This window comes from Pseudactinotalea sp. Z1739 (assembly GCF_049725055.1).
Taxonomy (GTDB): Bacteria; Actinomycetota; Actinomycetes; order Actinomycetales; family Beutenbergiaceae; genus CALKWS01.
In genome coordinates this window covers 1-56,250 of record NZ_JBMPQA010000008.1, presented here as the reverse complement: position 1 = coordinate 56,250, position 56,250 = coordinate 1, and the positions used below count along the sequence as shown (strand labels likewise).

Sequence of the window (56,250 nt, the reverse complement as noted above, 5' to 3'; positions counted from 1 at the left end):
TCTGGCCCCGCCGGAGGAGGTGCAGACGCGGGTGGTGCGTCACGGCTTGGGACCGGCGGTGGAGGAGGGAGCGGTGGTGTCCCTCTCCCTGGGCCACACCTCCTGGATCCCCGGCTACGAGGTGAGCCTGGACCCGGATGCCAGCGAGGAACGCCATCGCGACGTCACCTTGTCCGCAGCCGAGATCGAGGAGCTCCTCGGGGAGCCGGTGGTGGGCCGCAGCGTGGACAGCGTGCTCCTGGTGGCCGCTCCACGTGGATACTTCCCCGACGAGGCACCGGATCTGCGGATCGACTACCCCTATAGCCAGTTGGCCGCGCTCCGAATCACCGGTTCCCGCTGAGCCTCACGCCGCCGGGACCCTTTGGTGCCGGCTCGTCCCGTCCGCCCACACCTGCTCCACCTGCAACCCGGTATCCAGCAGCACCGCGTCGGCGGCGTAACCGGGAGCAAGGGAGCCGAACCGGTCCGCCAGGCCCAGCGTCCGCGCCGGGGTACTGGTGGCAGCCTGGATCGCATCGGGCAGCGGGATCCCGATGCGCACCGCCTGACGGACAGCGGCGTCCATGGTCAGCGTGGATCCGGCGATCGAGCCGGTGGAATCCAGGCGCGGCACCCCATCGGTGACGGTCACGGCCTGCCCGCCGAGTTCGTAGGCACCGTCCGCACAACCGGCGGCCGCCATCGCGTCGGTCACGTAGGCGATCCGACCAGGGGCCATCTCATGCAGGAGGCGTACCACCCGGGGGTGCACGTGCACGCCGTCGTTGATCACCTCACAGGTGACGCCGTCCCGTTCGGTGGCCGCCAGCACCGGGCCAGGGGCACGGTGGTGGATCGGGGCCATCGCGTTGAAGGCATGGGTCAGGATAGACGCCCCGGCGTCGAAGGCGGCTCCGGCCTGGTCGTAATCGACCGCTGAGTGCCCTACCGCGACCCGCACCCCGGCCCGGAGCAGTTGTTCGATCGCGCGGTGCGCGCCGGTCAACTCGGGTGCGATCGTGACCTGGGCCAGGTAGCCGTCGGCTGCGGTCAGCATGGCATCGATATCGGCCTCGGTGGGCTCCCGGAGAAGGGCCTGGTCATGAGCACCGCGGTGCGCCGGACTCAACCAGGGACCCTCCAGGTGGATCCCCAGGACCAGCGGGTCGGCGGCGCAGACCTGCCGGGCGTCCGACACCTGGTCGCGCAGATTGGGGATAGTGGCGGTGACCATCGACAGCACCGACCGGGTGGTGCCGTGACGACGGTGATAGCCCAGGCCCTGATCGATCGCCTCGGTTCCGCCGGCGAAGGCGCCGCCGGCGCCACCGTGGCAGTGGATGTCGATGAGCCCGGGGATCAGCAGCCCGGTGCCGTGCACCACCTGGGCAGCGTCCGGCGCGGCGCCGGTGCCGACGGCGGTGATCCCGGCGCCGGTGAAGGCCACCCAGCCATCGGTGTGCTCAGCACCATCGGTGATCATCCTCGGTGCGCGCAGCACCACGTCGGCAGCCGGATGAGTCATGACCGTCAACCTACACCGAGGCAGGGACCGGTCCGAGTGCCCGGTAGCGGTGCAGGTACCACGCCGGCTCAGGGATCCGCGCTGGTGCACACTCCGCGGTGGGGCAGGTCGGTGCGCGCGGCGATCAGCGCAGCGCCCTCCAGCGACGTACCCTGCGGCGCGACCCACTCCAGCGTGAATGAGGCCCCCTCCTGAGCACGCTGACTCACGTCGGCGCGGAAGCGCTCTGGCCAGGCGGAGAGGCCACCGATCATGCAGCACCGCACCACGGCGCCGGGCGCTGAGCCCGCACCCCGCCCGCCTGCGGAGGCCCGGACGCAGTCGGGCGTCGCATCACCGGCGGGCGTCGTGGCCCGTGCGGCAGCCCGCACCGTGGCCCCGAGCGCTTCGGTGGCGCGGGCCAGGATCTGTGTGGCGACCCCATCACCGCCCCGGGCACCGACAAGCACCTGGGGCGCGAAGGACGCCAGCACCGGAATGGCTGCGGTGGCATCGCCGAGCCGGGCGGGCAGGGTGCGCAGGTCACCGAACTCCTCCTCGGCGACCGCCCGCAGCGCCGTCTGCGGCCCGCGGCCGTCCAGTGCCCGGCAGGCGGCCATCAGGCCCTCTCGCCCGATCCACCAGCCGCTGCCCTCATCCCCCAGGGTCTGCCCCCAGCCGTCCACCTGAACCAGGCCGCCCCCGCCGTCGAAGGTGATCGCCACCGACCCGGTGCCCGCCGCCAGCACCACCCCGTTCGAGCCGCCGAGGGCGCCGGCGTGAGAGGTGACCGAGTCCGAGGTCACCAACGCCCGTGCCGCGAAGCGGTCGGCGAGCATCCGGGCTACCTCCGCGGCCGCGCGGGGTGCGGCTGCAACACCGGCTGCGCCCAGGCACACCGCGTCCACCCCGGAGTCGGGGACCTCACCGGCGACCAGCGCCCCCTCGATCGCCGCCATCGCCGAGGCCGGACCCTCGGGGTGGGACATGCCCAGGGCACCGCTGCCCCGCCCCAGCCACTGCTGGGCCGCGCTCTCGCGGCGAAGTACGCGGCATCCGGTCTTACCGAGGTCGATCGCCAGGACGGTCACGTACCACGTGTAGTCCATCGGGGTCCGGTGCCGCAAGCCTCATCGGCCCGGCCTCCGGGGCGGGTCAGACGGTCGGCGTCGCGGTCGTGAGGTTCCGGGCTCGCCGACGCTCGTTGGCACCGGCGCGCAGGTGGGCCCGGGCGAAGTCCAGCGCGGCGGCAAGGTCGGCCCGCACGTGCTCAGCGCTGGGTGCCTTGCGGGTCTGGACCTCCACCACCACGTCACCGGACCAGCCGGTGCCGGCCAGTTCCCGCAGCACCTGGGCGCAGGGCTGGGTCCCGCGACCGGGAACCAGGTGCTGGTCCATGATCGAGGGCACACCGTCGGCCAGGTGCAGGTGGCTGACCCGGTCGCCGATGCGGCGCAGCAGTTCGAGCCCGTCCTGTCGGGCGACCGCGGCGTGGGACAGGTCCAGCGTGATGTTCTCGTAGTCGCGGTCGGTGGGATCCCATCCGGGTAGGTAGGCGTTCACCTTCCGGCCTCTGACCTGCCAGGGGAACATGTTCTCCACCGCGACCCGAAGGCCGGTCGCGGTGGTCAGTTCATGCACGTGCTCGGCGAATCCGTGGGCGTAACGTCGCTGCCACCGGAACGGGGGGTGCACCACCACGGTGGAAGCACCGACCTCCAGGGCCAGGTCCACCGACCGTTCCAGTTTCGGGCCGGGCAGCCTTCCCCAGACGTTCTGGCTGAGCACCAGGGAGGGGGCGTGGATGCTGGTCACCGGGACGCCGTACTGGGCGGACAGGTCCTGCAGCGCCCGGGCGTCCTGGGAGTACCGGTCGGACCAGACCATCACCTCCACGCCGTCGTAGCCGAGCTCGGCCGCGGCCTGGAAGGCGTGCGGGGCGCGGGAGGGGTACACCGCGCTGGTGGACAGGGCCACCCGGATCTCCTCGTTCCCGGCGGACGGTGCTGCCCGTCCGCTGTCGAGCCCGGTCCCTCGTCCGGCGTCTCTCGGTTCGCGCATGATTGCCACGGTAACCCGTGCGGACTAAAATCGATAACCGGGGCCCGGCGATCGGACCCGCGGACGAGGGAGCAGTACCCGCACCACGACAAGACTGACTCATGGAGGTGTCAGTCATGGCGTGGACGATCCTGGTGCTCTCCGGCGCACTCGAGGCGGTGTGGGCCGCGGCCCTGTCGGCATCGGACGGATTCCGCAAGTGGCGGCCCACCGTCCTGTTCGCGGTATCGATGACGGTCAGCATGGCCGGCTTGGCGTACGCCATGGTGTCCCTGCCCACCGGGACCGCCTATGCCGTGTGGGTGGGAATCGGGGCGACCTTGACCGTGATCTGGTCGTTCGCCACCGGTCAGGAACGCGCGAGCCGGTGGCGCATCCTCATGCTCGTGCTATTGGTGGCCTGTGTGGTGGGCCTGCGGGTGGTGAGCTGAGATGGCATGGTTCATCCTGCTCATCAGCGCGGTCTTCGAAGCGGTCTGGGCCACGTCCCTGGGCATGTCCGAGGGGTTCACCCGCACCGGTCCCACGGTCGCGTTCCTCATCACCCTGACCATCAGCATGATCGGCCTTGGGTGGGCCGCGAAGACGATCCCGATCGGGACGGCGTACGCGGTGTGGACCGGGGTGGGCGCTGCGCTCACCGTGATCTACGCGATGCTCACCGGCACCGAACCTGCGTCGCCGATCCGGATCGTGCTCATTGCAGGGATCATCCTCGCCGTCGTCGGCCTGAACCTCGCTCCGTCGGTCCCGCCGACGCACGACGGCGAGGAGCATGTACCGACAGGTGCCCGACCACCCGTAGCGGACTGACCCCGGGACCTTGTTGGTCCCACGAGTGGCGCGCCTGGCTGGTCGCTTCCCAAGCCCACGCAAGCCCCGCACGACGCTGATTCGTCGGGTCCTGCGGTGACTGCGGCATGGGTGGCGCCTCTGAGCGCCAGCCTATCGAGGATGGGTCCGGGGCCGGGCCGTGTCGGTAAACGCCGGAAGCAGAATCGCCTCGATGAACCAGGGAGCATCGTCCGGGTCGAGTCGTCCGGTGCGGACTTCCTCTGCTGCACCGTTCATGACCACGTGCGTGCCGGTCGCGCCCTGTGCGGGAAGGAAGGGAGCACCAGCCATGACCACGACAGACACAGCGCGCGCCGGAGGTGACCGATCATGAGCCGGACTGACGCGCCGACCCCCAGGGCAGGGGCCAGGCAGTGGTGGGGCCTGGCGGTCCTGGTAACGCCCTCGACCTTGCTGTTCATGATGTTGACGATCCTGTTCCTGGCCGCTCCGAGCCTGGCAGCGGACCTGAACCCGACCAGTACGCAGTTGCTGTGGATCCTGGATATCTACGGGTTCGTGATGGCTGGGTTCCTCGTCGCGATGGGCGTGCTCGGCGACCGAGTGGGCAAGCGGATGCTGATGGTCATCGGTGCCCTCGTGTTTGCCGCGGTTTCGATAGCAGCGTCGTTGACGACAGTCCCGGAACTGATGATTCTCTGGCGCGCCATCCTCGGACTGGCCGCGGCGATGATGATCCCCGCGACGCTCGGGCTGATCTTCGTACTCTTCGCCGACGCGAGACAACGCGGGGTAGCGATCGGGGTATGGGCCGGGGGCATCTCCGCCGGTGTCGCTCTCGGACCACTGCTCAGCGGTCTGTTGCTGGAGGGGTTCGGCTGGCAGGCCACCTTCCTGGTCGCCGTACCCATCATGGTGCTGGTCGTCATTGGCGCCCCCCTGCTACTACCGGAGCATCGCGATCCGAACGCCAGAATCGAGCTGCTCAGTGCCCTGTTGCTGGTCGGTGGACTGCTGGCGATCATCTACGCCATCAAGCGGTTCGCCGCCCAGGAACCGGCCGCACCATCCATCGGGCTGCTGCTCGCCGGAACACTGCTCGGGCTGTGGTTCGTGATCCGCCAGTTGCGTACGGAGAAGCCGCTGCTGGACGTACGCCTGTTCGCCAATCGCACCGTCTCCGGAGCACTTGCGGTCTTCCTGCTCTCCGCCGCCGCGCTGGGCGGGGTGTACTCACTGTTCACCCAGTACCTCCAACAGGTCCAGAACCTCTCACCTTTGCAAGCCGGGTTCTCCATCCTGCCTGCAGCGGCGGTACTGATCGTGGTCGCAACCCTCTCCCCCGTCCTGGCAAGGCGCTTCCGGCCCGGCAACGTGATCGCCCTCGGCCTGCTCACCCAGGTGGTGGGCTACTTCCTGTTCACCCAGTTCGACGCCGGGACCGGACTGGCTGTGGTGATCGCCAGCTTCGTGATCACCTATCCCGGTGTCGCCCCGTCGATGGCGCTGACGACCGACCTGGTGGTCAGTTCGGTGCCGCCGGAGAAGGCCGGCGGAGCCTCGGGGCTGGCTACCACCGCGAACGATCTGGGCATCTCACTCGGTGTCGCGGTGATCGGCAGTGTCGGGATCGCCGCCTACCGCAGCCGGATCAATGAGCTCCTACCGGATGGGTTGCCGGCGGAAGCAACAGCGGCAGCATCGGACAGCGTCGATGGGGCCATGGCCGCGGCCGCAGACCTACCCCGAGCCCTCGGGGAGCCCCTGGTGAGCGCAGCCCAACAGGCCTTCACCGGCGGGCTGAACACCGCCTCGATGGTTTCGGCCGCAATAGCCACAGTGGCCGCGCTCATCGCCGCCACCCGGCTGCGCCACGTGGCACCCATCGGCCAAGATCGTGGGCCCAAAGAGGCCGAGGAAACCGCCACCGTTGATTTATACCCCCCTGGGGTATAAAGTTCCCTGCGTCGCACACGAGTGAAGGAACCATTCATCATGGCAACCACGAGCGAATACCAGGTGACCGGGATGACCTGTGGACACTGCGAGGGCGCGATCCGCGCCGAGGTGTCCGAGATTGACGGGGTCACCGGCATCGAGGTCAGTGCCCAGACCGGGCGCCTGAAAGTCACCTCTGAGCAGCATCTCGACGATGCTGCGGTCATCGCGGCGGTCGATGAGGCCGGCTACGCCGCTGTCAGGAGTTGAGATGAGAGCTACTGCCCGGCTCGGTCTGTACGGGTTGACCCTCGTCGTTGTGTTCGCTGTGGCTGGATTCACGGCGAAGGCGGTCATCGATGAGGACACCGTGCAGGGCTGGGTCGACGAGACACCAGACGAACACCTCGCCGGAGAACAAGGAGATGGTATGGACAGCGGCGGGCACGAGACTCACGAGGCTGATGCGGCTTCCCTCGGCCTCGGCCTGGCCCAGGACGGCTACCGGCTCACCGATGTGAGCGCACCTGATCAGGTTGGTGCCGAGGGTGAACTCGCACTGGCGGTGGCCGGGCCCGATGGGCAGCCGGTGACCGGCTTCGAACTCGACCATGAGCAGGAGATGCACCTGATCGCGGTGCGCGCCGATGGGCAGTACTTCCGCCATGTCCACCCCGAACGCGATGAATCGGGCACCTGGTCGATCCCCTGGGAATGGGAGGCGGCGGGCACCTACCGGATCTTCGCCGACTTCGTGGCAGTCGGGATGCGCGAGGGCATGACGCTGTCCACGACGGTTCAGGTCGCCGGGGACTACGAGCCGGCACCAGCCGATCGGCCGGTCATCGAGACGACCGTTCATGGCTTTGACGTGGCCGTGGAGGGCGACCTCATCGCAGGCGAACCCTCCGAACTGACGGTGACGATCACCCGCGACGGGGAACCGGTCACCGCGCTGGAGCCCTACCTGGGCGCCTTCGGCCACCTCGTGGCCCTGCGTGACGGGGACCTGGCCTACCTGCATGTCCACCCCCACGGTGATGCACCCGACGTTGGTGAGACCTCGGGGCCCGAGATCGTCTTCGAGGCCGCCGCCCCCACTGAGGGCCGGTATCTGCTGTACCTGGACTTCCAGGTCGACGGAGAGGTTCACACCGCACCGCTGGTGATCGACACCGCCGCCGGCGGGGATGGCACTGGCGGCGACACCGGCGACGGGCAAGGGCAGAACGAGCACGAGGAAGGAGAGGATCATGACCACTGAGAACGCGAGCACGGATGTGAATCTCACTGGCGTTGAACTGCAGATCGGTGGCATGACGTGTGCCTCGTGCGCGAACCGGATCGAGAAGAAGCTCAACAAACTCGACGGAGTCAATGCGAGCGTCAACTACGCCACCGAGAAGGCCAGCGTCACCGCACCCGAGGGCTACGACCCGCAGTTGTTGATCGCGGAGGTGGAGAAGACCGGCTACACCGCTGAGCTTCCCACCACCGAGTCCACCGATCCCAGGGACCCGGCCGGGGGTGAGTCGAGTGAGGACGCCGAACTGAGGGTCCTCAAACAGCGCCTGATCGGCGCGGCAATCCTGTCGGTACCGGTCATCGCGCTGGCGATGATCCCCGTGCTGCAGTTCGACTACTGGGGGTTTGCCTCCCTGGTTCTGGCCGCCCCCGTCGTGGTCTGGGCCGGGTGGCCGTTCCACCGAGCCGCCTGGGCGAACCTCAAGCACGGCGCGGCGACGATGGACACGCTGATCTCGGTGGGCACCAGCGCCGCGCTGATCTGGTCGATCATCGCCCTGTTCTTGGGCACGGCAGGCCAGCCTGGCGTGGTCCACCCGTTCGAGTTCACGATCTCGCGCTCCGACGGGCTGGGGCACATCTATCTTGAGGTCGCCGCCGGGGTGATCACCTTCATCCTGCTGGGCCGATACTTCGAGAAGCGCTCCAAACGCAGTGCTGGTGCCGCCCTGCGCGCCTTGATGGAACTCGGGGCGAAGGAAGTCTCCATCCTCCGCGACGGCCCTCGGGGAGCGAAGACCGAGCAGCGGGTCCCCATTGATGAACTCTCCGAGGGTGACGAGTTCGTGGTCCGGCCGGGTGAGAAGATCGCCACCGATGGGGTGATCACATCCGGCAGTTCGGCGATCGACGCCTCGATGCTCACTGGTGAGTCGGTGCCGGTCGAGGTCGCGGTGGGCGATCCGGTGACAGGTGCCACCGTGAACGCCGGTGGCCGTCTGGTCGTCAAAGCCACTCGGATCGGCTCGGAGACCCAGTTGGCGCAGATGGCGAGGATGGTTGAAGACGCCCAGTCCGGCAAGGCTGAGATTCAGCGCCTGGCCGACCGGGTCTCCTCGGTGTTCGTCCCTGTGGCCATCGCGGTCGCGGTTGCTGCCCTGGGCGCGTGGCTCGGCGCGGGATTCCCGGTCAGCGCGGCGTTCACCGCCACGGTGGCAGTGCTGATCATCGCCTGCCCGTGCGCCCTTGGGCTGGCCACCCCGACCGCGCTCCTGGTCGGTACCGGACGCGGAGCCCAGATGGGTGTGCTCATCAAGGGCCCGGAGATCCTGGAGTCGACCCGCAGGGTCGACACGATCGTGCTGGACAAGACCGGCACGGTTACCACCGGGAAGATGACCCTGTCCGATGCGATCACCGCCGAGGGAGTGGAGCGGGCTGAGTTGCTGCGCATCGCCGGCGGGCTGGAGGACTACTCCGAGCACCCCATCGCTCAGGCCATCGCCGCCGGAGCCACTGCACAGGTCGGCGAACTGCCGACGCCGGAGTCTTTCGAGAACATCGAGGGTAAGGGTGTGCAGGGCGTGGTCGACGGGCATGCCGTCGTGGCGGGCCGCGAGGCGCTCCTGGCCGAGTGGTCCATACACCTCGACGATAATCTCGCCGCGGCGAAGCAGGCCGCCGAGCGCGCGGGCAAGACCGCGATCACCGTCGGGTGGGACGGCAAGGCACGGGGCGTGCTGATCGTCTCCGATCAGATCAAACCCACCAGCGCCGAGGCCATCAGCCAGTTCACCGAACTCGGACTGACGCCGGTGCTGTTGACCGGTGACAACCAGACAGTGGCCGAGCAGGTCGCCGCCGAAGTCGGCATCGAACACGTCATCGCCGAAGTCCTACCGAGGGACAAAGTTGATGTCATCGCCCGCCTCCAGGAGGAGGGCAAGGTCGTGGCGATGGTCGGAGACGGCGTCAACGACGCCCCGGCCCTGGCACAGGCCGACCTCGGCTTGGCGATGGGCACCGGCACCGACGTCGCGATCGAGGCCGCCGACATCACCCTGGTCCGCGGAGACCTGCGAGCAGCAGCTGACGCGATCCGGCTGGCCCGCAAGACCCTGCGCACGATCAAGCAGAACCTGTTCTGGGCGTTCGGCTACAACACCATCGCGATCCCGATCGCGGCCTTCGGTCTGCTCAACCCGATGTTGGCCGGAGCCGCAATGGCCTTCTCCAGCGTGTCGGTGGTCACCAACAGCCTGCGGCTGCGCAGGTTCACCGCCCGGGCCGACCAACACACCTCGCCGCACCCGTCCTCGACCGCGCCGGCTCGTCAGCCGGTGGACGCCTGACCCGTCGTCATCGACACCACGGAAGGGAACACACAGATGACTGCACACGACCACCACGACCACCACGACCACCACGACCACCAGCAGCGCGACCACAGCACTCCTTCCGGCGGCTGCAGCGGGCACGCGCCCACGGCGGATGACCTCGCCGCAGCACGGGGTGATGACGTCACCGAATGCCTGGTGATGCCCGGCACCCCGGTGATCAAGTCCCAAGCCGAAGATGCAGGCCTTTACCGCGACTACGACGGGCAGCGCTACTGGTTCTGCTGCGCCGCGTGCGGCCCGCTCTTCGACGCCGACCCCGACCGCTACGCCAACGCCGCGTAGCAGGGAACACCAACGGTCCCGTGTGCCCGGAAGACCTCTCATCCGGGCACACGGCCCCATGCCCGGGAATGTCGCTGGTTCACGCAACGACGCGACGTGCCCCCGCCGGGACTCGAACCCGGACTGAACCGATTTTAAGTCGGCTGCCTCTGCCGATTGGGCTACGGGGGCCGGCCAGTGAGCGCACCCTCAACGATAGAGCCCCCGGCGTCGCCGACGGACCCGATGCGGGCCACCGAGCCCGGCTCAGGAACCCGGCGCGCTCCGCATACTCGCCGCAGCCTGCAGGAACTCCTCCCGCGGCGTCTGCAACCGGCCCAGGGCCACGATGTCACGCCGGAACAACAGCGCCATGGTCCAGTCCAGCACGATCCGCACCTTACGGTTCACCGTCGGCATCGCCGACATGTGGTACGTCCGGTGCATGAACCAGGCCAGCGGGCCCCGGAACTTCAGGCCCAGCACCTCGGCCACCCCCTTGTACAGGCCCAGCGAGGCCACGGTGCCCAGGTCTCGGTGGTTGTAATCCTCCAGTGACTCCTGGGCGAGCAGGTGGGTCATGTTCTTGCCCAGATGGGTGGCCTGACGGATGGCGTGCTGGGCCGTGGGGGCACAGGTGGTGATCCCCGGAGCGGACAGGTCCGGCACCGCGGCGCAGTCGCCGGCGGCCCAGGCACCCTCGACCACCCGACCGTCCGCGTCGCACACCTGCAGCGTGGGCAGGGCACGCACCCGGCCGTTCTCGGTCAGGGGCAGGTCGGTCTGGCCCAGAACCGGGTTCGCCTTGACCCCGGCGGTCCAGACCAGGGTGTCGCTCTCGAACGCGGTGCCGTCGGAGAGCACGATGTGTCCGTCCACGCAGGATTCCAGGAAGGTGTTCAGGCGCACGTCGATGTTGCGCTTGCGCAACTGCTCCAGCGCGTATCGGCCCAGGTCCGCACCCACCTCGGGCAGGATCCGACCGGTGCCCTCCACCAGGACGAACCGTAGATCTTCCGGGCTGATGGAGTCGTAGTAGCGGCACGCCTCCCTCGCCATGTCCTCCACCTCACCGATGGCCTCGGACCCGGCGAACCCGCCACCGACGAAGGTGAAGGTGAGCATCCGCCGCCGGGCCTGCTCGTCCCAGATCGAATCGGCCTGATCCATCATGGTCACCACGTGGTTGCGTAGCGAGATCGCCTCCTCGATCTGCTTGAACCCGATACCGGACTCGGCCAGCCCCGGAATCGGCAGCACCCGCGCAACCGCCCCGAGCGCAACGACCACGTGGTCGTATCCCACGGTGTAGGCATCGCCGCGCGCCGGCGTGATGGTGGCACGACGAGCGGCATGGTCCAGGGAGTGCACCCGGCCGGTCAGGATCGTGGTGCCGCGCAGGAGCCGGCGGTGCGAGGCCACGACGTGGCGCGGCTCGAGCGATCCGGCGGCGGCCTCGGGCAGGAACGGTTGGTAGGTCATGTACGGTCGCGGGTCGACCACCGCGATCGCCACCTCGCGCCTGCCCATGCGTTTGCGTATCTGCCGGGCGGCGTGCAGGCCGACGTAGCCTCCCCCCAGGATCAGCACGCGGGGCACCTTGCGGGGAGATCGAGCCGTGGCGGCGGACATAGCTCCACGATAGGGCAGTGCAGCACCGCTGTCGTGGGTCCCCGGGCAGTCGGCGAACGCTACCGGTTCGGTGCCGGCCCGCAGGCGGCGATGGCCTCATCCAGCATGGGCTCGGTCAGGCGGCCGGTGAAGGTGTTCTGCTGCGACACGTGATACGAGCCGACGACGGCGACGGTCGGCTGCGTCGTCGGCGATCCCGTCGCCGGGGGCGCTACGTGCGTCTTCGCGCCGTGACCGAAGGCCGGGCGGGGCCGGGGCACCTGCCAACCCAGGGCCGATAACGCGGCGAAGGTGGCGGTCCACGCGATCTGGCCGAGGGCGAGGACGCCGGTGACCGAGGGGGTGACCAACTCGATCTCCCGGCGCAGCCAGTGCGCGCAGGTGGCCCGCTCGGCAGGGGTGGGGGCGTTGTCCGGGGGTGCGCAGCGCACCGCGGCCACGATCCGGGCGCCGGACAGCTCCAGCCCGTCGCCGGCATGTTCGCTGGTGGGCTGGTTGGCGTACCCGGCCCGGTACAGCGCGCCGACGATCCAGTCCCCGGAGCGGTCGCCGGTGAAGAGGCGTCCGGTGCGGTTGGCGCCATGGGCGGCCGGCGCGAGCCCGACGATCAGCAGGCGCGGGTGCTGGTCCCCCAGCCCGGGCCCGGGCCGGCCCCAGTAGGGCTGATCGGCGTACGCCCGGCGCCGGGTACGAGCGACCTGTTCGCGCCAGTCCACCAGGCGCGGGCAGGCGCGGCAGGTGCTGGAACGGGCGTCGAGCTGGTCCAGGGTTCGGGTAGAGGCGGCCAGGGCGGCCACCTGCTCACCATCGCGGGCCCGGCTGGTGCGCGGGCGCGCGGGATCCTCCGGCCATCCGGTGCCGGGCGGTACCGGAGAGGGGAACGGCGCGCCGGTGATCGGGTGGGGTAACACGCTCAGCGCTCCGACCACGGAGACAGCGCCGACACCGGGTGTTCACGGCGGACGGTGGTCATGACGTCTCGGGTTCGGTGACGTCGGCGATCCGGGCGCGCAGGTGGGACAGGAGTTCATCGGCGTGGACGGTGGCGGCCACACCTGGTCCGCCGGCCCCGATAGAGACCCTCCGGCCGGTGAGGGTGGCGTCGGCGATCACGGGCAGGGCCCGTGCGGATCCGAACGGGGTGATCGACCCGCGCGGATACCCGGTCACCTCCTGCGCCGCCTGCGCATCCGGCATGGACAACCTGCTCACCCCCAGTAGTGCACGCAGTTTCGGCCAGGAGATCGTCCGCAGCCCGGGCACCAGCACGAACAGGTAGTCCCCCTTGCCGCGGCGCACCACCATCGTCTTGATCACGTCCGCCGGGTTCACACCGCGGGCCCGCGCTGCCTCCGCGAGGGAACTCACCGGTCCGTGCCGGGTGACTTCGTGCGCCAGGCCGGAGGCCGCGAGGGCTCGCACGCCCGGTTCGTCCCGGGTCTCGTTGGAATCGGCCACGAGTCTCACCCTACGCCCGCGGCCGGTGACGGTCCGGTGCCCGGCGGTGGCGGTGGCGGTGGCGGCGCGGATCGGCACGGGCCGGGTCGGGTTGGGTCGAGCGGGGCGTGGGGGAAAGAAGTTCCCTCCCGTCGACGTCCTTCGGCATCATCAGCCCATGACCACGCGCGATGAACAGCCCGGGGCCACCTGCGCCGAGTGCGGTAGCGGTGGATCGCCCGGGTGCGAGGCGCTCTTCGATCGACTGCTCGCACTGGACCACTCCCGGGCCGAGCCGTGGGGGCCGTTGCACGCCGTGGCGGTGGCCTGCTATCGGCTACAGCACCCCTCGGCGCTCCCCGCCGGAGACGAACGCTGGTTGCTCCAGTTGCTGCGTGCCTACCTCGATGGTGGTCCGGAGGGGCTGAACCGGTGGGTCGACGGCGCGCGTCGCGCGAACGCCCGCCGGCACCACGCCCGGCCCGCGGCACGGGTTGCGCCCACGTCCGGATCATGGCCCCGGGCCGGCAACCCGACCGCCTTCGAGACCACCCTGACCGACGTCGCCGTCAACGGCACGTTCCCCGCATCCGGCTACCGCGATCGGGTGCGCGCCTGGGCGCAGGCCACGCTTACCGCCTGGGACGGCTAGGGCGACCGGCCACTCCGCGGCTCCACCGGATGCACCTCTGCCCGGGCGCCCGAGGGCCGGCCCCACCACGGCGCGGCCGGCGCACGTCAGTGCTTGAAGTGGACGAAGACCCGGCCGAAGTTCTTTGAGTCCTTCTCCACCCGGTGGTAGCGGGCTTTGATGTCCTTGCGGTTGAGGAAGCGGAGCACGCGCTTCTTCAGTTGCCCACTGCCCTTGCCGGGGATGATCTCCACCGTCTTGGTGCGGGTGCGCTCCGCCTCATCGATGATCCCCTCCAGGGCACGATCGATCTGCTGTCCGGAGTTGTAGAGGTCGTGCAGGTCCAGTTTGAGCGTCATCGCCCCTCCTCCCGTCTGGTTCCATCTCCAGGATGCCACGCCCGGCGGCGCGCGATCTGTGACAGCCGGTTCCGAGAGGGCAGGTCTTGACACAACGGTCGGTATCCATCGACCATACGGTCATGGCCGACGATACGAGCGATCCCGACCACGCTGGTCTCCCTGACTACGAATTGCCCGATGCCCTGGAATTCTCCCGGCCGGAGCAGTACCGCGCGCTGTTCGAGAACACACGGCTGCAGATCGTCAGTGCACTGAGCGAGCGCGCCGCCACCACGTCGGAACTGGCCGAGATGCTCGAGAAACCCAAGGGGACCGTCGGCCACCATCTGAAGGTGCTCACCGACGCCGGACTGGTGCACGTGGTGCGCACCAAGAAGGTCCGCGCCCTGGAAGCGAAGTACTACGGCCGTACCGCGCGTGTGTTCTGGTACCACCGCATCGCCGAGGGCGCCGGAGCGGACGAACGCGCCATCGGCACCGCGGCCACCGAACTGGCCCAGGTGCCCGCCCAGCAACGCCACGAGGTGTTCGCGAACATCCGCTACGCCCGCATCCCCACCGAACGCGCCGAGGCCTTCAGCAATCGCCTGCAGGACTTACTCCTCGAGTTCGCCGACGAACCCCGGGCGGGCCAGACCACGTACGCCCTGGCCGCTGCGCTCTACCCCACCACCCGCCGCCCGCTGACGGACGACAGCGCCGCGAGCGGCACGCAGGAGCGCGCTGGTACGCCCACGAGCATCGCGGACGCGGGGTAGCACCTATGGCGGATCCCGGCCCCGATCACCTCACCCGGACTCCCCAGCCCGCGCTGCGCCTGGGGGCCAACTACTGGAAACTCTTCTCCGCCTCGGCCATGACCAACCTGGGTGACGGGCTGATGTCGATCGCGGTGGTCTGGCTCGCCTCGGCCCTGACCCGGGACCCGTTGTGGATCACCTTCGTGGGCCTGGCCTCGCGGCTGCCCTGGCTGTTGTTCTCACTGCCGGCTGGGGTCATCACCGACCGGTTCGACCGCCGCCTCATCGTGGCGACCATGGATGTGGCGAGGTTCGTCGTCGTCGCCGCTTTCGCCGTCGTCCTGCTCCTGCATCAGGACGGACTCCCGACCCCGGCCGAACTGGCCGCCGGTGCCCCCGAACCGGCCCAGTCCACCCTGTTGCTGGCCGGTCTCATTCTCATGGCGCTCGTGCTCGGGTTCGCCGAAGTCCTGCGGGACAACACCGCCCAGACCCTGCTCCCCTCGATCGTGGACAAACGGCTGCTGGAGAGGGCCAACGGGCGGATGTGGGGTGCGGAGACGGCCCTGAACAACTTCGTGGGCCCACCGTTGGCGGGGTTCCTGGTGGCGATCGCCCTCGTGATCCCGTTCGGGGCCAACGCGGCGTTCCTGGCCGTGAGCGCGCTGCTGATCTTCTCGCTGAAGGGCACCTTCCGGCCCCGTGGGGCAGCCGTGGAGCGCAGCAAGCGGATCTACTGGCGCGCAGAGATCGGCGAGGGCTTCGGGTGGTTGTGGCGCCACCCGGTGCTGCGCGCCATGGCGCTGTTGTTGGGGGCGAGCAACCTGGCCGGCGCGATCGCCACCGCACTGTTCGTGCTCTTCGCCCAGGACGTCCTGGGTCTCTTCGAGGGCTGGCAGTTCGGGCTGCTGCTCACCGGCATCGCCACCGGTGCCATCGCCGGCTCCCTGGTGGCCGAGCGCGTCGTGGCCGCGCTGACCGAGGGACGTTCGCTGCTGTCGGCGATGATGACCTTCGGCGTCGGTTACACCGCTATCGGGCTGCTGTCCTCCGGCCTGGCGGTGTGGGCGGTCTCGGTGCTGATCGGATTCGCGATCGTGCTGTGGAACGTCATCACCGTCTCGCTGCGCCAGCGCATCATCCCCGACCACCTACTCGGCCGCGTCAACTCGGTCTACCGGTTCTTCGGCTGGGGCACCATGTCCCTGGGCGTGTTGGTCAGCGGCGTGCTGGTCACCTGGTTGGAGCCCGGGCTGGGCAGGGAGTGGGCGCTGCGCACTCCGTTCCTGGCCGCGGGAGCGCTCAGCGCGCTGCTGCTTCCCTATGCCTGGGCGCGCGTGAACACCTCCGCGATCGAGGCCGCCAAGGCCGCGGCGGAAACCGGTGACGACGCCTGAGGGTGCTCTCAGGCCAGCGACAGGGCGATGCCGTCCAGGATGTCGTGCTCGCTGGTCACCACCGGCTCCAGCACGCCACCTGCCTGGGCCACCCGCTGAGCAACCCGGTCCAGCACCCGGTCCCACACCAGCGCCCCGGCGCCGATGACGTCCACCCGTCCTGGGTGCATGTAGGGAAGGCGTGCGCGCTGCTCGCGGGTCATACGCAGCAGTTCATCGCAAGCCTGCCGGATCTCGGGCAGGGTCAGGCGGGCGCCGTTGATCCGGTCGCGGTCGTACGCCGGCAGGTCCAAGGCATGCGCGGTGACCGTGGTGATGGAGCCGGCCACGCCGACCACCGAGCGCACCCGGCCCAACTCGACGTGCTGCTCGGCCTCATCGAGCGCGGCGTCGATATCGGTGCCGGCCGCCTCGATCTGCGCACGGGTGGGCGGATCGGAGTGCAGGTGCCGCTCGCTCATGCGCACGCAACCCACGTCCATCGAGGCGTCCTCCTGCTGCGTGCGGTCGCTGCCGCTGACCAGTTCGGTGGAACCACCGCCGATGTCCACCACCAGCCGGGCCCCTGCTCTGCCGGCCGGTTCCGGACCGTCGTCGAGCACACTGATCGCCCCGGCGAAGGACAGGTGCGCCTCCTGCGCGCCGCTGATGATCTCCACCTCCACCCCCAGGCACTGGTGCACACCGGCGAAGAACTGCTCCCGGTTGGACGCGTCCCGGCTGGCCGAGGTGGCCACGAACCGGATCGCCTGCACCTGGTGCTGCTCGCACAACCGGGCATACCTGGAAGTGGCCTCCAGGGTCCGTTGCAGCGCCTCCGGGTCGAAGCGCCCGGTGCGGTCCACCCCCTGACCCAGGCGGACCACCTCCATCAGGCGCGTGATCTCGTGCAGGCCGGACCCGTCGTCGTCGATGTCGGCGATGAGCAGGCGGATGGAGTTGGTTCCACAATCGATGGCTGCGACGCGTTTCACCCGGACAGCCTGCCAGATCGTCAGCAAGCCTTCACGCCGGGGCGGCCGCCGGCCCGTGGACCGGCCAGCGGTACCGCGGTGGGAGCGCGGCTCAGCAGTGGCAGCGCGCCGGGCTCCACACCTCGGTGAGCAGGTCCAGCGCCTCGTCGCCCAGCGGGTTCACCCCCGGTCCCTCGGCGAGGGAGTGCGCCACCAGGACGTGCAGGCACTTGACCCGGGTGGGCATGCCGCCGGCGCTGATCTCCTCGATCTCCGGAACATCGCCGAGTTCAGCGCGCCTGCGCAGGTACTGCTCGTGGGCGCGGGCGTAGGCGGCGGCCAGATCGGCATCGGTGGCCAGGCGCTCCGTCATCTCTCTCATCACGCCCTGACTCTCCAGGGTGGAGGTGGCCGCCACGGCGGCGGGGTGGGTCAGGTAGTACATCGTGGGAAAGGGGGTGCCGTCCTCCAGCCGGGGTGCCGTACGCACCACCAGGGGCCGGCCACACACACAGCGGGCAGCGATCGCCACCACGCCGCGCGGGGCACGGCCCAACTGCTCGGCCAGCGTCGCCAGGTCGGCTTGGGTCGCCGGCTCGTTCACTCCTCGCCCACCTCACCGGCCACCCGCAACGAGTCGGTCACGGTGATGTACCAGGGCCCCACCTGGGGCATCAGCACCGGGCCGTCAGCGTCCGGATCGGACTCCACCTCTTCGCCGGTCACGACCTCGGGGTCGACCACCAGGTAGGCGGTCTCCCCCGGGTGGACGAACCCGAGTCGCTCGCGGGCCTGGGCCTGCACGTAGGCGGGGTCCTCCCATCGGTCCACGGTGCGCTGCAACTGGTTGTTGCGTTCCTCGGTGGCTTCGATCTGGGCCACCAAGGTGCGCTGCTGCTCGGCCTGGGTGACGTAGGCGCGCAGCGTGGGAGTCACCACGATAAAGGCCATCAGCACCACCAGGAACAGCACCAGGGTACGCACCGTGATCTGTCGCGGCGGCGGTTCGGGATCGACGACGGCCGCTCGTCCGGCGCCGCGCTGGGGGGCCCGGGCGGTCTTGCCCGGACTGGGCCGCGGCCGGGACCCGGAGGTGCCGCTATGGCCCCGACCGCCCCTGGTGGCGGGGTCGGCTCCGCCGCGCTGCTTCGAGGCCGGGGCGCGCGACGGCGCACGAGGGGTGGTCGGGCGGCGGGCACTCACCACAACATCGTCACGCACCCACCGGACAAATCCCGTGAGCCGCCGGTGGAGTGTCGCCCGGTTGCCGCGGTGAGCGCATGAGGCCCGGCCGAGTCCGATCCGGCGCCGGGGCCGCGCTTCGCACTCGACCGGGGCCCCTCCCTAGTCATCCTGCTCCCGGCCCGGGTACTGGAATACCTGGCCGAGGTCCACGCCCAGGGCCTGGGCGATCTGGAACGCCATCTCCAGCGACGGAGAGTACTTACCCTGCTCGATCGCGATGATGGTCTGGCGAGTGACGCCGACGGCGGCAGCCAGTTCTGCCTGGGTCATCTCATCGCGGGCGAACCGCAGCGCGCGGATGCGGTTGGTCACCCTGGTCGGTTTGACCACCTCGCTACAACCCCTGCCGGTAGGCGACGAGTTTCACCACCGAGTTCATCGCCGCGTGCAGGACGAAACTCAGGTAGAGGGCATTGGCGATCCAGAAGTGGGGCCACTCGGCGAGGGCCATCACCAGTGCCGCCAGCGCACCGGCCACCACCAGGCCCCAGGAACGGATCACGCCTAGGCGGTCGATGTCGCGGTCCCGGCTGTCCGCCCGGTAGGTCTCGCTCGGGCGAACGATCTCCACGAGCACCCGGAGCACCACGGTGGCGATCACCGCGACCCCGACGGCCACGAGCAGCGGCACCTGGTAAGCGGTGGCGGTGATCGGGGTCTGCGCCCGGCCGAGCACCGTCGCCACATAACCGGCGAACACGGCCAGGGTCACCACGAGGTAGACCCACGTGCCCTTCTCCTCGTACGACAGTTCGGTGCCCTCCCGTTCCCGCGACGTGCCTAGGCTACCGTCGCGACCTGCGCGCGGGTCCCCGTTCCAGAGCGCACGCCCTTGACCAGGAGGTAGCCCAGGATCCAGAACTCGCCGGCCGCCGCGGGAAGGGTCAGGATCGTGCCGATCACCGAGTGACCGGGCAGCAACAGCCCGGAGGCGGTACTGAGCACGTAGCCGCTCCCGCCGGCGATGAGCATCCAGCCGAGCGCGGCGGGCATCCACCGCGATCGCAGCACCAGCCAGCCCATCGGGATGAGCCAGAGCCCGAAGAACAGGCCGCAGGCGGCCCACAGTCCCTCCGAGGTCGCGTAGAGCAGTTGGACCGCGGCGGCGGCATCGCCCCCAAGCGCACCCGACCGGCCCCCCGCCACCCCCACGGCGGTGGCCAGCAGCGCGCTGCTGGCCAGGATGACAACGGCGTTGACCATGCCGAACGCAGCGATCGCACCGGCCGCGAGGCTGCTGACACCGCGGAAGAGCCGGTAGAACATCAGGGCAGTGAGGGCCTGGGTGAGCGCGATCCCCAGTTCCATCACGACACCCAGCCGGGCGAGGCCCTCCGAGGCAGTGAGGTTGGCCAGGGTGGCGGCTCCGTCGCCCTCGACGAAGATCTGGGATCTGATCAGCATGAAGCCGGCAACGCCGGTCACGACGAGCCCCAGGTAGGACAGTCCGGTCAGCCGGGCCGTGCGGACAGTGGACGCCATCGTCGCTCCTCGGTGTGGGCCCGACCGGTCGCCAGCGCGTCGTCGGGTAGAAGGAGCGTACAGCAAACCTTACACAATGTCTACTATTCTTTACATCCTTCGTGCCGCGGGCGCGATACCGGGCAACGGCCCGCCACAGGTCACCGCAACGATCATCGGCTGCCGCGCGACCAACCGCCGGCGGCATGCGAAGCACCTGGTCACCAGGCGACGTGCCTGGTGACCAGGTGCCTGGTCACCGTTCGACCGGGCCGCGCGTCAGGACCGGGAGCGGGGGAACGCCGACGCACCGGCGTAGCGGGCTGCGCTGTCCAGTTCGTCCTCGATACGCAGCAACTGGTTGTACTTGTTGATGCGCTCACCTCGCGCCGGCGCACCGGTCTTGATCTGCCCGGCGTTCACCGCGACCGACAGGTCGGCGATGGTGGTGTCCTCGGTCTCCCCGGACCGGTGCGAAACCATCGCGGTGAACCCGTTGCGCTGAGCCAGGGAGATGGCATCGAACGTCTCGGTCAGGGTGCCGATCTGGTTGACCTTCACCAGCAGCGAGTTGGCGGCCCTGGTCTCGATGCCGCGGGCCAGCCGCTCGGGGTTGGTGACGAACAGGTCATCGCCCACGATCTGCACCTTGTCCCCGATCTTGGCCACCAGGTCGCTCCAGGAGTCCCACTCGTCCTCGCTGAGCGGGTCCTCGATGGACACCAGCGGGTAGTCGGTCACCAGTTTGGCGTAGTAGTCCACCAGGTCCGAGGGGGTGGTCGCCCGGCCCTCGAAGGTGTAGGACCCCTCGGTGAAGAACTCCGTGGCCGCCACATCCAGGGCCAGGGCGATGTCCGAGCCGGCCTTGAAACCGGCCTGCTCGATCGCGACCAGGATCAGGTCCAGCGCGGCGGTGTTGGACTCCAGGTTCGGTGCGAAGCCGCCCTCATCGCCCAGACCGGTGGCCAGCGAGCGGGACTTCAGCACCGACTTCAGTGCGTGGTAGACCTCGGTGCCCCAGCGCAGCGCCTCGGAGAAGGTGCCCGCACCAATCGGTGCGATCATGAACTCCTGGATGTCGACGTTGGAGTCGGCGTGCGATCCGCCGTTGAGGATGTTCATCATCGGCACCGGCAGCAGGTGGGCGTTCGGTCCGCCCAGGTAACGGAACAGCGACAGGTCCGCGCTCTCGGCGCTGGCCCGCGCGGCGGCCAGGGACACCCCCAGGATCGCGTTGGCTCCGATGGTGCCCTTGTTCGCGGTGCCGTCCAGGTCGATCAGGGCCTGGTCCAGGAACCGCTGGTCGGCAGCATCCAGGCCCAGCACCTCGGGCGCGATGGTCTCGGTGACCGCGGCCACGGCGTCCTGGACGCCCTTGCCCAGGTACCGGGTGGTGTCTCCGTCGCGGCGCTCCACCGCCTCGAATGCGCCGGTGGAGGCCCCGGAGGGCACGGCGGCGCGGGCGAAGGAGCCATCGTCCAGGGCGATCTCGACCTCAACGGTCGGGTTGCCGCGTGAGTCAAGGATCTCGCGGGCACCCAGGGCCTCGATAGTGGCCACTATTCACTCCAATTCATCGACAACACAAGCACGGTCCGCCCCACACGATAGTGCGCTCCGCACGCCACGCGCACCGGCGTGCGACCAGACCAACGCAACGTGGCGGGTAAACCACGGCCGTCATCGGCTCTCGATGACCGGGCGGCCGGGTTGGCCGCGGTGCCGGATAGCCGGTGCTTGCGTGAGTGGCACTGCCTCCTCACTGCTGGCGCGGCTCAGCGCTGCCCGTCCGGGTCGGCGTCGCGGTATCCGGCTTCGCGACGTGCTCGGCCCGGCGCACCTGCTCCTCCAGTCCCCGGATCCGGTTGCGCAGCGCTGCCTCGGCATCGACCCCCTGACGCTGGGCCTCGTGCACCAGTTCAAGCAGGCGAGCGCCGATCCGGCCCTCCGGCTCGGCTGGGTCGGGCTCGATCTCCAGGTCCGCCTTCCCGATCCGGCTCAGCACCTTCTGTGCCCGGGCCAGGGCCGGTAGCGAGGTGGGGATCCCCTCCAGCACCGAGGTTCGGCGTTGCCGGGCCGCCTTGAGCACCTCCCACTGGTCGGTGACCTCCTGCGCGGACAGGCCGCGCTCGCCGTCGTCGGCGAAGACGTGGGGGTGGCGGTAGGTGAGTTTGTCCACCAGTGCGGTCGCCACATCGTCGATGTCGAAACCGTCCTCGGCCTCGGCGGCGATGCGGGCATGGAAGAGCACCTGCAGCAGCAGATCCCCCAGTTCCTCGCGCAGGTGATGCACCTCGCCGGACTCGGCGGCCTCGGCCAGTTCGTGGGCCTCCTCCACCGCATAGGGCGCGAGCGAGGCATGCGTCTGCTCGGCGTCCCACGGGCAACCGCCCGGGGAACGCAGCCGGTCCATCACCGCCACCGCGCGGAGCAACTCGCTGCCGACCCGCTGGATGTCGCCGTCGTTGGTGCTCACCGGCCCCACCTTCCCCTGCACTGCCCGATGGGTCCGGGGATCAGGCCGCCTCACCCTCGCCCGGGTTCAGAATCCAGTCGGGCTGCACCGGCGTGGGTCCCGCCTCCGGGGTCCACTCGCCGTACCGCGGGCTGAGTTCGACGTCCAGATCGGCGAACTCCTCCTGCAGGTCCGCTCCGATGGCGCCGCCTTCGTTGGAACTGCGCAGCGCGCTGTCCAGCAGCAGATAGCGGCCCACCGTGACGGTGCCGGCTCCGTAGCCGCCCTCGGCCACCTGGTGCCCACTGGAAGCCGCTTCGCCGGCGAGGAAGTCCTGGGCGTCATCGGCCGAGACCGAGACCCCGTGACGGGAAGCGACCTGGATCATCGTGGGAGCCACGATCAGGATCTGCAGCACCGCCTGGGAGTTCACCGGCTGCCCGAGCACCTCGCTCAACTCGGAGGAGGCCAGGGACAGGTCGTTCTCACTGATCGTGCGCCCGTCCACGACCGCGGCGGTACCGGGCCGCGCGGAGCAGGCGCCGAGCGCCAGGACAGCGATCAGCACAGCGCTGATGACCTTGAGCAGGCGGGAGGTCGAGACCACGGCATGGACCTTTCGTGAACATCACGGGTTGGAGATCATCGTAGGCGGGCCGGGGCCGTGCGTGAGCAAACCCGGCGAGTGGTAGCCAGTCTACGGCTCCGGTTCGGACAGTGGCACAACCCGGTCACCGATCCGCAGCAGCCCCACCGGTAGGCCCGAACCGTGCCGATGTGGAACGCCCTGGACCATTCGTAAAGGTCTGTGAGACACTAAGGCATCCACTTGCTTATAGTCATCAACACCATTACTGCGGTGAGGAGCGCCCATGGACACCGGGTCCGCGATCGACCTCGCCGTATCCACGGTGATCTTCGCACTGCGCAGCAACGACCCGCTCCAACCACGCGGTGAGCCGACGGTGTGGATTCCGCTGGTGCGCCGACTGCGCGCGCCCTATGACAACCACTGGGCCCTGCCCGGGGGCCCCTTGGGAGCAGACGAAGGCCCCACCGACGGCGCCCGCCGTGCCCTGCAGTCCACCACCGGCCTGCAGCCCAAGTACCTGGAACAGCTCTACACCTTCGGTGACCCCGAACGGTCCCCCGGAGCAACCCGGGTCGTCTCGATCGTGTACTGGGCCCTGGTCGGGATCGATGAAGTGGCCCATGCCCCTGCCCGGCAGAACGTGCGCTGGCTGCCCGCCGATGACCTGCCCACCCTCGCCTTCGATCACAACCTCATCGTCGACTACGCCTTGTGGCGGCTGCGCACCAAGGTCTCGCACAGCCGGATCGCGCACGCCTTCCTGGGCGAGACCTTCACGTTGGCCGACCTCCGGGAGGTGCATGAGGTGGTGCTCGGCAAGCGTCTGGACCCGGCGAACTTCCGGCGCCAGGTGCTCGCCTCCGGGCATGTGGTGGCCACCGATGAGATGCGCACCGGGGGCCGGCACCGCCCCGCGCGGCTGTACCGCTACGACCAGTCCATGTCCATGACCGACCACGGACCATTGGGGCCCGTGCTGCTCTCCGAGAGGAACTCATGACCACCGCTTCCGTCGATCTGTTGATCCAGGGTGTGCGCACCGGCGCCACCGACGCCGAAACCTGCTCCGACGACCTCGCCCAGGGCCCGTGGGCCTTCGACCCGGGCGGATACGGACCCGGCGCCTCCATGGGTGACACCCTGCCCGCCACCGCCCCGCGCCAAGGCGAACTGCCCGCCGAGTATCGCGACGCCCCGGTCGATGAGCTGCACGCCAGGATCCGCGCCGCCCGCGCCGAACTCGGTGAACGTGTGGTGGTCCTCGGCCACTTCTACCAACGCGATGAGGTGATCATCCACGCCGACTACGTGGGTGACTCCTACCAACTGGCCAAGGCCGCCCGCGCCCACCCCGAGGCCGAGGCGATCGTGTTCTGCGGCGTGCACTTCATGGCCGAGACCGCCGATCTGCTCTCCGGGCCGGAGCAGTCGGTGATCCTGCCGAACCTGGCAGCCGGTTGCTCGATGGCCGACATGGCCGACATCGACCAGGTCGAGGAGGCCTGGGAGCAACTGTGCGACCTGTATGCCGAGGTGGACGCAGCAGCCGACGGCGCTGGCGAGGACCCGACCCGCGCCCCGATCATCCCGGTCACCTACATGAACTCCGCGGCGTCCCTGAAGGCCTTCTGTGGGCGCAACGGGGGCATCGTGTGCACCTCCTCCAACGCCGAGACCGTGCTGCGGTGGGCGTTCGAGCGGGGCCAGCGGGTGCTGTTCTTCCCCGACCAGCACCTCGGCCGCAACACCGCCAAGGCGATGGGGGTGCCGTTGGAGGCGATGCCCACCTGGAACCCGAACCGCCCCCTGGGGGGCAATGACGCGCAGACGCTGCGCGATGCCCAGGTGGTGCTGTGGCACGGGTTCTGCTCGGTGCACCGACGGTTCACCACCGCCCAGATCGACAAGGCCCGCGCCGAGCACCCCGATGTCCGGGTGATCGTGCACCCCGAGTGCCCGATGCCGGTAGTCGATGCCGCCGATGAGTCCGGGTCCACCGACTACATCCGCCGGGCGATCGAAGGGGCCACAGAGCCCACCACCTTCGCCATCGGCACCGAGATCAACCTGGTCCAGCGCCTGGCCGCCGAGCACCCGCAGCACACCATCTTCTGCCTGGACCCGGTGATCTGCCCGTGCTCGACGATGTACCGGATCCACCCCGGCTACCTGGCCTGGGTGCTGGAAGCCCTGGTGAACGGACAGGTGCTGAACCAGATCTCGGTGCCCGCCGAGGTCGCGGCACCGGCCACGGTGGCGCTGGAGCGGATGCTGGCCGCGAGGCCGGGCACGTGAGCAAGCCGCACGTGGTGGTGGCCGGTTCCGGGATCGCCGGCCTGCTGTGCGCCCTCCACGCCAGCGCCACCTGCGAGGTGACGTTGATCAGCAAGGGTCCGCTGGAGTTGAGCAACACCTCCCTGGCCCAGGGTGGGATCGCCGCAGCCATCTTCGATCGGGACAGTCCCGGTGCGCACGCCGTCGATACCGAGCGCGCCGGCGCCGGCCTGTGTGACCGGGAGGCGGTGCGGGTGCTGTGCACCGAGGGCCCGGAGCGGATCGCCGACCTGCTGGGCGCCGGGGTCGCCTTCGACACCGACGCCGCCGGCCTGGCGGGCGGACTGGAGGCGGCGCACTCGCATCCCCGGATCCTGCACGCGGGGGGCGATGCCACCGGCGCGCACATCACCGCGGCCCTGATCGCCCGGTTGCGTGCGCACGGCCAGGTCCGGGTGCTGGAGCACACGTTCCTCACCGAGATCCGCACCGAGCGCGGCCGCGTGCGCGGTGTGCAGGCGATCACCGCACCACCACCGGCCGCCGGCCGGCAGGGACGTTCAAGCCGTGGGTCCGCTGCCGCGGCACAGCGTTCGGTGTCACAGCGGTCGGTTTCCTTGTTCGCCGACGCGGTGGTGCTGGCCACCGGCGGGGCCGGACAACTCTACGCCCACACCTCCAACCCGCTGGTCGCGACCGGTGACGGCGTAGCGCTCGCGCTGCGCGCCGGTGCGCGGACAGCGGATCTGGAGTTCTATCAGTTCCACCCGACCACCTCGGCGATCGGTGGGTTCCTCATCTCCGAGGCGGTCCGCGGTGAGGGAGCGGTGCTCCTGGACGCCTCCGGGCGGCGGTTCATGCCTGCGGCGCATCCCGATGCCGAACTCGCGCCACGTGATGTGGTGGCCCGGGCCGTCGCGGCTCAGATGAGCACCCAGGGCGGGGCCCCGGTGCTGCTGGATGCCACGGCGCTCGCCGCCCGGCTGCCCACCCGTTTTCCCAGCATCCACGCCGCGGTGCTGGCCACCGGGTTGGACTGGCGCACCGAACCGGTGCCGATCACCCCAGCGGCGCACTACGCCATGGGTGGGGTCAGCACCGACCTGTACGGCCGCACCAGCGTCCCGGGCCTGTACGCGATCGGGGAGGTGGCCAGAACCGGGGTGCACGGGGCCAACCGGCTCGCCTCGAACTCGCTGCTGGAGGGCGCGGTGTTCGCCCATCGGGCGGCCACCATCCTGAGCGAGCAGAGCGTGCTGCCGGGGTCGTGGGCCTGCCCGCCGGGGCGTCCGCTCGCACCGGAGCCCTCCAGGCCGGCCGACCACAATGGCTCAGTCACGCTCTGCCGGCCCGATGCCGCCACCTACTCCCGCGCCGCGCTGCAGCACTTGATGTGGGACGCCGTCGGCCTGGTCCGCACCGAGGCCGGGCTACAGGATGCGCTGCACACGCTCGAGGTGTGGTCGGCCACCATGGCACCGCCCCGCACGATCAGCGGCCATGAGGATGCCAACCTTCTGCTGCTCGCTCGTACCATGGCCACGGCCGCGCTGGCCCGGACCGAATCCGTGGGCGCCCACTTCCGAGCCGATGCCCCCGGGGCGCCGGGCCCGGCACTCGGGGCCGTTGACACCGACCACGGTGCTGACCGACCGACCCTGGTGAGGACCTGATGCTGACCGCGAACCTGATCGAACCCATCGTGCGGGCCGCCCTGACCGAGGACGCTCCCTGGGGCGACCTGACCTGCGCCACTGTGCTTCCGCCGTCGTCCGCCGCCACTGCCGACCTGGTGGCTCGCACCGACGGGGTGCTCGCGGGCGAAGCCGTGTTCACCGCGGCCTTCACCCTCACCGACCCTGCGGTTCAGGTCACGATGGCCAAGGAAGACGGCGAGTATTTCGCTGCCGGGGACGCCCTCGCCCGGGTGCAGGGTCCGGCCGGGGCGGTGCTGCAGGCCGAACGGATCGCGTTGAACCTCACCCAGCGGCTCAGCGCGATCGCCACCGCCACCTCCCGCTACGTGGCCGCAGTGGCCGGGACCGGGGTGCGGATCGCCGACACCCGCAAGACCACCCCGGGGATGCGGGTGCTGGAGCGGCATGCGGTACGAGCCGGCGGTGGGCACAACCACCGGTTCGGGCTCTCCGATGCCGTGATGCTCAAGGACAACCACCTGGCGGTGCTGGGCGCCGCCGGTCAGGATCTGACCGAGGCACTGCGCCGGGTGCGCCGCCGCCTGGGGCACACCGTGCACATGGAGGTGGAGGTCGACCGCCTGGACCAGATCGACGCCGTGCTGGCCGCCGAGGTGGACACGATCATGCTGGACAACTTCAGCCTGGACCACCTGCGCCAGGGTGTCGCGCTGATCGACGGCCGCGCCATCGTGGAGGCCAGCGGCAACGTCACCCTGGACACCGTCACCGAGATCGCCGCCACCGGGGTGGACGTGATCTCGGTGGGGGCCTTGACGCACTCGGTAGCGGCGCTGGACCTGGGCCTGGACGTGCAGGTGGCGCCGTGAGCGTGCTGCACCTGGACGATGCCGCCACCACCCCGGTGCGCCGGGAGGCGCTGGAGGCGATGTGGCCGTACCTGACCGCCGAGTTCGGCAACCCGTCCTCCACCCATGACCTGGGCACCCGCGCCCAGGACGGGCTCACCCGGGCCCGCCGAGCCGTGGCCGGTGTGCTGGGTGCACGCGCCTCGGAGATCACCTTCACCGCCGGGGGAACCGAGGCGGCCAACCTGGCGATCAAGGGGCTGGCGCTGGCCGACCCCCGGGGACGGCACCTGGTCACCTCACCGATCGAGCACGAAGCGGTGACCGCCTCGATGGACTACCTGGTGCGCCACCACGGGTTCGAGGCCTCGATGGTGGCCGTGGACGCCGCCGGTGTGGTGCGCCCGGAGGCGCTGGCGCACGTGCTGCGACCTGATACCACGCTGGTCAGCATCGCCTACGCCAGTAACGAGATCGGCACCGTGCAGGACCTGGCTGCCCTGGTGCCCCTGGCCCACCAGGCCGGTGCGTTGTTCCACACCGACGCGGTCCAGGCCGCGGGCTGGTTGGACCTGGACGTACGCGCCCTCGGGGTGGATGCACTGACCATCTCCGGGCACAAGGTGGGGGCCCCCAAGGGGGTCGGGGCCGCCTACCTACGGGGCCGGCTACCGGTGGAGCCGCTGGTCCACGGCGGTGGTCAGGAACGCGGGCGGCGCTCCGGCACCGAGAACGTGGCCGGGGCTGTGGGGCTGGCCACCGCACTGAGGATCGCCGAGGCCGGTCGGGTCGACGACGCCGAGACGGTCACAGTCCGGCGCGAGGCGTTCGTGACCGGGGTGCTGGATCGGGTCCCGACGGCGATGCTGACCGGGCACCGCGAGCGCCGGCTACCCGGGCACGCCTCGTTCTGCTTCCCCGGCACCGCCGGTGAGGCGGTGCTGCTGGAGTTGGAGCGGAGCGGGATCCGGTGCTCCTCCGGGTCGGCATGTGCGGCGGGGCGGGACGAGCCCTCGCCGGCGCTACTGGCTCTGGGTCTGGACCCGGACGTAGCCGGCACCGCGGTGCGGATGACCTTCGGCGCCTCGGTGAGCGACGCCGACCTGGACCGCACCGCCACGACCCTGGCCGAGGCGGTGCGCGCCCTGACAACACTGGGCCAGGGCGCGCTCGCCGAGGAGCCCCCACGGCCTGCGGAGGCGTCGGCGCCCGGAGTCCCCTAGGTGCCCTCGGCCACGGCAGCCGCGGCGGCTACCGTGGCCCCGGGAGCGAAGATCGCCTCGATCAGGGTGTCCAACCACTCCAGCAGGGCTTCATCCCGCAGCGGGGTGCCCCCGACCCGGGAGGTGGACGGCGCCGGCACCAGCGCGGTACGGATCGCAGGTTTCAGGATGGCGCCCGGGTACAGGCGCTTCAGGCGCACCTGAGCCGAGTCGGCCAGTTGCACCGGCGCGAACCGCAGGAATTTGCCCTGCGCGGTGATCTCCGAAAGTCCGGCGGCCCGGGCCTTGATCCGCAATGCCGCCACCCCGAAGAGCCGCTGCACCGGCTCGGGCACCGGTCCGTACCGGTCCACCAACTCCGCCTGCACGTCCTCGATGCCGGAGGAGTCGGTGACCTGCGCCAGCTTGGTGTAGGCCTCCAGGCGCAGCCGCTCGTGGGAGATGTAGTCGTGCGGGATGTGGGCATCCACGGCGATCTCGGTCTTGAGGTCGGGCACCTCCTCGGGTGCCTCCCCACGGAACTGGGCGACCGCTTCGGACACCATCCGCACGTACAGGTCGAAACCCACTCCGGCGATGTGCCCCGACTGTTCCCCTCCGAGTAGGTTGCCGGCGCCGCGGATCTCCAGGTCCTTCATCGCCACCCGCATGCCCGAACCGAGTTCGGTGTTGGCCGCGATGGTCTGCAGGCGTTCGTGGGCGGTCTCGGTCAGCGGCCGCTCGGGTGGGTAGAGGAAGTAGGCGTAGGCGCGTTCACGGCCCCGGCCCACCCGGCCGCGCAACTGGTACAACTGCGACAGGCCCATCGCGTCGGAGCGCTCCACGATCAGGGTGTTGGCGTTGGAGATGTCCAGGCCGGTCTCCACGATCGTGGTGGAGACCAGCACATCGGCGCGCTTGTTCCAGAAGTCGACGATCACCCGCTCCAACTCGTGCTCGTTCATCTGCCCGTGGGCCACCACCACCCGGGCATCTGGCACCAGGTCACGGATCCGGGCGGCGGCCCGGTCGATGGACTCGGTGCGGTTGTGCACGTAGAACACCTGCCCCTCACGCAGCAGCTCCCGCCGCACCGCCGCAGCGATCTGCTTGTCCGCGTGCGGGCCGACGAACGTCAGCACCGGGTGGCGCTCCTCCGGAGGAGTCTCCAGCGTGGACATCTCCCGGATGCCGGTCACCGCCATCTCCAGGGTCCGCGGGATCGGGGTGGCGCTCATCGCCAGCACATCCACGTTGGTGCGCAGTTGCTTCAGGGTCTCCTTGTGCTCCACCCCGAACCGCTGCTCCTCGTCGATCACCACCAGCCCCAGGTCCTTGAACCGCACCTCGCCGGTGAGCAGCCGGTGGGTGCCGATCACCACGTCCACAGCCCCGGAGGTCACGCCGTCCTTGACCTCCTGGGCCTCAGCCTTGCTCTGGAAGCGGGACAGCGCGCGCACTTCGACGGGAAAACCGGCGTACCGCTCGGAGAAGGTCTCGAAGTGCTGCTGCACCAGCAATGTGGTGGGCACCAGGATCGCGACCTGTTTGCCGTCCTGGACAGCCTTGAAGGCCGCCCGCACCGCGATCTCGGTCTTGCCGTAGCCGACGTCCCCACAGACCAAGCGGTCCATCGGGACGGGCTTTTCCATGTCGGCCTTGACCTCATCGATGGTGACCGCCTGGTCGGGGGTCTCGACGAAGGCGAAGGCGTCCTCGAGTTCGCGCTGCCAGGGGGTGTCGGAACCGAAGGCGTGCCCGGTGGTGGCCATCCGCGCGGAGTACAGCCGGATCAGCTCACCGGCGATCTCCCGCACCGCCTTGCGCGCCCGGCCCTTGGTCTTGGCCCAGTCCGAACCACCCATCTTGTTCAGCGACGGCGACTCCCCACCGGTGTACTTGGTCACCTGGTCCAAGGAGTCACTGGGCACGTACAACCGGTCCCCGGGATGACCGCGCTTGGAGGGGGCATACTCGATCACCAGGTACTCCCGGGTGGCGGCGTTGCGCCCGGCGCCCATGGTACGGCTGAGCAGTTCGACGAATTTGCCCACCCCGTGCTGCTCGTGCACCACGAAATCACCGGGCCGCAGGGCCAACGGGTCCACCACGTTGCGTCGCCGGGAGGGCATCTGACGCATGTCCCTGGTGGAGGCCGCCCCGGCGCGGCCGGTCAGGTCGGCTTCGGTGAACAACGCCAGGCGCAGGTCCTCGCTGACGAACCCCCTGCCCACCGACGCGGTGGTGACCAGCACCACCCCCGCCGTCGGCAGATTCTCGTCCTCCCCAGACCGGGCATCGGCACCGGCGGGCTCCACCCCGGCGACCAGGCGGGCCGGGACCTCGGCGTCCAGCAGCATCTCCACCATCCGGCGCGCCGGTCCGGGCCCCTCGGTGACCAGCACCAACCGCCAGCCCTGTCCGGTGAGTTCGTGCAGGTCGGCCACCGCCCTCTCGGTGTCACCGCGGTAGCCGTGCACGTCCCGGGAGTCGACGACGACGGTGTGCCCGGCAGCCGGGAACGGATCGTCCTCATCGCCGGCGGTCGCGGCCTCGGCCGCGGTCGCGTCGGCGAGGTCCTCCAGTTCGGCGTCCCGGCCGAAGGCCCCCAGGGTCCACCAGCCCAGTCCGCGGCGCAGCGCCACCTGACGGGTGTCGGCCAGGGTTTCGAAGGAGGCCTCGGACAAGTCCAGTGGAGTGTGCGCACCGGCGGCCGCGGAAGTCCAGGCTGCAGCGAGGAACTCCTCCGTGGTGGCGACCAGGTCGTGGGCGCGCCGGCGCACCCGTTCGGGCTCATTGACCAGCACCAGCGATCCGGGGTCCACCAGGTCCAGCAGCGGCTCCATCCCCTCCACCAGCGCCGGGGCCAGGGACTCCATCCCGTCCACGGCGATTCCCTCGGACAGCTTCTCCAGCATGTCGGTGGCCCCGGGCAGCGACGGAATCAGATCCCGGGCGCGGTCGCGCACCGCATCGGTGAGTAGGATCTCCCGGCACGGCGGTGCCCACAACCCGTCCTCGCTGATCTCCAGGGAGCGCTGGTCGGCGGCGGAGAACCAGCGGATCTCCTCCACCTCGTCACCCCAGAACTCCACCCGCTGGGGGTGTGCCTCGGTGGGGGCGAACACATCCAGCAGCCCGCCCCGGACGGCGAATTCCCCGCGCCGTTCCACCATGTCCACCCGGGTGTAGGCGGCATCGACCAAGTCTTGGATCACCTGCTCCATCGGCGCGTGCTGCCCATTGCGCAGTGCCACCGGTTCCAGATCGCCCAGGCCTTTGACGACTGGCTGCAGTGCGGCACGAATCGGCACCACCAGCACCCGGATCGGGCGGCCCGGCCCCGCTGTTCCTCCGGTTCCGGTTTCCGCGGCGTTCGGGTGCGCCAGGCGGCGCAGCACCGCGATGCGGCGGGCCACGGTGTCGCTACGCGGGGACAGCCGCTCATGCGGCAGGGTCTCCCAGGCCGGGAAGGCCGCCACATCGGCCGGATCGAGGTAGGTCCCCAGCGCGGTGGCCAGTTCGTCCGCCTCCCGGCCGGTGGCGGTGAGCACCACCAGCGGCCGAGTGCCGCGTAGGGCCAGGTCGGCCAGGATGGCCGGCCGTGCGCCCACGGAGGCAGTGACGTCGAGGTCACCGCGGGTGGCGACCGCATCAACGAGTTCGGTCAGCGCCTGATCGGCGCGCAGGGCGGGAAGTAGTCCGGCCAGGCTCATAAGGTCCTCGTTCGCGGGATGATCCGGGTTGGGCGTGCTTCGGCAGGGCGCCGCCAGGGGGTCCGCAGGCAGCACGAACGGCCCGCACCGCGCGGATGCGGGGGGCGGGTCGCACAGTGTTCCAGTTTACCGCCGTGAGTGCACTCGCGCCCGGAGCGCCGGCGTGAGGGTGACCACCCTGGGCGGCATCAACCTCCCGGCGGCGCCTGCGACGGCGGGCCGTGATACGGGTGCTGCCGCGGCGGGACACCCGGTGCCTGTGGGGGTTGCCCCTGATACGGGTGCTGGTGGGGTTGACCCTGGAACGGGGGCTGCCCCTGGTACCGGCCGGCGGCATGCGGCCCCAGGTAGCCCAGTTGTAGGCGGCCGAGACCGATCGCGCAGGTGACCAGGACCGCAGCCATCAGCACCAGCACGGGCCACGGCTTGAGTAGCCCCAACGCCTCGGGAATCATCCGCATCTGCCAGGCCTGCAGCGCCATCATCACCGAGTCTTGATCCCTCGGCCCGCCCACCAGTAGCGACCAGATCGATTCTGATCGCAGCAGCAGCAGGAACCCCGCGGCCAATCCGATCGCGGCCACCGTCGTCCGGCGGGCCGCCCCCGGCCCATCGACGCTCGTGCGCCGGGCGTCCGCGAGGTAGGCGCACAGGAAGACCAGCGGCACCACCACCAGGTGTGGATGCACGGTCCCCAGGAACGTCCCGATCAAGCCGAGGTCGGAGCGGTCCAGGAAGTGCACAGTCATCAACGGAACCAGACCGAGGAAGAGCGCGGGCGACAGGATCGTCAACAGCACCGGCACACTGCGCTCCCCCAGCGGACGGTGGTAGCTGATGCCCCAGCCGGCGAGCGCGGCCACCACCACCACCAGCAGAACCTCTCCCGCGCCACCGAGCCATGTGCCGAGCACCGCCGCACCCGCAGCGGGAAGTTCCCGTCCGCTGGGCATAGGGTCGCCCGGCCCGAGAGCCCCGGCGAACAACCACGGGGCACTGGCCACCGCGGCGAGCAGCAACACCACTACTCCACCGATCACCGCACCGGCGCCACCCCGGGGGCGGTGGTCCGAAGCAGCCGGGTGGCCGGAGTGGGCCAGGTGCTCGCCGGGCTCCGGGAGTCCGGGCGCGGGCCGGACACCGGTCCGCAACCGCAATCGGGAGGCGAGGAGCACCTGGGTCGTCAGCACCCCCAAGATCGCGGTGACCAGGATCAGCACGGTGCTGACAGCCGCTCCGGCACCGATGTGGAACTGCAGGAATGAGAAGTGGTAGATCATCGCGGCCGGGTCCCCGGATGACCGTCCCTGCAGCACACCCGCAGCCGATTGGACGCTCAATGCCGCGCCGGCCATCGCGGCGACGGCTGCTCCGACTGCCGCAGTGCCCCCGATTCGTACCGGGGGACGGGCCAGCGCACCGGTCAGGAAACCGCTCACGGTGGCCGCGGGCAGCCACACCAGCAGCTGCGAAACACGGGCGGCATTCACCGGATGAACCAATTGGCTCACGCCGATCACCGATGCCACCGGGGCCACGCAGATCAGCGCCAAACCGGCCATCGCCAGGCCGACCCGGCGGGCGCCGCCTGCGGCAGCCCTGGCCGGAAGGCCCAGTGCGAACCCGGCGGCGAAACCGACGACGGCGATCAGCGCTCCGACCAGGGCCCCGGAGAGCACTGTCTGCAGCAGTCCTTCAGTGGCGATCCTCTGGTAGTTCGCCATCCCGACCCAGGCCCCATCGGCCGACATCGACCCGTCCTGCATGCTCATCACGAAGGTGCGCACGGCCGGGATGAGTTGCTGGAACAGCAACAGCACCAGCGCCGGAGCCAGGAACAACCAACCCAACCCCGCCTGACCACGCCTGACCTGCTGGGTGCCGGTAGGTCCCGGCCCGTAGCCCCGCGCCACCGGCTGCTGGTAGGTGTGCGCTGGTGGGCGTGTTCCGCCGTCGTTCGTTGTCATGGTGCGCCCCTCGTCGCCGTCTCACCCTGGCATGCACAGTAGCGCCATGCGGGCGCCGGGGTGGCACCGGCGCGGCGGAACCTTCCGCACCGCCGCGGCCGGGCGTCAGGTGCTGGTGTGCAGCACGTTCTGGGTGCGCTCCAGGCCGTCGTGGATCACGTCGCGGATCACCTGGGCGCCCTGCTCCACGGTCACCGCCCACTCGGTGCGCTCACCGGCGGGGAAGTCCTGCAGGACGTAATCAGCAGGGTCCATCCGGCCCGGCGGCCGGTCGATCCCCACCCGTAGGCGCACATACCCCGGGGTGCCCAGCGCCGCACTGATCGCCTTCAGCCCGTTGTGCCCACCGGTGCCACCACCCTGCTTCAACCGCAGGGTGTGGGCGGGCAGGTCCAGTTCGTCATGCACCACCAGCAGGCGTTCGGGCGGCACCGAGTAGAACCGGCACAGGGCCGCCACCGGTGCCCCGGAGACGTTCATGTACGTCGACGGTTTGGCCAGCACCACGCGCGGCCCGGGCGCTCCACCGGACCGTACGCCCATCCGGCCATCGAGCACCTGCGCCCTCGCCCGATGGCGCACGAACTCCCCGGGCACCTGTTCCGCCACCGCCTCGGTCACCATGGCGCCGACGTTGTGACGATTCCCGGCATAGGTGGGCCCAGGATTACCCAGGCCCACCACGAGCCACAGTTCAGCACTCATCGTGACCCGGGTTCATGTGTGCGAGGCGACGGGCGGAGGGGCTCAGCCCTCGGACTCGCCACCCTCGTCGGCCCCGCCCTCGGGCTCCCCGACCAGGGCCGGCTCTTCGGCGTCCTCGGTGTCGGCCTCGAGGTCCTCCTCCGAGACCCGTGGGATGGTGATGAGCACGACCACGGTGTCGGGGTCCTCTTCCGACTCCACGCCCGCCGGCAGCGGCAGATCGCCGGCGCGCAGCACGTGGCCTTCCTCGAGCCCGTCGATGTTGGCCACGACGTACTCGGGGATGTTGGTGGCCTCGGCCAGCACCTGCAGGGTCTGCATCTCCAGGGTGTGGATGGTGTCCGGGGCGGACTCCCCCTCGATGTGCACGGCGATCTCCACCGAGACCTTCTCACCGCGACGCACCTGTACCAGGTCGACGTGGTCGATCGTGCGCCGCACCGGGTCACGCTGAACGTCCTTGGACAGGGCCAACTGGCTCTCGCCGTCGACCACCAGGGTGAGCAGTGCGTTGGGGTTGTCCTTCAACGCCAGGAACGTCTCGTGACCGGGCAGGGTCAGGTGCATCGGGTCGCTCCCGTGCCCGTACATCACCGCCGGGATCAGGCCGGCGCGCCGGGTGCGGCGGGCAGCGCCCTTGCCGAACTCGGTACGGACATTGGCTTCAAGGGTGTACTTGTCGTTGTCAGACACGTGAGGATCTCCGAAAGGGAAGCGTGCAGGTCGGTGGGTGGGCCACGGGCGGGGACACCGGGCGGACGACGCGCGAAGGTCGGGACCACCGCGTCGAATCACGGACTGACAGCGGGCGCATCTGCCCAACCGACGTCCCTCGCCGAGGCAACCTGTCCATCCTAGCCCCATGACCGCCGTGGGTCACCACCTGTACCGGCCGAGCAGGGCGAAGGTGTGCGAGCACACACGCTCAGAGGGGGTCCTGGGCGAAGGCGTCGCCGATGACCTCCAGCATCCGGTTCTGTGCTGCCTGTGCACGCTGGGGATCGCGCGCGATCAGCGCATGCACGAGCGCATTCACCACGATGGTCTGGGGCAGTCTCGGGGTGCGGGTGATCTCCTCGGCGAACGTGCCCGTGCCCAACGATGCACTCACACCCATCGATGCCACCAGCGCCACCGTCGCGACATCCCCCAGCGGACTGGGAGTGGTCGCGGTCAGCGCGATCACGCTGGCTCCCGCCGCCGCGGCGGCCCGGGCCGGCTGGAGGGTGTCCCGGGTGCTACCCGACCCGCTGATCGCGAGGCACACATCGGCCCCGGTCAGCGCCCGTGCGCGGGTACCGCGCAGGACCCGGTCCGGCGGCGCCTCGACGAGGATCCCGGTGGCGTTCAACCGCAGCGCCGCCTCCAGCGCGATCGGCTCCGAGAGTCCGGTCCCGACCACCAGGACGCTGCGCGCCCGGTGCAACAGATCCACAGCGCGCACCACATCGGCTTCGGGCAGCAGGGACGGAAGATGCTCCACCGCCGTGCGCACCTGGGCGAGGTACTCACGAACCAGGCCGATGGCGTCGTCCGGACCGGCCGGGCCGGGCAACTCGAACGGGCCGGCGTCCTGGTCGGCCCCCGCCGGTCCCCCGTCCTTGCCCGCCGACTCGGCATCCCCCTCGTCCCACCGACGCCCGAGCGGGGACATCGCGCCCACATCCCGGGCAAGGAGGACCCGCAGTTGGGGGTAGCCGGTGAAGCCCAGCCGCTGGGCGGTACGCACCACGGTCGCGCGCGAGGTCCCGGCTGCATCGGCTACTTCCTGCGCCGAGGCCTCGATGGCCCACTCCGGACGGCTCGCGATGACTTCGGCTACCCGCAACTCGCTCGGGTGCAGCAGCGCCATCCCGGCCCGGATCCGCCCGGGAACCGAGCCCAGTTCGGGGACCTGCGGTCCGGTGTTCATACCACCTCGGCATCCACCTCGACCAGCGTGGCCCTGGGGTCACCGGAGATGATCCGGGCTCGCACCCGCGCGGAGATCTGGTCCACCAGGACGGTGATGAGGATGATCACCATCAACGTGATGCCGATCCGGTCCCAGGCCCGTACGTTGAACAACTGGCTCAGCAACGATCCGATCCCTCCGGCACCGAGGAACCCCAGGATCGCCCCGGCGCGGATGTTGATCTCGAACCGGTACAGCCAGAACGCCATGATCTCCGGCATCACCTGCGGGGTGATCCCCCAACGCAGCACCTGCCACTTGTTCGCCCCGGCGGCACGGGCGGCCTCCACCGGCCCCAGGTCGATCCCCTCGATCGCCTCCGAGGTCAGTTTCCCCAGTGTGCCCACAGCGCCCACCCCCAGGGCCATCGCGCCGGCGAGCGGTCCGAGGCCGAAGATCGGGAGCATCACCGCGATCGCCAGGATCAGCTCGGGGATCGCGCGGATGATGTTCAGGATCTGCCGTGTCACGAAGACCACGGCCCGGGGTGAGACGTTGGAGGCGGCCAGGAATCCCATCGGGAAGGACAACAGCGCCCCGAGCATGGTGCCGATCCACGCCATGTGCAGCGACTCGATCATCAGCGAGGTCGCACGGGACCAGTACTCGGTGTTCGGATCCACCAACGGGTTCTGCAGCACGCCCTGGGTCATCAGCCGGAAGTACTCCGGCCCGGTGGTGAACAGGTTGGCCAGTCGCGGCCAGTTGGCGTCCACCTGCCAGAGCGCCACCAGGATGATGACCAGGGTGAGGATCATCGCGAGCGTCTTGCGGGTCTTGGATGGCGGAGCCGGCCGGGTGCCCCCGGTGTGAGTCGGGCTGCCGGCGCGCGGTTTCGTGGTCCGGTCGCTCATGTCAGCCTCCGTCGCACCGCGCGGGAGGCTTGGTCAAGCACGAACACCACCACGAACAGGCTGACGATGATCGCACCGAGGCGCTCGTGCTGGAACTGCCCGAGCAACGTGCTGATCAGTGCGCCGATGCCGCCACCGCCGACGATGCCGATGACCACCGATGCGCGCAGGTTCAGCTCGAACACGTAGAAGCAGTAGGACAGGTAGTTCGGGGCGATCTGCGGATAGATCGCCCACCGGGCCCGCTGGATCCGGTTGCCGCCGCCGGCCTCCACCGCCTCGATCGGCCCGGGGTCCACAGCATCGGCGGTCTCGCCGGTGAGTTTGGCGATCACCCCGATGTTGAACACGATCAGCGCCAGAATGCCGGCGAGGGGGCCGGGCAGCACGATCGCGGCGAACAGCGATCCCAGGGCCACATCGGGCAGGGCCCGCAGCACCGACAGCACCGCTTTGGACACCTGGTACGTGGCCTTGTTCGGTGCCGACGTCTTGCTGGCGAGCATCGCCATCCCCAACCCGATCGCGCAGCCCACCGCGGTGGCCAGGATGGCGATGAAGAGCGTGGTGAGCCACGACTCGATCACCACCGCACGGGTCAGGAAGGCCCAGTCGGGGTTGAAGAACTCGGCGATGACGTGCCGGCCGCGGGTGACATCGGTGAACAACGGCATCAACGTGAAGTCGATCGACCAACCCGCCCACACGGTGATCGCCGCGGTGATGGTCAGTCCCCCGATGACCGCGGGGCTGGGCTTGGGTTTGCGCGGCCGTGCTGGTGCCGCCGCGGCGGGTCCATCAGCAGTGGCGGTGGTGCTCACGCGATCGCTCCGGGCTCCTTGGCGATCACGTCATCCGCGGTCAGGGATCGACCGTAGATGCGTTCGAAGACCTCGTCGTCGGCTTCCTCACCGGTCCCGTCGAAGACGATCTTGCCCGAGCGCATACCGATGATCCGCTGGCCGTACCGGCGTGCAAGGTCCAGGAAGTGCAGGTTCACCACCGTGGTGATGCCCAGTTCCCGGTTGATCCGCTCCAGATCCTTCATCACCTGGTTCGCCGTCGGCGGGTCCAGGGAGGCCACCGGCTCGTCAGCGAGCATGATCTTGGGGTCCTGGGCCAGCGCCCGGGCGATCGCTACCCGCTGCTGCTGACCGCCGGAGAGTTGGGAGGCACGGACCCACGCCTTCTCCACGATGCCCACCCGCTCGAGCGCGGTGAAGGCGAGTTCCTTGTCGGCCTTGGAGTACAACGCCAGGGAGGAGCGCAGCGTACCGGTGGAGTGCAACCGCCCCATCAGGACGTTGTTCATCACCGAGGTGCGCCGCACCAGGTTGAAGGACTGGAAGATCATCCCGATGTCCGAGCGAAGCGCCCGCAGTTTGCGTCGTCCGGCGCCCTTGACCGACTCCCCGTCCACGGTCAGTTCACCTCCGGTGACGGGAACCAGGCCGTTGATGGAACGCACCAGGGTTGACTTACCGGCACCGGACAACCCGACCACGACCACGAACTGGCCATCGGGGATCGTCAGGTCCACACCGTCCAACCCCTTCACCCCGTTGGGGTAGGTCACGGACACGTCGGAGAACTCGATCATCGCTGCTTCCTCACAGGCCACACACCGGTGGGAGCGGAGAGCTCCTCCGCTCCCACCCGGTCATGGTCACTCGCCGAAGTTGGACTCCACCTGGCGGGCGGCATCCAGCGCGTCCAGGTCCGCCGGGACCAGGTCCTCGATGCTGTACACCTCATCGAAGGCGAACGCGCCGTCCTCGGTTGAGATGACCGCCATCATGGCGTCGGCGATCCGCTGCTGCAGGTCGCCCGACAGGGAGCCGGCGACGGCGACGCCGTCGTTCGGGATCTCATCGGACCACGCGAACACGGTGACCTTCTCACCGATCTCGGGGTCCTCCTCCACCACGTTGTCGCGGGCGTCGTCGAAACTCACCCCGACCGGGTAGTCGCCACCGGCCACGTTCAGGATGGAGTTCGGGTGGCCTCCGGCGAACTGGGTGTTCAGCCCCAGCGCGTCCAGGCCAGCCACACGCTCGAGCTGAGTGGCCGGGTAGTAGTAACCGGAGGCGGAGTTGGCGTCCACCATCGAGATGAGGGTGTCCCCATCGATCAGTGCCAGGGCGTCCTCACCCACCGGACCGGCGTCGGCACTGTCGGTGCCGTTGCAGAAGGTGAAGATCGCACCGTCCTCCTGCTCCACCTCGACCACATCGTCCAGGCAGTAGGTGTCGGGATCGTTGGTGAACCACTGCGTGTGATAGGTGGGCGACCCGAAGCGTACCGATTGCAGCACGATCTCGGCGCCGGCTCGGTCGGCAGCCTGGACCAGGGCGATCGGTCCGAACATGCCGATGTCGGCCTGACCGGTCTCCATCGCGATGATCAAGGCGTTGTAGGACTCGGTCACCACCGCTTCGACCTCGATGCCGAGTTCCTCGGAGAGCAGGTCGCCCAGCATGTCGGCGTCCTCCACCAACTTGTCCATGTCCTGGGACGGCACCAGGCCCAGGACGAGGGTGTCGGGGTCCTCCCCGGCGCCATCAGCAGAGTCGGCGTCATCGGCGTCGTCACCGTCGTCCTCGGTGACATCCTCGGCCGCGCCGTTGGTGTCGGTGTCCGCGTCGGTGTCGTCGGCCCCGTTGCCGCACGCACTCAGGACGAGCAGGGAGGCGGCGGCCAGCGCCGCCCAGGTCGTGGTTCGCTTCATCGGAGGTTCCTTGTTCTTCAACTCGGTCGGCTACGGATCCCGCGCAACAACGTTTCGTCGGGCACACGCGCTGTGAACGCACGTTTCACGCTAGTTCACGCTCCGGTTCCCGCGGAAGGCCCGGAAGGTCTCAATTGGGTGAACTCTGGGTGTCCGTACCGGTGCGGTCGTCCGCCACCGCGCCGGCATCACGCGCCCAGCGGCGGAGGTGCGGGTACATCGCCTCGAACGTGGTCTCGGTCCGGCTGGCCGGCCCCAGCCCCGTACCGAAGCGGTCCAGGTACATCCCGACCGCGCCCAACGCCATCGCCGGTTCGATGTCGTTGCGCCACACGTCACCCACGCTTGCCAGGTGCGCCGGTGCGGCCCCGAATTCGGTCAGGATGCCACTGAGTACCGCGCGCATCCGGGTCGGCTTACCGGCGTCGGGGACCACGGCGTCGAGCCGCTCGGCCAACTCGTGCCGGGCCAGCCACACATCCACCCCGACCAACGGCGCGTTGGTCACCAGGACCGCGGCCACACCGGCGGCGCGCAACTCGTCCAGGAGTTGCGTCAGCCCGTTCGGCGGATGCGTCGCGTCGACGTCCAACTCCGCCCGGGAGGCGAGATAGGCCGCGGACAGGTCCTCCTGGGACAGGTTCTGGCCGCTGAGGGCCACCACCGCCTGGTACCCGTCCTCGCAGTCGGGCAGGGCCCGGCTCCCGGCAAGGAACTCCCTGATCCCGGTGCGTACCCGCTCCCGGGCCGACGGCGGTAGCCGGCCGGCCACCTGCTCGGCGTAACCCAGCACCGGGGCGTCGCCCACGCAGACGGTCCCGTCGAAGTCCAGCACCAGGACCGGCCGGGGCGAGGGCGCAGCGGCGGCGTCGGGGCGGGGAGAAGCCGGCCGAGCGCGATCAGGCGTCACTGGTCAGGCGTTGCCGTCGAACAAGGAGGTAACCGACCCGTCATCGAAGACCTCCCGGATGGCGCGTGCGATCAGCGGGGCTATGGACAGCACGGTGAGGGTGTCGAAGCGCTGCTCGGCCGTGATGGGCAGGGTGTCGGTGACGACCACCTCCCGGGCTCCGCACTCCGAGAGCCGTTGGGCGGCCGGGTCGGAGAGCACCCCGTGGGTGGCGGCCACGATCACCGAGGCCGCGCCGGCGCCCTCGAGCACCTTGACCGCCTCGGCGATGGTGCCGCCGGTGTCGATCAGGTCATCGACCAGCACGCAGTCGCGACCCTCCACCTCACCGACCACGCGGTTGGCCACGGCCTGGTTGGGCCGGCCCACATCGCGGGTCTTGTGGACGAACGCCAGCGGCCCGCCACCAAGTTTGGCGGCCCAGTGCTCGGCGACGCGGATCCGCCCGGCGTCGGGTGAGACGACGGTGACGTTGGAGGTGTCCACCCGGGTGCGAACGTGCTCGGTCAGGATCGGCATCGCCCACAGATGGTCCACGGGCCCGTCGAAGAAGCCCTGGGTTTGAGCGGCGTGCAGGTCCACGCTCATCAGCCGGTCCGCGCCCGCGGTGGCGAACAGGTCGGTGACCAGCCGGGCCGAGATCGGCTCGCGACCGCGATGCTTCTTGTCCTGGCGGCCATACCCGTAGAAGGGCACCACCGCGGTGATCTGCTTGGCCGAGGCCCGTTTGAGGGCATCGACCATCAGCAGGTGCTCCATGATCCACTGGTTGATCGGGGCGGTGTGGGACTGCAGCACGAACACGTCGGCACCGCGCACGCTCTCGGCGAACCGGACGTAGATCTCCCCGTTGGCGAAGTCATAGGCGGTGGTGGGCACCATCTCGATTCCCAGTTCGTCGGCCACATCGGCCGCCAGCGAGGGATGCGCCCTGCCCGAGACCAGCACCAGCCGCTTCTCGCCATAACTCGTGATCCCGGTCATCGCTCCTCATCCAGGTGTGCCGATCCGTGCCGGTTCGCTGCTGTGTCCTGATCCGCCGCGTTGTTCGTCGTGCCGGCCCGGCTCCGCTCGGCCTGCGCCTGGGGCGACAGCTCCGCGGAGGCCCCGTCGCCCTCATCGGCCTCCAGTGCGGCCTGGGCCGCCTGGGCGGCCGGGGTTCCCGCCCGTCTGCTCAACACCCAATTCTCGATGTTTCGCTGCTGCCCCCCGGAGATGCCCAGCGCACCGGGTGGCACGTCGCGGCGCAGCACGGTACCGGCGCCGGTATAGGCGCCATCGCCCACCGTCACCGGAGCCACGAACATGTTGTCCGCACCAGTGCGGGCATGGTCTCCGATCGTGGTCCGCCGTTTCGTCACGCCGTCGTAGTTCACCGTCACCGAGGCGGCGCCGATGTTGGTCTCGCGTCCGATCGTGGCGTCGCCGATGTAGGACAGGTGCGGCACCTTCGAACCCGCCCCGATCTGGGCGTTCTTTGTCTCCACGAACGTTCCGATCTTGCCCCGCTCGCCCAGCACGGTGCCCGGGCGCAGGTACGCGAAGGGACCCACGGTGGCGCCGGCATCGATCTGGGCCTGTTCGCCGTGGCTACGGATGACGGTGGCCCCCGGGCCGACCTGAACGTCGGTCAGGGTGGTGTCAGGTCCGATGGTGGCCCCGGTCAGCACGTGGGTCTGACCGTGCAACTGGGTGCCGGGTAGCAGCGTCACGTCGGGTTCCAGTTCCACACCCACGTCCACCCAGGTGCTTGTCGGATCCACGATGCTGACCCCGGCGCGCATCCAGTGCCGCAGTGTGCGGGCGTTGAGTTCGGCACCCAGGGTGGCCAGTTGCACCCGGTCGTTGACGCCCTCGACCTGCAGCGAGTCGGCCACCACCACCGCGCCCACGCGGTTTCCGGCGCGGTGGGCGTGGGCCAGCACATCGGTCAGGTAGACCTCACCCTGGTTGTTGCCCGCATCGACCTGACCCAGACCGTCGCGCAGCACGGCGGCGTCGAAGGCGAACACCCCGGAGTTGATCTCGGTGATGGCGCGCTGCTCGGGGGTGGCGTCACCGTGCTCGACGATGCCGGTGACCGCCCCGTCCTGATCGCGCACGATCCGCCCGTACCCGCTCGCGTCGGGCAGGTGCGTGGTCAGCACCGTCACCGCGTTGTCCTGCTCGTGGTGGGTGTCCAGCACCTCCTGCACGGTCTGCGGCTGCAGCAGCGGGACGTCGCCGAGGAGGACGACGACGGTGCCATCGATGGCGATCTCATCCGCCCTGGGGAGTTTCTCGCGCTGGTCGCTGGTGGCCATGGCCCTGCCCTGGGCGGCCAGGTCGAGCGCGTCCAGGCCGCACTGCACGGCACGGCCGGTGCCGGGGATCTCGTCCTGGTCGGTGATCAGCACGTCGGGATCCAGGGCCTCGATGTGCTCGGCCACCTGGTCGCGCTGGTGGCGGACCACGGTGACCAAGTGCTCGGGCTCGACTGCGCGGGCGGTGGCCAGCACGTGGCCGAGCAGGGACACTCCCCCGATCGGGTGCAGCACCTTGGCCCTGGCCGACCGCATGCGGGTGCCTTGGCCGGCAGCAAGAATGACAACAGCAGCAGGGGCGGGTCGGCTCACGCGCTCCACTGTACTGCTCTGCTGGTGTGGCGCCGGCCAGCCATCCACGTCGTGCCGCCGAGGCCGGCATCAGTCGACTTTGCGGTACTTTCCGCCGACTAATGCTGACTTCGAGCGTCGATCGAGACGCTGCTCGCTTGGGTACGGCGGCAAGGGCTCCGCCCCCAGGACTCGAACCCGGACCACACGGCACCAAAGGCCGGCGTGCTGCCAATTACACCAGGGCGGAATGCTGCGAGGATCCCGGGCTCAGGGCCCGGGAACGTCTGCACCAGCGTCGGAGCCTACTGTAGTGTCTCGCAGCGGAACCGACGTCAGGCAGGATGATTCCGTGACCGAGTCGAGCAGACGCCCTCCGCGGGCTCGCATGAGTGCGCGCGAACGCCGTGAGCAACTCCTGGATGTGGCGCGTTCGCTGTTCGCCGAGAAGGGGTTCGACTCGACCTCGGTAGAGGAGATCGCCGCCCGGGCCCAGGTGTCCAAACCCGTGGTGTACGAGCACTTCGGCGGCAAGGAGGGCGTCTACGCCGTCATCGTGGACCGTGAGGTGCAAACCCTGCTGGCCGCGTTGACCGGCGCGCTGGAACGCGGCGGCCACCCGAAGGTGACGGTCCAGGCCACCGCTCTGACGTTGCTGGATTACATCGAGACCCACACCGACGGGTTCCGGATCCTGGTGCGCGATTCCCCCGTGGCCCAGGCCACCGGGACCTTCTCCTCCCTGATCGGGGACGTGGCCAGCCAGGTCGAGCACATCCTGGCCTCCACGTTCGAACGCCAGGGCCTGCCGGCCGAGACCTCCCCCATCTACGCCCAGATGCTGGTGGGCATGATCGCCCTCACCGGGCAGTGGTGGCTGGAGACGCGCAGCCCGGACAAGCAACAGGTGGCCGCGCATCTGGTGAACCTGGCTTGGAACGGATTGCGCGGCCTGGAGCGTGATCCCACCCTGACGCCGGCGGCGCTGCGGGTCAGCGCACAGCGCTGGGCCCGGGGCACACACGGCCCGGCGGCCACTCCCCCGGCCGCCCCAGAGGGGAGCGCGCGCGGGTGAGTCAACTGGAACTGGACCACCTGAACAAGTCCTACGGTTCCCTGCGAGCCCTGACAGACCTGAGTTTCGCCGTCGGGGCCGGAGAGATCTTCGGTTTCGTCGGTTCCAACGGCGCCGGGAAGACCACGGCGATGCGCATCGTGCTCGGGGTACTCGCGGCCGACTCTGGCCAGGTGCGCTGGAGCGGCGCCGAACTGGACCTGCGGGCCCGACGCCAGGTGGGCTACATGCCCGAGGAGCGCGGCCTGTACCCGAAGATGAAGGTGGGCTCCCAACTCGTCTACCTGGCAAGGTTGCACGGGATGTCGAAGCCGGAGGCCACGGCGGCGATGGAGCGCTGGACGCAGGTACTGGCGATCGATTCCCGGCGCGGGGACGAGGTCCAGAAACTCTCCCTGGGCAATCAGCAGCGGGTCCAGTTGGCTGCGGCACTGGTGCACAACCCCAAGGTGCTGGTACTCGACGAACCCTTCTCCGGGCTGGACCCCGTGGCCGTGGACGTGATGAGTCAGGTGCTACGCGAACGGGCCGCCGAGGGGGTGCCGGTGGTGTTCTCCTCCCACCAACTGGACCTGGTGGAGCGCCTGTGTGATCGCGTCGGTGTGATCAGCAACGGGCGGATGGCCGCGGTGGGCACGATCGAGGAGTTGCGCACCACGCCCACCCAGCGCTGGCGGGTGGTCAGCAACGCACCAGCGGGCTGGGCGGATGCGGTCCCGGGCACCCGCGTGCTCAGTCAGGACGGCGCGGAGACCGTGGTCGAACTGCTGCAGCCCGGCACCGACGCCGAGCAACCGCTGCTGCACGCCGCCCTGGCGCACGGCGGTGTGCGGGAGTTCGCGCTGATCCGTCCGACCCTGGTGGACCTGTTCCGGAACGTGGTCACCACGGAGAGCCACGCCGACGACGGCGGCACCGGGAGCGCCGCATGAGTACCTTCGGCGCGATCGCGCTGGTAGCAGGGCGGGAGATCCGCACCAGGCTGTTGTCCAAGGCCACGATCATCGCCACGGTGGTGGTGGTAGGGCTGATCGTGGGCGGTGTGCAGGCGCTGTCGTTGTTGCTGGCCGGCCGGGACAGCTCCGCCACCCGGGTGGGTGTGGCGCAGGAGACCGCCTCCCTCACCCCGGTGCTGGAGCAGACCGCGGGCCAGGCGGGGATGAACCTCGAGGTCGTCGCGGTCGAGGCCGACGCCGCGGAGCAGCAGGTCCTGGACGGAGACCTGGCGGCTCACCTGTCCGGGCCACCGGCGGGACCGGTGGTGACGGTGGACGGCATCCCGGACGTGCAGTTGATGTCGGCGATCACCAATGCGACGCAGCAGTACGCGCTGACCGAACTGGTCACCTCCCTGGGCGGGGACCCGGCGCAGGCTCAGTCCGAACTGGCCGGGGCCGTTCCCTCCCTGCAGGTGATCGAGACCGGCACCGATCTGGACCCGATCAGGATCGTCGTGGCGTTCGTGATGGTCTCGCTGCTGCTGTTCGCGCTGTTGCAGACCACCCAGATGATCGCCATGGGGGTGGTGGAGGAGAAGGTCAGCCGGGTGGTGGAGATCCTGTTGGCCACGATCCGGCCCGGGGTGCTGATGGCCGGCAAGGTGCTCGGTATCGGCGTCGTCGGGGTGGTCCAGGTCTCGCTGTTCGCCACCGCCGGGACCCTCACGGCCCTCGCCACGGGCCTGCTGGACGGGGTGCAGGTCAATATCGCAGCCTCCCTGGGTTGGCTGCTGGTGTGGTTCGTGCTCGGGTTCGGTCTCTACGCGGTGCTGGTGGGCGGGGTCGCGGCGCTGGTCTCGCGTCAGGAGGACATCGGATCGGTCACCACACCGTTGTTCATCCTGATGATGGCCCCGTTCTACCTGGGCATCTGGCTGGTGCCGTCCAACCCCGACTCCCTGCTGGTGCGGGTGTTGTCCCAGATCCCCTTCTTCGCCCCGTTCATGATGCCGCCGCGGCAGGCCTTCACCGAGGTGCCCGCCACCGACCTGATCGTAGCGGTGGTGGGGGCCCTGGTGCTCATCCCGGTGCTGATCTGGCTCGGCGGGCGGATCTACTCCCGCGCCGTGCTCACCACCGGGGGCCGGATGAAACTGCGCGAGGCCCTGCGAAGTTGAGCGTTCCTCATCGGGCCGACCACTCCACTGACCCCCGGCGCCGGACCGCCACACGTGCGATATCTCGATGTCGAGTAATCTCGGGGTATGGGCACACCACAGGACGAGGTGGATCGGATCGTCACCGCCTGGCATCGGGAGCGCCCCGATCTACCCACACTGCCGCTGTCCGTGTTCTCCCGGATCACCCGCCTGGCCCGGCACTTGGACCGTGCCCGCCGCGCCGCGTTCGCCCAGCACCATCTGGAGGTCTGGGAGTTCGACGTCCTCACCGCTCTGCGCCGGGCCGGGGAGCCCTACCAACTCACCCCGGGCGTGCTGATGAACCAGACCATGGTCTCCTCCGGCACCATGACCAACCGGATCGACCGGCTCGTGGTGCACGGCCTGGTGGTGCGAACCGCCCACCCCGCCGACCGCCGGGTGGTGCAGGTGCGGTTGACCGAGGAGGGCATGGCCACGGTGGATGCGGCGATGAGCGACCTGCTGCGCATCGAGGCTGACGCGCTGAAGGCACTGCCGGCGACCGAGCAGACCCACCTGGCCGACCTCCTGCGGCACCTGCTCGTGCAGTTCGAGAGCCCCGGCGCATGAGTCATCCACTCGGCCTGGTCACGACCAGGATCGAACCCACCGCCGCGCGGGTAACGCACTGCGTCCTGGATGAGCAATCAGCCGAGGCGGTGGCCTGATGGCTGCACATCTGCTGGGAGCCGAGGGGCTCCGTCTGGAGTACCCGACGCGGGTCGTGTTCGAGTCGGTGACGCTCGGGCTGGAGGAAGGCGATCGGATCGGGATCGTCGGGCGTAACGGTGACGGCAAGTCGAGCCTGCTCGGGATGTTGTCCGGACAAGTCGAGCCGAACGCGGGCCGGGTGACGCGTCGCGGCGGGGTGCGGTTCGGGGTGCTGGACCAACGCGACGACCTCGATCCCGAAGCGACGGTCGGCCGCTCGATCGTGGGCGACGGGCCCGAGCACGAGTGGGCGCGGGACGCACGCATCCGCGACGTGATCGGCGGCCTGGCCTCCGATATCCCGTGGAAGGCGAAGATCGGCGACCTGAGCGGTGGGCAACGGCGCCGGGTCGCCCTGGCTGCTCTGTTGGTGAGCGACTGGGACCTGCTCGCCCTCGACGAGCCGACGAACCACATGGACGTCGAGGGCGTCGCCTGGCTGGCCGAGCACCTGAAGCGCCGATGGGCGAGGAGCGCCGGTGGGCTGCTGGTGATCACCCACGACCGCTGGTTCCTCGATGAGGTGTGCACCCAGACGTGGGAGGTCCACGACGGGATCGTCGAGCCGTTCGATGGCGGGTATGCCTCCTACGTGCTGCAACGGGTCGAGCGCGACCGGATGGCCGCGGCGAGCGAGGCGAAGCGGCAGAACCTCATGCGCAAGGAACTGGCCTGGCTGCGCCGCGGAGCGCCGGCCCGCACGTCCAAGCCGAAGTTCCGCATCGACGCCGCGAACCAACTCATCGAGGACGTCCCACCGGCGCGCAACCCGATCGAACTGCAACGACTAGCCGTGGCCAGGTTAGGCAAGGACGTGGTGGACATCGAGGACGTCTCGGTGAGTTTCGGTGACCAAGAGGTGCTGCGGGACATCACTTGGAGACTCGCGCCCGGTGAGCGCACCGGCATCCTCGGCGCGAACGGGGCGGGCAAGTCGACCCTGTTGGGATTGATCTGCGGGACGCTGCAGCCGACGACCGGGCGCGTCAAGCACGGCAAGACTGTGCGGATCGGTGTGCTGGACCAGCAGTTCTCCCAGCTCGCCGAGATCGGCGGCGACCGGGTGCGCGAGGTGCTGGCCCGGACCAAGACCACGTTCACGATCGACGGCAAGGACCACACCCCTGCGCAGTTGCTCGAACGCCTCGGCTTCGCCCGCGAACACCTCTCCGCCCGCGTCGACGACCTCTCCGGAGGCCAGAAGCGTCGCCTGCAACTGCTGCTGTTGCTGCTCAGTGAACCCAACGTCATCGCCCTGGACGAGCCGACGAACGACGTTGACTCCCAGATGCTCACCGCGATGGAGGACCTGTTGGACTCCTGGCCGGGAACGCTCATCGTCGTCTCCCACGACCGGTACCTGTTGGAACGGGTGACCGACCAGCAGTACGCGATCCTTGACGGCCGGCTGCGGCACGTGCCTGGCGGGGTCGATGAGTACCTGCGGCTGCGGCAGGAGCAGGTGACCACACCGGCCGATCGGCCCGACCTCGCGACGACGACGTCGGGCTCTGAGGACGCGTCGGCGTTGTCCGGTGCGGAGCGCCGCGCGGCCCAGAAGGAGATCACCGCGATCGAACGTCGACTGGTGAAGATGGCGGGCAGCATCGAGGCGGTGCATCAGCGCCTGGCTGACCACGACCAGAGCGACTACGAGGGTCTGCAACAGCACACCGACAAGCTGGTTGCGTTGGAGGCCGAAGTCGCGCAGCTGGAGGAGCGGTGGCTGGAGTTGTCGGACGTCGTCACCGGCTGACGTTCCGGAGGAAGCGCTCGACGGCGTCACCCGCCGCACCCGCACCGTGACCACCCCCATGGACCAGGACGGCGACGGCAAGGTCCCCCTGGTAGGCGATCATCCACGAGTCCACCCGGCAACTCTCCCCCTCCCCCACCTCGGCCGAGCCCGACTTGGCGTGCACCGGCTCACCCGGGACGTCGACGAGCATGATGCCCGTCCCCTCCTCGACGACGGAGCGCATGTACGTGCTCAGTGTGTCGGCCTCCTCCTGCGTCAGCGGCTGTGGCGGGTCGTCGGCGGTGTTGTGCGGGCGTCGGCGAGTTCGTCCGGGGACAGCACCAGCCGTGGGGTGACGACCTCCCCGGCCCCGCACGCCCGGGACGTCCTCGTGCGCGCCGAACACCTACTCCACGCCGCACGCGGCCACGTGCTCAACGACGTGCGAGCCACGCTGCCCGGGTACGCCGACCCCTCCGGGCTGGCCCGGCTGCGCCGGCGGCTCGGCGAGGTGGGCATCTCGCTTACGCTGCACGACATGGCGGCCGCGGCGCGGGAGGAGTCGCTGGCCCGCGGCGGCGTGCAGTTCGCGCTGCTGCCGGCCGCCACGGACAGGTCCCACATCACCGTGCCGCTCGGTGGTGCGACCGCGCCAGGCCGGGTGCGCGGCCGCCGGCTCCACCTCGAGCAACTGCGCGACTCCGACGACGTACCGGGCGCCGCACCTCGACTGCTCGTCCAGGCCGAGGACGACGTCCCGCACGTGCGCGACGCACTGGGCCGGGCGGCGCTGGCCGCGGGGCTGGCGGTGTACCAGGTGGTCACCGGGCTGCCGAGCGCCGAGGCCCTGACGGGAGTCCACGAGCACGGCGACGTGCTCGTCTGCGCGGAGATCGAGGCGCAGCGCAACGGTCTGGAGTTCCGGCCGCTTGCCCCCGAGACGGTGCGCGGCTACCGGCTCAAGGTGGCGCCGAGCACCCGAGCGCGGCACTCCTGCGCGCCGAGCGCGATGCAGTGCTCGAGGGACCGCATCGCCGTCGCGGCGCTCACCGAGTCGGGCGTGGCGGCCGAGGTGCAGCCGGAAGTGGACCGGGCGATCGGGAGGGCCGCGCGGCTGGCGGTCGAGGTGCTGCGGACCTGATGGCCCCGGCTGCCGGCAGCGGAGGGCGCATCCCGATCCGGCGAAAGCCAACTCCCGGCGAGGAAGCCATCGCTCGCCGGGAGTTGGGTCGTGAGGTCTAGGTGTCCTGACCGAGACGCGAAACGAAGGTGTGGCTATCCCTCCCCTCAGTGAGTCGTCGAGGCCAGAAGGCTCTCATCAGGCACTGACACGAGCGGTGTCCCGTGGTCCTTCCAGGTCGCGAGCGGCCATCTGATAGACCGTCGGTCGCGCGGGAACTCAGCGGCCGGTCCGTGGACGCAGGGCGCGTGGTCGCTCGCTCGGGGGCACGCTGCGGGCGGTGCTGCGGAGAGCGACGATGATCGTCGTCCCCACGGCGACGTGCATCGTCACCAGGACCGCCCCGGTCGCCACGGTGGTCGCCTGCACGAGGGGGCCGGCGAGGGAGATCACGAACGCGGTGACCGCGACCGTGAGCCACAGCCCGCGCGCCCGGCTCGTTACCCGCTCTAGCAGTGCCAGTAGGCTCCAGCCCGCGAGCGCGGCAACGAGGCCCGCAAGGGCGATGGCCGGCGCGCCGACGACGAGTTCGCCGTCCCCGACTCGGGCGGCCAGGTCAACGCCGAGCACCGGGACGGCGATGACCCAGACGGCCAGCCCGGCCCCAACGGCGCCGGCGACGGCAACTCCTCGCCGTGACCGGGCCTGCGTGGTCGGTGACGTCGTCTGGGTTCCTCCTCCAGTTCGGGTACCCACCACGATCCCGCGGCCGCACCTCTGCGTCATCGGCCGCCCGGCCACGGCGAGTAGCCACTCGGACCTGACCCGGCGACCTTCGGCGGTGCCGCCCTACCGGTGGCCTCCGTACACTCCATGAGATGTCGGCCGCCCCGAGGACCGCGCTCACGCGGAGGTGGCGCGCCTCCGGCTGGACGGTCGCTGCCACCACCGGGGCGATGGTCGTGCTGACCATGTGGGCGCTGGTAGGCGAGCACAGCTCGCCGGGCGCCAACGGGCCGCCACTCGCCCTTGACGTCGCGGTCGGCCTGGCCGCGGTGGCCCTCGTCCCGGTCCTGTTCCGGCGTCCCGTGCCGGCCGCTGTCGCCCTCGCCGCGCTGGCCGCCCTCGCACCCACGGCTACCCCTCCATCGACTGCTGCGACCTACGTCGTCGGCCGTTCCCGTCGCCTCCCCACAGCTGCCGTCGTCGCCGTTGCCGGTGCCGCGGCACACGTGGTGAGTGGGCTGTGGCGTCCGCTGCACGGGTTGTCGTTCGGGTGGTGGGTGGTGCTCGTGCTCGTGGCTCACGTCGCCCTGCTCGCCGCGGGAGCCCTGGCCCAGGCCCGCAGCGCCCTGCTCGCCGGTCTGACCGAGCGGGCCAGGAGCGCCGAGGCAGATCGCGACCGGCACGTCGCCGAGGCGGTCGCAGCCGAGCGGACTCGGATAGCGCGCGAGATGCACGACGTCCTCGCGCACCGACTCTCGCTCCTTGCGACCTACGCGGGCGCCCTGGAGTATCGGCCGGACGCGTCGCCGGAGCGGCTCGCCCACGCGGCGGGGGTCGTGCGGGCCGGCGTCCACCAAGCGCTGGAGGAGGTGCGCGACGTCGTAGGCGTGTTGCGGGACGTCCCAGCGGCGGACGGGGTGCCGCCGCCCGCTCCGGATCTCGACCAGTTGGACGGCCTGGTCGGTGAGGCACGGGCGGCCGGTGGCGTCGTCGACATCGCCATCGAACTCGACGGCGTGCCGCCCGGGATGGTGGGGCGGACGGTCTACCGCCTCGTGCAGGAAGGGCTGACCAACGCCCGCAAGCACGCACCGACGGAGCCCGTGCGGGTGCACGTCAGGGGCCGGCAGGACGCCGGCCTGGAGGTCACGGTGGAGAACCCGCTGCGGCCGGGCCAGGCCGGCATCCCCGGGTCGGGGACCGGGCTGATCGGGCTTACGGAGCGGGTGCGGATCGTCGGCGGCCGGCTCGACTACGGCTCCGACGGCGGGCAGTTCCGCTTGTCCGCGTGGCTACCATGGTCGCCGTGAAGGTCCGGGTCCTCGTCGTTGACGACGACGCGCTCGTCCGGTCCGCCCTCGTCATGATGCTCGACGGCGCGCAGGACATCGCCGTCGTCGCCGAGGCGGCAGACGGTGCGGAGGTGCCTGCGGCACTGGACCGCCACCACATCGACGTCGTGCTCATGGATCTGCGCATGCCGCGGGTGGACGGCGTCACGGCCACGGCCCGGCTGCGCGCCCGCCCCGACGCGCCCGAGGTGCTCGTCCTCACCACGTTCGACACCGACGCGGAGATCCTCGGGGCGCTGCGCGCCGGCGCCTCCGGCTACCTCCTCAAGGACACCCCGCCGCCGCGGATCGCCGATGCGGTGCGCCGGGCCGCGGCCGGGGAGGCGACGCTGTCGTCGGCGGTCACCCGGCGGTTGGTGGAGCACGCCGTGGACCGCGCCGACGTAGCCGCCGACGCCCGCATGCGCCTCGCCGCGCTGACCGACCGGGAACGAGACGTCGTCGCCGCCATCGGACGCGGACTGACCAACGCGGAGATCGCCGCAGAACTCTACGTTTCGGTCGCCACCGTCAAGGCGCAGGTCTCCCACGCCCTCGCCGCGCTCGACGTCGGAAACCGGACCCAGGTCGCGCTGCTCGCCCACGACGCCGGGCTGGTGTAGCCGGCCGAGGCCCCCGGGTAGCAGCCGTTGCCTGTCCTAGACTCGCATCAGGAGGTGCAACGTGGTCGACACCCATGCCCCGGAGGGCCGGGAGGACCTGTGTGTGGTGCAGGTGCCCCTGTTTCACGGTCTGGACTATGACGATCAGGTCAACGTCGCCGAAGTCGCCACCCCCACGAGCGTGGCTGCCGGGGAGCAAGTGTACGCGGCCGGGTCCGACACCTCCCAGTTGATGGTGGTGCACACCGGCGCGCTGAAGGTCTCCCGGATCGACGCCGAGGGACGCGAACAGATCCTGCGCGTGCTGGGACCGGGTGAGTTCGTCGGTGAGTCGGCGTTCCTGACCGGTGCTCGACCCGATCACTTCACCACCGCGCTGGAACCGAGCAGCATGTGCGTGTTCCGCCATGCCGACCTCGGCCGCCTGGTGGCCGCTCACCCCTCGATCGGGATGCGGATGCTGCAGGAGGTCAGCAGGCGCCTGGCCCAGACCGAGACCCGGCTGGCCTCGGTGATCTCCGGTGATGTGACCTCGCGACTGGCCGAGTACGTGCTCTCCCTGCACGGCACCACCACCGAGGACGGGGTGGTGGTGGAGTTGCCGCTGGCGAAGAAGGACATCGCCTCGCTGCTCGACACCACGCCCGAGTCGCTCAGCCGCCAACTACGCAAGCTGCAACAGTCCGGGATCGCCCACACCCAGGGTGCCCGCGGGCTGATCATCCACGACATCGACGCCCTGATGGACCTGGCCGCCGTCGCCTGATATGTGGGGCTTGTTTGTCAAGTGGGCAGGGTGAAGCGCCGCCGGACTGGCCGTGTCTGGCGGCGCTTCGTCGTTCGCTGGGGGCGGGTCGGGGTGCGGCGTGTCTGGTGACGCGTGGTCAGTCTGATATGCGCGGGTTGGTTACCGCATGACCGTGTTCCGGCGAGAGCGTCCGAGCGTGTCTGAGGTCGAGCGTGGCCGGCGGGTGCCGGCTGCTCACAGGCGAATCGCTGGTGCGCTCCTCACGCTGCATGCTCCCCGGCCCGGTGGCCGGCGAACGAGCTTTCGGGTGGCTAGTCCATGGTGGCCAGGGACCAGCACCAGCCGGCGAGTTCGCGGGCGATCGCGGTGTTGGCGATGGTGTGCTTCTTCTTGTGGCTGGTCAGGACCTGCCAGCGGTGGTGCAGGCGCCGGTTGCCGGCGTCGCCGCGCGCGGCCACGGTGGCGGGCGCCAGGGCCCACCGGTCCCGCATGGTCTTCCCGGGCCGGTAGGCGCTCTTGTGGTGCCAGGCGGCCTCGATCAGCAGCCGGCGGGCGTGGGTGTTGCCGGTCTTGGTGATCGCACCCAGGTGTCGGGTGCCGCCCGAGGAGTGCTCACTGGGCACCAGGCCGAGGTAGGAGGCGATGGTGCGGCCGGTGAACCGGTGCCAGTCGCCGATCTCCACCGCGAGGGCGAACCCGGTCAGGGTGGAGATCCCGCGCAGGCAGCCCAGCCGGCGAGTGGTCGCGGTGAACTCGCTGTCCGCGGCCGCGGTGAGGATCTCGCGGTCGAGGCGGTCCCGGCGGGCACCGATCGTGGTGACCGCGTCGTAGGCGGCGTCGAACGCCGCCAGAGTCCCGGCCCCGGCATCCTCGAGCCCCTCCCAGCGGACCCGCCGCAGCCACGCGTCGTGAACCCCGGTCCAGGCCGCCTTGCCCTGGTCGTAGACGATCCCCCGGCGCAGCAGCAGCTTGCTCAGCCGGTGCCTGGCAGCCATCAACTCCACCCGGGCGTCATCACGGGCACGCACCAGGTCCCGGGCGGCCTCCTCGGCCACCGTCGGGACGCGCACCGCCACCAGCTCCTCCATCCGCAGCAACCGCGCCAGAAGCAGCGCGTCGCGCTTGTCGGTCTTGACCCGCTCCCCGGCGGGACGCAGGATCTTCGATGGCGCCGCGACCGTGACCGGCACCCCCGCCGCGATCAGCTTCCGGGCGAGCCCGAAACCCGTCGGGCCCGCCTCGTACGCTGCGTGCACCGGCCCATGACCAGCCGCGATACCTGCCACCCACTCGGTGACCTGCCCGCCATCCGCAGGTAGCCCCACCTCGATCAACTCACCGGTCGAGGTGTCCAACGCCGCCGCTCGCACGCTACGCGCGTGCACATCCAACCCAATCGCCGTAACCTCACTGAACACCAGGGCCTCCGCTGCATGTCGGCACCCCCAGCCACTCTGGGGGATGATCCACGAATCTGCACCGTGAGGCCCTGGACCCGTCAAGACTCAGAACCCCACCACCCTCATATGGTCTGAGCC

General features: G+C 69.9%; 56 protein-coding genes, 2 tRNA genes and 1 riboswitch (1 of these 59 only partly in view). Of the genes, 25 read left to right on the top strand and 33 right to left on the bottom strand.

Annotated features, from left to right (window positions below; all coding sequences use genetic code 11):
• On the top strand, positions 1-343 hold the 3' portion of the coding sequence (locus ACO0LV_RS11660; RefSeq protein WP_424788073.1) for a serine/threonine-protein kinase. It extends 1,346 nt beyond the left edge of the window; only the last 343 of its 1,689 coding nucleotides appear in the window; its start codon lies beyond the left edge, outside the window; the stop codon is at positions 341-343.
• Between the two features lie 3 nt (positions 344-346).
• Here the strand turns inward: ACO0LV_RS11660 and nagA are convergent, their stop codons facing one another.
• From nagA to ACO0LV_RS11645, 3 genes are all read right to left on the bottom strand, one after another.
• On the bottom strand, positions 347-1,507 hold the full coding sequence (gene nagA, locus ACO0LV_RS11655; RefSeq protein ID WP_424788072.1) for an N-acetylglucosamine-6-phosphate deacetylase: 1,161 nt from the start codon (positions 1,505-1,507) through the stop codon (positions 347-349).
• A 68-nt stretch (positions 1,508-1,575) separates the two neighbouring features.
• On the bottom strand, positions 1,576-2,595 hold the full coding sequence (locus ACO0LV_RS11650; protein ID WP_424788071.1) for an N-acetylglucosamine kinase: 1,020 nt from the start codon (positions 2,593-2,595) through the stop codon (positions 1,576-1,578).
• Between the two features lie 46 nt (positions 2,596-2,641).
• Complete coding sequence (locus ACO0LV_RS11645; RefSeq protein ID WP_424788070.1) at positions 2,642-3,547, bottom strand: sugar phosphate isomerase/epimerase family protein; 906 nt, start codon at positions 3,545-3,547, stop codon at positions 2,642-2,644.
• Between the two features lie 37 nt (positions 3,548-3,584).
• Positions 3,585-3,651, top strand: a riboswitch (guanidine-III (ykkC-III) riboswitch).
• Positions 3,652-3,663: 12 nt separating this feature from the next.
• On the opposite strand from ACO0LV_RS11645, the gene ACO0LV_RS11640 reads away from it, so the two are divergent.
• The 7 genes from ACO0LV_RS11640 to ACO0LV_RS11610 all read left to right on the top strand — a co-directional run bounded on the left by ACO0LV_RS11640 (position 3,664) and on the right by ACO0LV_RS11610 (position 10,206).
• Positions 3,664-3,978: a DMT family transporter gene (locus ACO0LV_RS11640; RefSeq protein WP_424788069.1), complete on the top strand. Its 315-nt coding sequence runs from the start codon at positions 3,664-3,666 to the stop codon at positions 3,976-3,978.
• Position 3,979: 1 nt separating this feature from the next.
• Entirely contained in the window at positions 3,980-4,360 is a 381-nt protein-coding gene (locus ACO0LV_RS11635; RefSeq protein WP_424788068.1) for a DMT family transporter, read from the top strand.
• A 351-nt stretch (positions 4,361-4,711) separates the two neighbouring features.
• Positions 4,712-6,298 (top strand): MFS transporter, encoded by a 1,587-nt coding sequence (locus ACO0LV_RS11630; protein ID WP_424788067.1) that lies wholly within the window; start codon positions 4,712-4,714, stop codon positions 6,296-6,298.
• A 39-nt stretch (positions 6,299-6,337) separates the two neighbouring features.
• Positions 6,338-6,550: a heavy-metal-associated domain-containing protein gene (locus ACO0LV_RS11625; protein WP_424788066.1), complete on the top strand. Its 213-nt coding sequence runs from the start codon at positions 6,338-6,340 to the stop codon at positions 6,548-6,550.
• Position 6,551: 1 nt separating this feature from the next.
• The gene (locus tag ACO0LV_RS11620) at positions 6,552-7,544 is read left to right on the top strand and encodes a heavy-metal-associated domain-containing protein (RefSeq protein WP_424788065.1); all 993 of its coding nucleotides are present in this window, start codon (positions 6,552-6,554) and stop codon (positions 7,542-7,544) included.
• Complete coding sequence (locus ACO0LV_RS11615) at positions 7,534-9,876, top strand: heavy metal translocating P-type ATPase (RefSeq protein WP_424788064.1); 2,343 nt, start codon at positions 7,534-7,536, stop codon at positions 9,874-9,876. Before ACO0LV_RS11620 ends, ACO0LV_RS11615 begins: the two co-directional genes overlap by 11 nt.
• Positions 9,877-9,912: 36 nt before the next feature.
• Positions 9,913-10,206: a YHS domain-containing protein gene (locus tag ACO0LV_RS11610; protein ID WP_424788063.1), complete on the top strand. Its 294-nt coding sequence runs from the start codon at positions 9,913-9,915 to the stop codon at positions 10,204-10,206.
• Between the two features lie 97 nt (positions 10,207-10,303).
• Here ACO0LV_RS11610 and ACO0LV_RS11605 read toward each other — a convergent pair.
• From ACO0LV_RS11605 to ACO0LV_RS11590, 4 genes are all read right to left on the bottom strand, one after another.
• Positions 10,304-10,377 (bottom strand) — tRNA-Leu (locus ACO0LV_RS11605).
• Positions 10,378-10,452: 75 nt separating this feature from the next.
• Entirely contained in the window at positions 10,453-11,817 is a 1,365-nt protein-coding gene (locus tag ACO0LV_RS11600; protein ID WP_424788062.1) for an NAD(P)/FAD-dependent oxidoreductase, read from the bottom strand.
• 59 nt (positions 11,818-11,876) lie between these two features.
• Positions 11,877-12,728, bottom strand: a complete 852-nt coding sequence (locus ACO0LV_RS11595) for a uracil-DNA glycosylase (protein ID WP_424788061.1) — start codon at positions 12,726-12,728, stop codon at positions 11,877-11,879.
• A 58-nt stretch (positions 12,729-12,786) separates the two neighbouring features.
• Positions 12,787-13,275, bottom strand: coding sequence for an aminoacyl-tRNA deacylase (locus ACO0LV_RS11590; RefSeq protein WP_424788060.1), 489 nt, complete (start codon positions 13,273-13,275; stop codon positions 12,787-12,789).
• Between the two features lie 157 nt (positions 13,276-13,432).
• Between ACO0LV_RS11590 and ACO0LV_RS11585 the strand changes: the two genes are divergently transcribed.
• A complete protein-coding gene (locus tag ACO0LV_RS11585) occupies positions 13,433-13,906 on the top strand; it encodes a DUF5946 family protein (RefSeq protein ID WP_424788059.1) in 474 nt (157 codons plus the stop codon).
• 86 nt (positions 13,907-13,992) lie between these two features.
• On the opposite strand, the gene ACO0LV_RS11580 is transcribed toward ACO0LV_RS11585, so the two are convergent.
• Positions 13,993-14,244 (bottom strand): Smr/MutS family protein, encoded by a 252-nt coding sequence (locus ACO0LV_RS11580; protein WP_424788058.1) that lies wholly within the window; start codon positions 14,242-14,244, stop codon positions 13,993-13,995.
• 122 nt (positions 14,245-14,366) lie between these two features.
• Here ACO0LV_RS11580 and ACO0LV_RS11575 point away from each other — a divergent pair, with 122 nt between their 5' ends.
• The gene (locus ACO0LV_RS11575; RefSeq protein ID WP_424788057.1) at positions 14,367-15,005 is read left to right on the top strand and encodes an ArsR/SmtB family transcription factor; all 639 of its coding nucleotides are present in this window, start codon (positions 14,367-14,369) and stop codon (positions 15,003-15,005) included.
• 5 nt (positions 15,006-15,010) lie between these two features.
• Positions 15,011-16,384, top strand: a complete 1,374-nt coding sequence (locus tag ACO0LV_RS11570) for an MFS transporter (RefSeq protein WP_424788056.1) — start codon at positions 15,011-15,013, stop codon at positions 16,382-16,384.
• Between the two features lie 8 nt (positions 16,385-16,392).
• Here the strand turns inward: ACO0LV_RS11570 and ACO0LV_RS11565 are convergent, their stop codons facing one another.
• The 9 genes from ACO0LV_RS11565 to ACO0LV_RS11525 form a co-directional block, all read right to left on the bottom strand.
• Positions 16,393-17,358, bottom strand: a complete 966-nt coding sequence (locus ACO0LV_RS11565) for an exopolyphosphatase (RefSeq protein WP_424788055.1) — start codon at positions 17,356-17,358, stop codon at positions 16,393-16,395.
• 91 nt (positions 17,359-17,449) lie between these two features.
• The gene (locus ACO0LV_RS11560; RefSeq protein ID WP_424788054.1) at positions 17,450-17,941 is read right to left on the bottom strand and encodes a DUF501 domain-containing protein; all 492 of its coding nucleotides are present in this window, start codon (positions 17,939-17,941) and stop codon (positions 17,450-17,452) included.
• Positions 17,938-18,540: an FtsB family cell division protein gene (locus ACO0LV_RS11555; protein ID WP_424788053.1), complete on the bottom strand. Its 603-nt coding sequence runs from the start codon at positions 18,538-18,540 to the stop codon at positions 17,938-17,940. The genes ACO0LV_RS11560 and ACO0LV_RS11555 overlap by 4 nt, the downstream gene beginning before the upstream one ends.
• A gap of 141 nt (positions 18,541-18,681) precedes the next feature.
• Positions 18,682-18,912 carry a helix-turn-helix transcriptional regulator gene (locus ACO0LV_RS11550; protein WP_424788052.1) on the bottom strand — a complete coding sequence of 77 codons (231 nt, stop codon included), beginning with the start codon at positions 18,910-18,912 and terminating at the stop codon, positions 18,682-18,684.
• 4 nt (positions 18,913-18,916) lie between these two features.
• Positions 18,917-19,297 (bottom strand): hypothetical protein, encoded by a 381-nt coding sequence (locus ACO0LV_RS11545; protein ID WP_424788051.1) that lies wholly within the window; start codon positions 19,295-19,297, stop codon positions 18,917-18,919.
• Between the two features lie 65 nt (positions 19,298-19,362).
• Positions 19,363-20,064: a DUF4386 domain-containing protein gene (locus ACO0LV_RS11540; RefSeq protein ID WP_424788050.1), complete on the bottom strand. Its 702-nt coding sequence runs from the start codon at positions 20,062-20,064 to the stop codon at positions 19,363-19,365.
• Between the two features lie 258 nt (positions 20,065-20,322).
• Entirely contained in the window at positions 20,323-21,603 is a 1,281-nt protein-coding gene (gene eno / locus ACO0LV_RS11535; protein WP_424788049.1) for a phosphopyruvate hydratase, read from the bottom strand.
• 199 nt (positions 21,604-21,802) lie between these two features.
• Positions 21,803-22,519 (bottom strand): MazG family protein, encoded by a 717-nt coding sequence (locus ACO0LV_RS11530; RefSeq protein ID WP_424788048.1) that lies wholly within the window; start codon positions 22,517-22,519, stop codon positions 21,803-21,805.
• 40 nt (positions 22,520-22,559) lie between these two features.
• Entirely contained in the window at positions 22,560-23,105 is a 546-nt protein-coding gene (locus ACO0LV_RS11525; protein ID WP_424788047.1) for a hypothetical protein, read from the bottom strand.
• A 265-nt stretch (positions 23,106-23,370) separates the two neighbouring features.
• Here ACO0LV_RS11525 and ACO0LV_RS11520 point away from each other — a divergent pair, with 265 nt between their 5' ends.
• Genes ACO0LV_RS11520 through ACO0LV_RS11500 form a run of 5 tightly spaced genes read left to right on the top strand, consistent with a single transcriptional unit; the run spans position 23,371 to position 29,093 of the window.
• Positions 23,371-24,090, top strand: a complete 720-nt coding sequence (locus tag ACO0LV_RS11520; protein ID WP_424788046.1) for an NUDIX hydrolase — start codon at positions 23,371-23,373, stop codon at positions 24,088-24,090.
• Positions 24,087-25,385, top strand: a complete 1,299-nt coding sequence (gene nadA / locus ACO0LV_RS11515; protein WP_424788045.1) for a quinolinate synthase NadA — start codon at positions 24,087-24,089, stop codon at positions 25,383-25,385. Before ACO0LV_RS11520 ends, nadA begins: the two co-directional genes overlap by 4 nt.
• Positions 25,382-27,037, top strand: a complete 1,656-nt coding sequence (locus ACO0LV_RS11510) for an L-aspartate oxidase (protein ID WP_424788044.1) — start codon at positions 25,382-25,384, stop codon at positions 27,035-27,037. The genes nadA and ACO0LV_RS11510 overlap by 4 nt, the downstream gene beginning before the upstream one ends.
• On the top strand, positions 27,037-27,891 hold the full coding sequence (nadC, locus tag ACO0LV_RS11505; protein WP_424788043.1) for a carboxylating nicotinate-nucleotide diphosphorylase: 855 nt from the start codon (positions 27,037-27,039) through the stop codon (positions 27,889-27,891). Before ACO0LV_RS11510 ends, nadC begins: the two co-directional genes overlap by 1 nt.
• A gap of 2 nt (positions 27,892-27,893) precedes the next feature.
• Complete coding sequence (locus ACO0LV_RS11500) at positions 27,894-29,093, top strand: cysteine desulfurase family protein (protein WP_424788211.1); 1,200 nt, start codon at positions 27,894-27,896, stop codon at positions 29,091-29,093.
• Here the strand turns inward: ACO0LV_RS11500 and mfd are convergent.
• The 13 genes from mfd to ACO0LV_RS11435 all read right to left on the bottom strand — a co-directional run bounded on the left by mfd (position 29,090) and on the right by ACO0LV_RS11435 (position 44,750).
• Positions 29,090-32,788: a transcription-repair coupling factor gene (gene mfd, locus ACO0LV_RS11495; RefSeq protein ID WP_424788042.1), complete on the bottom strand. Its 3,699-nt coding sequence runs from the start codon at positions 32,786-32,788 to the stop codon at positions 29,090-29,092. The genes ACO0LV_RS11500 and mfd overlap by 4 nt on opposite strands.
• Positions 32,789-32,976: 188 nt before the next feature.
• A complete protein-coding gene (locus ACO0LV_RS11490; RefSeq protein WP_424788041.1) occupies positions 32,977-34,755 on the bottom strand; it encodes a hypothetical protein in 1,779 nt (592 codons plus the stop codon).
• A gap of 105 nt (positions 34,756-34,860) precedes the next feature.
• On the bottom strand, positions 34,861-35,460 hold the full coding sequence (gene pth / locus ACO0LV_RS11485; RefSeq protein WP_424788040.1) for an aminoacyl-tRNA hydrolase: 600 nt from the start codon (positions 35,458-35,460) through the stop codon (positions 34,861-34,863).
• Positions 35,461-35,502: 42 nt separating this feature from the next.
• On the bottom strand, positions 35,503-36,153 hold the full coding sequence (locus tag ACO0LV_RS11480) for a 50S ribosomal protein L25/general stress protein Ctc (protein ID WP_424788039.1): 651 nt from the start codon (positions 36,151-36,153) through the stop codon (positions 35,503-35,505).
• Positions 36,154-36,385: 232 nt separating this feature from the next.
• On the bottom strand, positions 36,386-37,372 hold the full coding sequence (locus ACO0LV_RS11475; RefSeq protein WP_424788038.1) for a MurR/RpiR family transcriptional regulator: 987 nt from the start codon (positions 37,370-37,372) through the stop codon (positions 36,386-36,388).
• Complete coding sequence (gene phnE, locus ACO0LV_RS11470; protein ID WP_424788037.1) at positions 37,369-38,268, bottom strand: phosphonate ABC transporter, permease protein PhnE; 900 nt, start codon at positions 38,266-38,268, stop codon at positions 37,369-37,371. The genes ACO0LV_RS11475 and phnE (ACO0LV_RS11470) overlap by 4 nt, the downstream gene beginning before the upstream one ends.
• Positions 38,265-39,089, bottom strand: a complete 825-nt coding sequence (gene phnE / locus ACO0LV_RS11465) for a phosphonate ABC transporter, permease protein PhnE (RefSeq protein ID WP_424788036.1) — start codon at positions 39,087-39,089, stop codon at positions 38,265-38,267. The genes phnE (ACO0LV_RS11470) and phnE (ACO0LV_RS11465) overlap by 4 nt, the downstream gene beginning before the upstream one ends.
• Positions 39,086-39,868, bottom strand: a complete 783-nt coding sequence (gene phnC, locus ACO0LV_RS11460; RefSeq protein ID WP_424788035.1) for a phosphonate ABC transporter ATP-binding protein — start codon at positions 39,866-39,868, stop codon at positions 39,086-39,088. Before phnC ends, phnE (ACO0LV_RS11465) begins: the two co-directional genes overlap by 4 nt.
• A gap of 66 nt (positions 39,869-39,934) precedes the next feature.
• A complete protein-coding gene (gene phnD, locus ACO0LV_RS11455) occupies positions 39,935-40,996 on the bottom strand; it encodes a phosphate/phosphite/phosphonate ABC transporter substrate-binding protein (protein ID WP_424788034.1) in 1,062 nt (353 codons plus the stop codon).
• A gap of 130 nt (positions 40,997-41,126) precedes the next feature.
• Positions 41,127-41,906, bottom strand: a complete 780-nt coding sequence (locus ACO0LV_RS11450; protein ID WP_424788033.1) for an HAD family hydrolase — start codon at positions 41,904-41,906, stop codon at positions 41,127-41,129.
• A gap of 3 nt (positions 41,907-41,909) precedes the next feature.
• Positions 41,910-42,890, bottom strand: coding sequence for a ribose-phosphate diphosphokinase (locus ACO0LV_RS11445; RefSeq protein WP_424788032.1), 981 nt, complete (start codon positions 42,888-42,890; stop codon positions 41,910-41,912).
• Positions 42,887-44,521, bottom strand: a complete 1,635-nt coding sequence (gene glmU / locus ACO0LV_RS11440; RefSeq protein ID WP_424788031.1) for a bifunctional UDP-N-acetylglucosamine diphosphorylase/glucosamine-1-phosphate N-acetyltransferase GlmU — start codon at positions 44,519-44,521, stop codon at positions 42,887-42,889. The genes ACO0LV_RS11445 and glmU overlap by 4 nt, the downstream gene beginning before the upstream one ends.
• 156 nt (positions 44,522-44,677) lie before the next feature.
• Positions 44,678-44,750, bottom strand: a tRNA-Gln gene (locus tag ACO0LV_RS11435).
• A gap of 138 nt (positions 44,751-44,888) precedes the next feature.
• On the opposite strand from ACO0LV_RS11435, the gene ACO0LV_RS11430 reads away from it, so the two are divergent.
• The 5 genes from ACO0LV_RS11430 (at position 44,889) to ACO0LV_RS11410 (ending at position 50,182) form a co-directional block, all read left to right on the top strand.
• Positions 44,889-45,575: a TetR family transcriptional regulator gene (locus tag ACO0LV_RS11430; protein ID WP_424788030.1), complete on the top strand. Its 687-nt coding sequence runs from the start codon at positions 44,889-44,891 to the stop codon at positions 45,573-45,575.
• Complete coding sequence (locus tag ACO0LV_RS11425) at positions 45,572-46,507, top strand: ABC transporter ATP-binding protein (RefSeq protein ID WP_424788029.1); 936 nt, start codon at positions 45,572-45,574, stop codon at positions 46,505-46,507. The genes ACO0LV_RS11430 and ACO0LV_RS11425 overlap by 4 nt, the downstream gene beginning before the upstream one ends.
• Positions 46,504-47,691 (top strand): ABC transporter permease, encoded by a 1,188-nt coding sequence (locus ACO0LV_RS11420; RefSeq protein WP_424788028.1) that lies wholly within the window; start codon positions 46,504-46,506, stop codon positions 47,689-47,691. The genes ACO0LV_RS11425 and ACO0LV_RS11420 overlap by 4 nt, the downstream gene beginning before the upstream one ends.
• Before the next feature lie 87 nt (positions 47,692-47,778).
• Complete coding sequence (locus ACO0LV_RS11415) at positions 47,779-48,285, top strand: MarR family winged helix-turn-helix transcriptional regulator (protein WP_424788027.1); 507 nt, start codon at positions 47,779-47,781, stop codon at positions 48,283-48,285.
• Between the two features lie 97 nt (positions 48,286-48,382).
• A complete protein-coding gene (locus tag ACO0LV_RS11410; RefSeq protein WP_424788026.1) occupies positions 48,383-50,182 on the top strand; it encodes an ABC-F family ATP-binding cassette domain-containing protein in 1,800 nt (599 codons plus the stop codon).
• On the opposite strand, the gene ACO0LV_RS11405 is transcribed toward ACO0LV_RS11410, so the two are convergent.
• The gene (locus ACO0LV_RS11405) at positions 50,172-50,540 is read right to left on the bottom strand and encodes a penicillin-binding transpeptidase domain-containing protein (protein ID WP_424788025.1); all 369 of its coding nucleotides are present in this window, start codon (positions 50,538-50,540) and stop codon (positions 50,172-50,174) included. The two genes, ACO0LV_RS11410 and ACO0LV_RS11405, sit on opposite strands and share 11 nt — an antisense overlap.
• Here ACO0LV_RS11405 and ACO0LV_RS11400 point away from each other — a divergent pair.
• A complete protein-coding gene (locus ACO0LV_RS11400) occupies positions 50,517-51,305 on the top strand; it encodes a hypothetical protein (RefSeq protein ID WP_424788024.1) in 789 nt (262 codons plus the stop codon). The genes ACO0LV_RS11405 and ACO0LV_RS11400 overlap by 24 nt on opposite strands.
• 258 nt (positions 51,306-51,563) lie before the next feature.
• Here ACO0LV_RS11400 and ACO0LV_RS11395 read toward each other — a convergent pair whose 3' ends face one another.
• Positions 51,564-52,040, bottom strand: a complete 477-nt coding sequence (locus tag ACO0LV_RS11395; RefSeq protein WP_424788023.1) for a DUF6069 family protein — start codon at positions 52,038-52,040, stop codon at positions 51,564-51,566.
• A 122-nt stretch (positions 52,041-52,162) separates the two neighbouring features.
• Between ACO0LV_RS11395 and ACO0LV_RS11390 the strand changes: the two genes are divergently transcribed.
• The 3 genes from ACO0LV_RS11390 (at position 52,163) to ACO0LV_RS11380 (ending at position 54,730) form a co-directional block, all read left to right on the top strand.
• Positions 52,163-53,320, top strand: a complete 1,158-nt coding sequence (locus ACO0LV_RS11390; protein WP_424788022.1) for a sensor histidine kinase — start codon at positions 52,163-52,165, stop codon at positions 53,318-53,320.
• Positions 53,308-53,964 (top strand): response regulator, encoded by a 657-nt coding sequence (locus ACO0LV_RS11385; protein WP_424788210.1) that lies wholly within the window; start codon positions 53,308-53,310, stop codon positions 53,962-53,964. The genes ACO0LV_RS11390 and ACO0LV_RS11385 overlap by 13 nt, the downstream gene beginning before the upstream one ends.
• Positions 53,965-54,025: 61 nt before the next feature.
• Positions 54,026-54,730 (top strand): Crp/Fnr family transcriptional regulator, encoded by a 705-nt coding sequence (locus ACO0LV_RS11380; protein ID WP_424788021.1) that lies wholly within the window; start codon positions 54,026-54,028, stop codon positions 54,728-54,730.
• Between the two features lie 293 nt (positions 54,731-55,023).
• Here the strand turns inward: ACO0LV_RS11380 and ACO0LV_RS11375 are convergent, their stop codons facing one another.
• Entirely contained in the window at positions 55,024-56,130 is a 1,107-nt protein-coding gene (locus ACO0LV_RS11375; RefSeq protein WP_424788012.1) for an IS110 family transposase, read from the bottom strand.
• Positions 56,131-56,250 lie beyond the last annotated feature (120 nt).

Excerpts from the sequence above, each read along its gene's own strand:
- nagA (WP_424788072.1), bottom strand. The coding sequence starts at position 1,507 with ATGACTCATCCGGCTGCCGACGTGGTGCTGCGCGCACCGAGGATGATC.
- ACO0LV_RS11650 (WP_424788071.1), bottom strand. The coding sequence starts at position 2,595 with ATGGACTACACGTGGTACGTGACCGTCCTGGCGATCGACCTCGGTAAG.
- ACO0LV_RS11645 (WP_424788070.1), bottom strand. The coding sequence starts at position 3,547 with ATGCGCGAACCGAGAGACGCCGGACGAGGGACCGGGCTCGACAGCGGA.
- ACO0LV_RS11640 (WP_424788069.1), top strand. The coding sequence starts at position 3,664 with ATGGCGTGGACGATCCTGGTGCTCTCCGGCGCACTCGAGGCGGTGTGG.
- ACO0LV_RS11635 (WP_424788068.1), top strand. The coding sequence starts at position 3,980 with ATGGCATGGTTCATCCTGCTCATCAGCGCGGTCTTCGAAGCGGTCTGG.
- ACO0LV_RS11630 (WP_424788067.1), top strand. The coding sequence starts at position 4,712 with ATGAGCCGGACTGACGCGCCGACCCCCAGGGCAGGGGCCAGGCAGTGG.
- ACO0LV_RS11625 (WP_424788066.1), top strand. The coding sequence starts at position 6,338 with ATGGCAACCACGAGCGAATACCAGGTGACCGGGATGACCTGTGGACAC.
- ACO0LV_RS11620 (WP_424788065.1), top strand. The coding sequence starts at position 6,552 with ATGAGAGCTACTGCCCGGCTCGGTCTGTACGGGTTGACCCTCGTCGTT.
- ACO0LV_RS11615 (WP_424788064.1), top strand. The coding sequence starts at position 7,534 with ATGACCACTGAGAACGCGAGCACGGATGTGAATCTCACTGGCGTTGAA.
- ACO0LV_RS11610 (WP_424788063.1), top strand. The coding sequence starts at position 9,913 with ATGACTGCACACGACCACCACGACCACCACGACCACCACGACCACCAG.
- ACO0LV_RS11600 (WP_424788062.1), bottom strand. The coding sequence starts at position 11,817 with ATGTCCGCCGCCACGGCTCGATCTCCCCGCAAGGTGCCCCGCGTGCTG.
- ACO0LV_RS11585 (WP_424788059.1), top strand. The coding sequence starts at position 13,433 with ATGACCACGCGCGATGAACAGCCCGGGGCCACCTGCGCCGAGTGCGGT.
- ACO0LV_RS11580 (WP_424788058.1), bottom strand. The coding sequence starts at position 14,244 with ATGACGCTCAAACTGGACCTGCACGACCTCTACAACTCCGGACAGCAG.
- ACO0LV_RS11575 (WP_424788057.1), top strand. The coding sequence starts at position 14,367 with ATGGCCGACGATACGAGCGATCCCGACCACGCTGGTCTCCCTGACTAC.
- ACO0LV_RS11570 (WP_424788056.1), top strand. The coding sequence starts at position 15,011 with ATGGCGGATCCCGGCCCCGATCACCTCACCCGGACTCCCCAGCCCGCG.
- ACO0LV_RS11540 (WP_424788050.1), bottom strand. The coding sequence starts at position 20,064 with ATGGCGTCCACTGTCCGCACGGCCCGGCTGACCGGACTGTCCTACCTG.
- ACO0LV_RS11520 (WP_424788046.1), top strand. The coding sequence starts at position 23,371 with ATGGACACCGGGTCCGCGATCGACCTCGCCGTATCCACGGTGATCTTC.
- nadA (WP_424788045.1), top strand. The coding sequence starts at position 24,087 with ATGACCACCGCTTCCGTCGATCTGTTGATCCAGGGTGTGCGCACCGGC.
- nadC (WP_424788043.1), top strand. The coding sequence starts at position 27,037 with ATGCTGACCGCGAACCTGATCGAACCCATCGTGCGGGCCGCCCTGACC.
- mfd (WP_424788042.1), bottom strand. The coding sequence starts at position 32,788 with ATGAGCCTGGCCGGACTACTTCCCGCCCTGCGCGCCGATCAGGCGCTG.
- ACO0LV_RS11490 (WP_424788041.1), bottom strand. The coding sequence starts at position 34,755 with ATGACAACGAACGACGGCGGAACACGCCCACCAGCGCACACCTACCAG.
- pth (WP_424788040.1), bottom strand. The coding sequence starts at position 35,460 with ATGAGTGCTGAACTGTGGCTCGTGGTGGGCCTGGGTAATCCTGGGCCC.
- ACO0LV_RS11475 (WP_424788038.1), bottom strand. The coding sequence starts at position 37,372 with ATGAACACCGGACCGCAGGTCCCCGAACTGGGCTCGGTTCCCGGGCGG.
- phnE (WP_424788037.1), bottom strand. The coding sequence starts at position 38,268 with ATGAGCGACCGGACCACGAAACCGCGCGCCGGCAGCCCGACTCACACC.
- phnC (WP_424788035.1), bottom strand. The coding sequence starts at position 39,868 with ATGATCGAGTTCTCCGACGTGTCCGTGACCTACCCCAACGGGGTGAAG.
- phnD (WP_424788034.1), bottom strand. The coding sequence starts at position 40,996 with ATGAAGCGAACCACGACCTGGGCGGCGCTGGCCGCCGCCTCCCTGCTC.
- ACO0LV_RS11445 (WP_424788032.1), bottom strand. The coding sequence starts at position 42,890 with ATGACCGGGATCACGAGTTATGGCGAGAAGCGGCTGGTGCTGGTCTCG.
- ACO0LV_RS11430 (WP_424788030.1), top strand. The coding sequence starts at position 44,889 with ATGAGTGCGCGCGAACGCCGTGAGCAACTCCTGGATGTGGCGCGTTCG.
- ACO0LV_RS11420 (WP_424788028.1), top strand. The coding sequence starts at position 46,504 with ATGAGTACCTTCGGCGCGATCGCGCTGGTAGCAGGGCGGGAGATCCGC.
- ACO0LV_RS11415 (WP_424788027.1), top strand. The coding sequence starts at position 47,779 with ATGGGCACACCACAGGACGAGGTGGATCGGATCGTCACCGCCTGGCAT.
- ACO0LV_RS11410 (WP_424788026.1), top strand. The coding sequence starts at position 48,383 with ATGGCTGCACATCTGCTGGGAGCCGAGGGGCTCCGTCTGGAGTACCCG.
- ACO0LV_RS11390 (WP_424788022.1), top strand. The coding sequence starts at position 52,163 with ATGTCGGCCGCCCCGAGGACCGCGCTCACGCGGAGGTGGCGCGCCTCC.
- ACO0LV_RS11385 (WP_424788210.1), top strand. The coding sequence starts at position 53,308 with ATGGTCGCCGTGAAGGTCCGGGTCCTCGTCGTTGACGACGACGCGCTC.